The following is a 57671-nucleotide window of genomic DNA, read 5'->3' on the forward strand; positions in this document are numbered from 1 at the left end:
CAAATCGAGGCAAAACTAAGGACCCTATTAACCGCGAGAGCAAAATGTAATCTGATATAACTTCGCAAAAACTGTAACTCATTACGAAAAAAACGATCTATCCTCCGCTGCCCTGCTTCCAGGGCAGTTGTTCAGAGGTTCCTTAAGAAGAAGGAAACAACTGAACCGCGAGGACGGGCAGATCAGCGCGCAGCGGCAGAGTTATTCATTTGCGCGTCGCCAAATATAGTTCTGGCGCCCGCGCTGTCTGTGTCATATAGAAAAGCAAAGCGGGGATCGTAGGAACGAACTCCTTGCCGCGTTATGGGGTAAAAGAAGATGGTCAACGTTGCTCGTCGCCATCGTTCTCTGCTAGAAATTCTAGATCTTGGCATTGAAGCGGATCGCGACGTTGGCGACTTCCACAATTGCCAGACCGAATTTCCGTTAGTTCCGACTGGAAGGACAATTTATGGATACGCACTGTGATTGGATAGCAGTTGGCTCGGGAGCAGCAGGCTTGGCCAGTGCGTTGTGGGCGGCGCACCGCGGTCTAAAGGCGATCGTCATAGAGAAAGCCCCGGTTGTGGGCGGCGCCACGGCGTATTCTTATGGCGGGCTTTGGGCACCCAACAACATGTTTCAGCGCGCCGCCGGCATCGACGATTCTGACGAACAAGGGCTCGAATACCTGCGCTTTCTTTCGGGGGGATTTGCTGAAGAAGAAAAAATGCGCATGTACGTAAAAGAGGCGGCCGCAACGATTGCGGCATTCGCCCAACTGGGTGTTCCCTTTCGAATGATTGAGGGCCTTCCCGACCATTACTTTCCCGGCGCGCCGGGCTCCCTCGGCCTCGGTCGAACACTCGAAGTCGTGCCGCTGCCAAAGAAAGCCCTGCCTGATTCCGCGCCCGCTCTTTTGGAAAGCCCGTACATGCCGGGAGGCGTTTCCTGGTCCGATTCGATCAAATGGGGTGGGCTCGGGAATCGTTATTCTTGGGCTCCAGAAAACCTCGAGCATGCGGCGTCTATCTATGCCGCGGGTCAAGGATTGGTGGCCTGGTTGCTCCTCAAGTGTATAGAAAAAGGCGTGATCCTTTTGACGGAGTCGCCGGCGACAAGGCTGCTGCTGGAGGACGGCCGAATCGCTGGTCTTGAAGTGAGCGAGGGAAATGGCACGCAACAGATAAGAGGTGACTGTGGAATCTTTCTCGGCACGGGCGGCTATGAATGCAACCCTGAGTTCGTTCGCGCTTACCAATCGTTTCCCAATTCCGCGCCGCACCATCCGCCGACCCAGACCGGTGATGGACTCCTCATGGCAGGGGAACTTGGTGCTTTTATCCGGAATATTCCGGTAAGTTTGAGTTCCATGGTGGGTTACTGGATACCGCGCCCAGGAGATGAGCCTGAGTTTCACTCCGCCGGCATACAAGAGCTAGCCTATCCTCATTCCATCGTGGTCAATGCTGAAGGGAAGCGATTCGGCAACGAGGCCTTCTTCCAAGAGTTTGTCGTAAAGCTCAGAGAATTCGATGTGGTGAAAAAACATCGATACGCGAACATTCCATTCTTTTTGCTGTTTGATTCTCAATTCACAGAGCGCTATCCGTTTGCCAATATTCCGCCTGGACAACCGCTGCCAGCTTGGATCAAACGCGCTGAGTCGCTTGCCGATCTCGCACAACAATTGGCCATTGACCCGAAGCAGCTCGATCAAACGGTGGCAAAATTCAATGACAATGCCAGCGCCGGATTAGATCCGGAATTTGGTCGCGGCCAATCTTTATGGATTCGGAAAGTCGGCGACACTAAACATCCGATCAATCCCAACTTGGGGCCATTGTCCAAGGCGCCATTTTATGGCGTGGAACTAACGCCTACGGAGTCGTCGTCCGCAGGGCTTTATACGGACGTTCACGGACGGGTGATGCATTTGCGCGGACACGCCATTCCCAACCTATACGCCGGCGGCACCGTAAGAGTACGGACGGAGTACGGCGCCGGTTACCAAGCCGGTCTAACGCTGCTCGGTGGGATGACCTTTGGCAGGATGGCGGTCGAGCACGCGCTGCTTGGGGATAAGAAGCAGGGGTGAGTGATGCAACAGAAAAAATACCGGATGCTTTGCGCGTTTGTGGCGTTTGGACTGGCGATTTTGCGCGTGGCAGATTGTGCCGTGGCAGCAGAGAAGCCAGCTAAGCTCAGGGCTGCTTATGTATCTCCGATCGGGGCCATGGCACCGCTGTGGATGGCCGCAGCCTCTTCCGGCTTCCAGATTGAGGGACTCGATGTCGAACTCGTATACGTTCAATCGAGCGCCGCCATTGCCGCCCTGATTGCCGGCGAGGTCGATGCTGTACAGATATCCGCTCCCGCCATCGTTCCGGTGGTGCTGGCGGGCGGGAATATCACGATGATCGCCGGACTTCTAAATAAGATGATCTTTTCCTTCCACGCCCAGAAGGAGTTCAAGTCGGCGGAGCAGCTGCGGGGAAAGATAGTCGGCGCAGATCGCATCGGATCGCCGAATGATTACGGAGTCAGAACCGCTCTAACCAAGCTCGGTCTAAAACCGGAAAGCGACGTGCAACTCTTGCGGCTCGGCGGATCGGCAATTCAGTGGACCGCGTTGCAATCCAAGCAGATCGCGGCATCGGCGTTAACTCCGCCTGTAAGTTTCAACGCGGATGCCCAAGGATTTACCAGGCTCGCTGATACTTACGATTTGCCTTACCAAAATATCGGTCTGGTGATTAGAAAAAATGAACTCGAAAAAAGAGCGGACATCTGGCTGCGATTGTTGCGCGCCGTACAACGGGGTATCGGTGCGTGGTATGACGATCCGCGGTTAGCGAAGAGTGTTCTTGTCAAATATACCAAAGACAACGACCCGGTGATGTTGGATAAGACTTACGAATTTTTTACCAAACAGGCTGGCTTCAATAGGGATCTCACCTTTACGGATCGCGGCTTCGAGCAGATCCTCAGATTCTTTGGCAGCACGGTCCTGCCGGCGGCAAAGGACGCTTCGCCAAACCAGTTTTACGATACTAGAATTATCGACAAACTAAAGAAATGATTACCTGCGAGTTTCGCTACGGTGAGATCGAGCGAATCTTGTCGCTTGGGAAACGAGCGCGGATGTGTGTCGCTTGCGAGAAGATAAATCAATGCGCGGGCCAGATTCCAATTGTCCGCACTAGAATCCGGACTCAGGTAGATTCTGTCCGGTGACTGACCTTCGGGCTATTTTTTCTGCCCACTGATGAAGTCCAGCACGGCGCGATTGAAGATCTCCGGCTGCTCCCAGTAGGTCGAGTGGCCGGACTCGGGTATCAGCGCCACGCGGCTGTTGGGAATTTCCGCCGCGATCATGTGCGAGATCGACGGCGGTGTCGACAGGTCGGCGGCGCCGGAAATCACTAGCGTCGGCAGCTTCAAATCTTTTAACTTCGCTTGGGTGATTTCATTCTTTAGCGTCTGCCGATAGTCGCGGCCGATCAGCGCTTTGTGTTCGAGTTCGATCCACGCCTTCATGCCGGCGGGATTCGCCGCTCGATACGATGGACCGAGCTCGCGAAAATCGGCCGGCATTTTTTCCCAGCCCTCGGGGCGAATGGCGGCGGCCACTTTGGCGATCTCGCCGTCGCGCACGCCGAAGGAATTACTCGAAATGCTCAGACTCAACAGCCGGTCTTGATAAGAGAACGCGAAGTCCGAGGCGACGCTGCCGCCAGCGGCTGACGCGACCACGTGAAATCGTCCAAGGCCCAAGGCGTCGGCGAGGTGGCGCAGATCCTCGGAGCCGATGCCGGGATTTTTCACGTCGAAGGGCGCGGAGTTATAGTAGCCTCGCCGCGAATAGGCGATGACGCGGTAGCCGGCCTTGGCGAACACCGGCTGCTGGTAGCTCCAGATCAGCGCGCTGCCGGTCGCCGGATGCAGTAGCACGATCGGCACGCCGGTTCCGCCGGTGTCCCAATACCAAAGTTTGGTGTCGGGAATTTGTGCTTGGCCGTCCTTGGCTGGTACCTGCGTGGGAATTGGAATTGGTTTCATCGTATTACCTATGGTTTGGCTGTCTGCTTTTTCGATTGGGCCGATGCCGAACGCTGCCAATCCTGCAGCGAGCGCAATATTTCGCAAGAACGCGCCCGCTTGCTGGGCGCACTTGAGAGTATCGCTATTGCCCATCGTTGCTCATTTTTCCTCAGTTTCGATCCGAGGATCGTTTATTCCCCGACCAGCGTGATGTTGACCAACCATTGGTGCGCGTCGGTGATCTTGCCATGATCGGCGGTGCGAGCGATGGCGACTGCGGTGGCAGGTCCGTCGTCGAAGGTCGCTTTACCTTGGGTCGCGGCGTGCACTTGCCACTGCTGGGTGTCGACTGTGCAGGTGAAGACGGTGGAGCCTTCCGCCATGGCCCCCGTTTGACGCTGGGTCACCGTCACGCGCAGATACGTCCTCTCGCGCTGGTTGCATCTAATCGGCCCCGTCGCGATGATGTGGCGGCCGTGGTCGGCCACGATGGCGACGCCGTCAATGGTGTTCATTGAAACCTTTGCGAACGCTAGCGGCGCGAGGAATAGGCCCGCGAGCATCAGGACAATGGCCGATGATACGAGGCGGCGCCGATGGTTTTTGACTTGGTGAACAAGCAGGGTCAACGCTCTTAGATATCGATGGCGAAGCCGAGCGCCGCTGTGAGTTGTCGGTATCGATTTGTCGTTCACAACTTTGTCCTCCTAAAAGTTGTCGCCATACGTTTCAATTAAAAAACCTCGGCTTGAAGTCGATTCTTCCATTCGTCATTCCCGCTCTTATCGTCACCCCGGTGAAAACCGGGGTCCATCCGCATCCCCTTAACCTGGATACCGTTTTCCAACGGTATGACGGACGCTGTCCGTCACCTGGATGCCGGCCTTCGCCGGCATGACAAATCTTTTTCTCGCCGCAAGACGAGGCCTTTCAGCCGTCTCCCAATTGGGCCATTCACGTGGTAGGGCTTATATCGAAAACCTCTGGAAATAGTCAAGCTGGGGAGTTGCGGCGAGCGGGGTTCAGTTCCGCCAATACTTGTAGGGGCGGACCGATGTGTCCGCCCGTTCGGAGGGCCGACACGCAGGTCGGCACCTACATGAGATGCAACGTTAAAATCAAGCCGCACCACTACTGGTCGCGGTGAGCGGAGTCGATTTCGCGGTCACCGTTTCTTATACAGCCCATCGATAAACCCGTTGTCGTCGAATTCTTTTATCAAGCTCATGTCGGCGAAATCTTCGGGTTTCGCTGAGCGCACTTTCGGATCTTTCTCGCTGAGTTCGGCGAGGGCTTCTTTGATGGCGTCGAGAGACGGATAGGGCTTCTGCGGCACCAGGCGCGAAAAAAACTGGTAGCTGTCTTCCAAGGCGTCGTTGTCGTCGGTCTTGACGTATTTGCCGATCACCTTTTTGCTGAACTCTTTGTTGGTCTTGTACAGATGGATACCTTCGAGCAGGGCGCGAGTAAGTTTGCGCACGGTCTCGCGCTTGTCTTTAATGAACGAAATCCGCGCGGCCACCGGCGTGGTCGGATAGGCTCCGCCGAAATCTTCCGGTTCGGCGATGATGTTCAATTTAAATTTGCGCGCGAGGTTGGTCACCGGCGGCTGGGCGACCATGCCGTGCACCTGTTTGGTTTGAATCGCCGCGAGTCGTGCCGGTTGGCCGCCGGGAATCTGCAGCACGGCAACATCGATATCGGGACGCAATCCCCACTTGATTAAAATTTTGCGCGTCGCGTAATCCGAGTTGGAACCGAAGCGGCTGACGGTAAGTTTTTTGCCGCGCAAGTCTTCCGGCTTTTTGATTTCCGGCGACACCACCATGCTGTAGGCAAGAACATTTAATAGGCCTGCAATCAGCGTGATATCGGCGCCGCGCAGCTTGGCGACCACCGGCGCATTGCCGCCGACCTGTGAGATCGGCATATCGCCGGACATCATCGCTTGAGTCGCGCGCGAGCCGCCGTCGAGGTAGATCATGATCACGTCCAGGCCGTTTTTCTCGAACAGCCCGGCTTCTTTGGTGATCCAAAACGGCGCCTGCGAGCCGGCGATGGCGCTCCAGCCGATGGTGAGTTTTTCGAGCGGGGCGGATGCGGCACTGCTTTCGCGAGGCCGCACGCTGTCTAAAAGCGAGAACATTAAGAACGCTGAAACTATAATTCTTGAAATCCGCATGACGTGCAATTGTCTCCGTTCGAACGATGGGTATCTCTGCGCTCCACCGATCCTACAATCAATACTAAGAATCTCGTTACGCTCTATCGAACACCTGGGCGGGATAAGATCGAAACACGTCATCGACGGTAACGATGATAAGATTTTTTTCAATTGCCTGGCAGACCAACATTCGATCGAAAGGATCGCGGTGAATCGACGGTAGCGTCGCGAGTTGCTGAACGCTCGCCTCGTCGAGTTCCAAATTCGTAAACTGGTGTCGGTCGCGTTGTTCGGGAAAATATTTTTCTGGCGGTTCCGGCAGCGGCAACCTACCGAGTTGGTGCTTAATGATGGTTTCCCAGAGCGATACTACGCTCAAAAACACGTCGTTATTCGGCTGGCGTATCGCGTCGCGCCACTTGGCCGGTAATCGCGAATCCCCAGCGATGAACCACAGGAACACATGAGTATCGAGTAGGAACTTCATTTCCCCTCGAATGCTCGCAGCAGTTCCTCCGGCAAGGGCGCATCAAAGTCGTCCGGGACTGTAAACTTTCCTTTACATAAGCCAAACGGACGCAGCTCGGTGGAAGGAGACAGGCTGACGGGTTTGACCTCGGCGACGGGTTTACCGGCGCGGAGGATCACTATCGTCTCGCCTGCTTCGACACGCTTGAGGTACGCAGCCATATCGCTCTGGACATCTTCAATGTTAATGTGGGTCATGATCGGATTATCGCTCAGAAATAGATCACAAACAAACCCAGCGATCAGAGATATTCATGGTCGTCGGATAGTTGCTGAAAAGCTCTCACGCCGCGCTCTCCCACTTATCCACGTCAACTTCCCAACCTTTGGTTTGGGACAAATCCAACGCATTGCCTTCGAGATCGCGAAAACGAAATTCGGCGTAGGGGCGGGTCGACGGACGCGGGGCGATTTTTAGCACGCTGCTCAGTTCCGCCATGGTCGCTTGCATTGTATTAGTCAAAAAGCCGATGTGGTTGATGCCGTACTTGGCTTCGTGGCCTTCCACCGGGCTGTAGAACGGATGGATCGCTAGATGGGTCTTGCCGTCGGCGCAGAAGCGGTTGCCGAGTCCCTGCTGGCGGCGCTGGTAGCTCGACGGAATTTCGCGTAGGCCCAACACCTGGGTGTAGAACTGCAACATGGTTTCGGGATCGAGAGCGTTGTAGGCGATGTGGCGCACGCGCGGGAATTTCTTCTCTTTGCTAGCGGGCACGCCGAAACTTGGAGTGGAGACCGTCACCGGCCGGCATTCGGGATCGTGTAGGCGAATCTCGCCGTGCTGTAGGTCGTTCGCCTCTTGGATGATCATGCCGCGCGGATAGATTTTCAAAAAGCGGCCTTTCACTGCTTCGAGATCGTCGACTTGCACGCCGATATGATGCAGGCCGTTGTTCATGTGCAGTTCGCCCAGCTCGGGACGATTCTTGAAAAATGTCAGATTGTAAAAACCATCGGTGATGGTGATGTCGCCTTCGGGTGAGCGGCCGAGTTCTTCGGTGCCGAGAAAACGCTGGTAGAAATCGACCAACTTCGCCGGATCTTCAGCGAGATAAGCAACGTAGCGCAGTGTAGCCATGGTAGCCCTCCTTCAAGTACGGGTAATGTAAACTATCTGCCAGGAAAAATCTTGCGTCAGTGGGAGATGAAGGTTTCGCGGAACATTTTTATCAAATCGTTGGACCGCGGGCCCCATTTTTCCCGATTAGGCGTGAGCCAGCGAAAGTTGGCCGGTGGGTTGAGTAAATAGGTGACGTCTCTGTGCCCCATGCGTCGTCCCCGTTGGGCAAAGTAGCTCTGGTTTTCTTTGCCCATGAGAAAATCCATCAACAGCGCCGCGCCATGGGGCCGGGCGGCATTCTTGGCGATCCACGCCGCGTTGGGCGCCTCCGCGATGATTGGATTGAGAAAGACGTAGTTGGTCGGGGTGCTCGCCTGCCGCGCGCGATAGGCGATATGATCGTATTGCTCCAACACGATCTTGAACTCGCCGGCGGCGAGCAACTGGCTGAGCAGGGTGTGGCCGCGGCGCACGGCGATGTCGCGACCGGCCAATTGTTTCGCAAAGCGCAGACCGCGCTCTTCGCCCATGGAGTCGAGCAAGCCGGCAAACCATTCGTAGCTCTCTTGGTCGATGGCCAGGTGGCCTTTCCATTTTGGGTCTAACAGGTCGTTCCAATCTTTGGGCAGCTCGTCGGGTTTCACCAACTTGGTGTTGTAGTGCAGGAGATAAGCGGTGTTGTAAAGCCCATTGAGCCAACCGTCCTTGTCGGCGAAACCTTCGTGCAATTGCTGGCGCAGCGGTGGGCGCGTCCGCGCCACGGCGCCGCTAGCGCGCAACTCGTCGAGATAGTTTGCCGACATCGTGATTAGATCGGCGTCGAGTTTGCCGGCCAGCGCTTCGGTGCGAATCTTGTTGGCCAAGCGCGCGTGGCCGAGGCGAAACTCTGCTATTTTTAGATAAGGATATTTCTGCTCGAACTGTCGCTTGAGGTCTTGCAGGTCGGCGACGTTGAAAGTCGTGTAGAAAACCACCCGGCCTTCTTTGCGCGCTTCCCGTTCAAGAATAGTTTGCCGTTCCGCCGCGGGGCGGCGATTTAACTGATCGAGGTTTTCCTCGACTGTGGCCCCGAAAGCGGCAATGGCGCGCAGCAAAATCAGTAACGGGACAAACCACTTCACGGCGGTTCTCTCAAACTAATCGCGGATTTTTTGCGTGAACCATTCGAGCGGCAGCGGATGGCCCAGCCCTTTCGCTTTAGCCAAGTTGTACGCCGTGCCTCCCACCGCCGCGAATTGCAATCCCTGAGTGCCTTGGTTGTTGAGAAATGTAACCTGCTGATCGTTGGCTCTGCCGATCCACTTGCCGGCCATGATGTCGGGGATCGTGCCGATGTCGGGGTTGTCGATCTCGTGGTGCGGTGACGAGGGAATTTTTTTCTTTTCTTCGGGACTGCCGGCGATAAAGCCGAACATGCCGTCGCTGCCGGTGACGACCTCGGGCGCGTTGCGGTCCGCGTACAAGGTCGAAGTGCCCAACCGGGCGCGCACATCGGCGCGCGCGAGGATATCCGGGCCGGCCTCGTTGTTGCGCACGTTGTTGATGTGCATGCCGGGTTCGAGCCATTCGGCTTTGATGACTGGGATTAAAGAATCCGTCGTCAGTGACACAATGTCGGCGCCCTTGAGGGCCTTCTCCGGCGAGTCGACGGCGATGACTTCGATGTCGAGCTTTTCGGTCATCTCGGCGGCGAATGCCTCGCGGTTTTTCTTGGTTGGGCTGAACACGCGCATGACTTCCAGCGGCCGGACATGTTTGATCGCCTCGGCGTAGGTGCGCGCCATGCCGCCGGAGCCGATCATGGCCATAACCTTGGCGTCTTTGCGCGCTAGGTATTTCGTGCCTAGACCGGCGCAGGCGCCGACGCGCATATGCTGCAAGTAGCCGTCATTCATGATCGCCAGCGGTTCGCCATTGCGCGTGCTGGTGAGAAAAATCAGGCCGCAGTAATTGCCGCGCTCCATGCAATATTTATCTTCCACCATGAAGCCGTCCTGATTTTCCCAGGCGAGCATGTCGGACTTCATGCGGATGGCGAACATGCCCAACTTGCGCGACGCGCCCTCCATGGTGCCCCAACGATAGTAGTGGGGGTCGTTGGGCACGTAGAAATCGATGCGCGGCCGATAGCCGGCCTTGAGTTCGTTCAACTCGCGGTAGGCGTCTTCCATGGCGTCGATGCAGGTCTTCATGTCGAGCACCGATTCAATCTGTTCGTTGGTTAGAAAAATCATTGGCGCTTCGTCTCCCTACCGGATAACTGTCGTTGACACCGGCTTTCACTGATTGATATAGCCGTTCATATCTCACTAGCAAGGCGGCCACAATGCTTATTCTCAGCAACGAAGACATCGACAATTTACTGACGGTCGAACTGGCTTTCAACGCGCTGGAAGGCGCCTATCGGAGCCAAGCCCAGGGCGGCGCAGTCAACCGCCCGCGCAGCGATCTTTATCTTCCCGGCATCCATGAGGGCAGCGTCTACGCTTTCAAGACCATGGAAGGCGGGCTGGTCGAGTCGCGGGTGGTGGCGCTACGGCTCAATTCCGATGTCATCCAATGGGAGAATCGCGGCGACCGCGTAGTCAAAGATAAAGTGCCCAAGGCTCCTGGCAACAAGTGGGTCGGCTTGATTCAATTGTTTTCCGCCGAAACCGGCGAACCGCTGGCGATGTTTCCTGACGGCGTGGTGCAGGGTCTTCGGGTCGCGGTGACCAGCGCTTTGGCGGCAAAACATATGGCGCGGCAAAATGCCTCGGTATTGGCCGTCTTCGGTTCAGGCTGGCAGGCGCGCGCTCATGTGCGCGCCTTTTGCGCCGTGCGTAAGATCGCCAGAGTCCAGATCTATAGCCCGACCAAAGAAAATCGCGAGAAATTTGCCGGCGAGATGGCGCAACTCGTCGGCGTGCCGGTGCACGCGATGGCGTCGGCTGAAGCGGCGGCGCATGGCGCCGACATTCTGGTTGCCGCAACCAACGCGATCACCCGGGTGATTCCACCTGAGTGGATGAAGCCGGGCGTGCATGCCACTTGCGTCAAGATCTCCGAGCTGGGCGACGAGACCTTTCGCAAAGCGGATCGCATCGTGATTCACGCGAAGAACTTCGCGCCGGAAAACTATATCGCCGGCTATGGCGACGAAAAAGTCTGGGCCCATGATCCGATCGATTTCATTCGCGGTGTCAAAAAGTCCGCGGCCGACGCGGAAGCGGCGCCGTTTTGGATCGATGCCCCTGAACTGAAGGACGTTATCGGCGGCAAAGTGCCGGGACGGACCTCCGAGCAGGAGATCACTTGTTTCATCAATAACATCGGCCTGGGAATTCAATTCGCAGCGGTCGGCAATGCAGTTTACTTGGCGGCCAAAGCCAAAGGGGTCGGCCGAGAAATTCCGACGGATTGGTTCCTCGAAACAGTGCATCCGTAAGCAGATTGGTTTCGCATTAGGAGGACGCCCCGGTGTGTAGGGTGACTGGCGAGAATGATGCGGCACATTGCCCAGTGAGAGCTTGGTGCTTACTCGTTTTAGTGTCTGCTTTCCTTGGCTGGGTGCCAAAGCTAACTTCCGCGGCCCAACCTGAGACCCTCAACTTGAGCTATTCGGCGGCGGTGGTATCCGGCGCGCCATTCTGGATCGGCCATGAATTGAAACTGTTCGAGCGTGAAGGGTTGCATTCGCAACTGGTTTACATCAACGCCGGACCGCGCGCCCTGGCAGCGATCTTGGCTGGGGAAGTTCAGCTTTCACTCTCGGGCGTCAATGCGATCGTCTCGGCGTTCGCTCAGGGCAGCGATCCGGTGGCCCTCGCCGGTGCCGTGAACACCATCAACGTGTCGGTTTATGCCCGCCCGGAAATCCGCAGTCCGGACGATTTGCGCGGCAAGCGCCTGGGCATCACGCGCTTCGGCGGGTTGACCGATGTGGCGGTGGTCTATGCGCTCAAGCAGTGGGGACTCACGCCGGGAAAAGACGTGGCGATCATCCAGATGGGCGACGCGAGCTCCGTGGTCGGCGCGCTCGCCGGCAACGTCGTCCAGGCCGCCGGACTTCAGGCTCCCTTCACCGTTCGCGCGGCGCAATTGGGCCATCGCGAGTTGATCGACCTGTCGAAATCCGGCCTGCAGTATCAAAACACTGTGGTGCTCTCGACGCGCTCGTTCGTCAAGCGCGCACCGGAGACCGTGCGCCGGTTCATGCGCGCCTACTCCACAGCTCTGAGCGTGTTTCACACGCAAAAAGACACCACTCTGAAAGTCATGACCAAGTATCTTAAAGGACTGGATGGGGTGGTCTTGGATAAGAGCTATGAAGCGTTTCGCGCTTGGATGCCGGAGATTCCATATCTCAACCATCCGGGCATGGAGACGGCGATTCAATTGACTCCCCTCGGCGGCAAAGAGAAAGAGATCAAGGCGCGCGATCTTATCGATGAAACTTTCGTCCGCGAACTGGACCAGCAGGGATTTTATCGCGCCCTCTATAAAAAATAGTGCGGCGGTGAGAGTTTATTCGAACCGAACTTCAAGGAGCAAGACATGCCCGGAGTTTTAGACGCTGACACGCATATCGCCGAGTCGGAGGCGATGTGGAGTTATATCGACAAAGAGATGTATCCGCGCCGGCCGGTGTTGACGCGCATACCGGACGATACTTGGTATGGCGAGCGCAATGCGTTTTGGTTGATCGATGGCGAGATATTTCCCAAGCCGGCCGGCAAGGCGAGCTTTAGTTTGATTACGCCGTCGGCACAGAAGAAAGAGTCCGGCCGCGGCGATATTCATCTGGCCGTGCGGGAGCTGACCGATCCGCTGGCGCGGTTGCAGGACATGGATAAAATTGGCGTCGAGGTCCAAGTGATTTATCCGACCTTGTTTTTGGTTTATCTCACCGACGACGCCCAGCTGGATATCGCGCTGAGCCGTGCGTACAATCGCTTTATTGCTAACGCCTGCGCGAAAGCACCGGACCGGCTCAAGTGGGTGGCGATCCCGCCGCTGCGCGATATCGGAGCGTCGTTGGTGGAAATGAAGTGGGCCAAGGAGCAGGGTGCGGTGGGAGTGTTTTTGCGCGGCATGGAAGGCAATTTGACACTGGACAATCCGTATCTCCATCCGGTGTATGCGCTGGCGCAGCAACTCGATCTGACCATCTGCATCCACACCGGTTCGGGTAGCCGGCACTTGATGCAGCCTTTCGATGTCGAGCGCAATCATACCTTCGCGCATAATCGTGTCCTGCCGGTGGTCGCCTTCCGCGATCTGGTGGCCAATCGCATTCCCGAGCTGTTTCCCAAGCTGCGCTTCGGCTACATCGAAGCGGCGGCGAGCTGGGTGCCTTATATATTTCACGTGTTGCGCCGCTCCGTGCGTTCCGATCTAAAGAATAAGAACCCGCAAGATCTATTTCGCGACTACCGCTTCTGGATCGCCTGCGAGGCCGACGAAGAGTTGCCGCATCTGCTCAACTATATCGGCGAAGATCACCTCGTCATTGGCTCCGACTACGGTCACAACGATCCGTCGAAGGAGCCGGAGTTCGTCAAAAACATGCGCGCGCGGGAGGATGTCGCGCCCAAAGTAGTCGAAAAAATCTTGTGCGAAAACCCGCGCCGGCTTTACGGATTGATCTAGTGATTTTCCGGGAGGTGCTCATGTGCTTGCGGTTACGATCAACGATTAGATTCATCGCCGCCGTTTTTGCGGTGCTTATTGTACAAGTCGAGGCCGGTTCCGGCGCGCAACTCGACACGCTCAATATCAGCTATTCCGCTCTGGTCCCCTCCGGCGCGCCATTTTGGATCGCCCAGGATCTCAAATTGTTCGAAAGAGAAGGGCTCAAGACGCAGCTGATTTATATCAACGCCGCGGCGCGTGTCATGGCGGCGATCCTGGCCGGAGAAGTGCAAGTTTCTCTGTCAGGGGTGAGTCCGCTGGTGTTGACCTATGCCCAAGGAAGCGATCCGGTGGCGATCGCGGGGGCGGTCAATCAGATCAATGTTTCAATCTTCGCGCGTCCGGAGATTCGCAGCCCGGAGGATTTGCGCGGCAAGCGGCTGGGCATCACCCGCTTCGGCGGGCTGACCGATTTCTCGGCCCAATACGCGTTAAAAAAATGGGGCCTGCAGCCGGTAAAAGACGTTGCCATCGTGCAAATCGGCGATGCCAGCGCGCTGATGGGCGCCATGGCTGCCAACGCGCTCCAAGCCGCCGCGCTACAGCCGCCATCGACAATGGTAGCGGCGCAACTTCGCTACCGCGAGCTGCTCGATCTGTCCAAGTCGGGACTGGAGTATCAGAACACCGTGGTGCTGACCACGCGGTCATTATTGAAAAATTCGCCGGACAAGTTTCGCAGATTCCTGCGTGCTTATTCCGCGGCGCTGGCGGTCTTTCACGGCCAGAAAGACCTTTCGGTCAAAGTCATCGGCCGTTATTTGAAAGGGATGGAGCCGGCGATATTGGAGAAAAGTTGCGAGGCTTACAAAGCTTGGGTGCCAGAGATTCCCTATTTGAATCGGGCGGGCATGGAAGCCGCCATCGGCCTTACACCCGCGGGGAGCAAAGAAAAAGAGATCAGATGCGGCGATCTCGTCGACGAGTCCATGATTCGCGAATTGGAACAGCAAGGCTTTTTTCGCGCGCTCTACAAAAAGTGAGGTGCGTGCGGATCATTGTCGATCGACGGAGTATCGCGATACAGTGCCAACGGGTTAGAGAAAAAATCAATCGGGAGAATTTTTATGCTGCTCATCACCGATCCGGAAGTAAGACAGGTGCTCAACATGCGCGACTGCATTGACGCGATGGAGCGGGCTTTTGCCGAGGAGGCGCGCGGCATCGCCGTGAACAAGCCGCGCACGCGCTATAAAGTCCCGCCGGATCTCGACAAGCCCGGCTACATGGCCAACATCATTCCCGGCGCGGTGCCGAGCTCGGGGGTTGCGGCGCTGCGTTACGATTCCACCATCGTGCAAGAGCGCGTGTTCGCAGGAAGCAAAAGGATGGATTTCCCGTCGCCGACCAAACGGAGTTGGGGATTCGTGTTGCTCTTTAGTCTAGAAACGGCGGAGCTCTTGGCGCTAATCCACGATTTCAGCATGTCGGCAATCCGGGTGGGCGCGACCACGGCGGTTGCCAATCGGGCCTTGGCTCGAAAGAATTCTAAAGTCGTGGGAATCTTCGGCTCGGGCAATGAGGCGCGCACCAACCTGGAAGCGATCTGCGCCGTGCGCGAGATCGAAAAGGTAAAAGTTTTTAGCACGACCAAAGCGCACCGCGATCGCTTCGCGGAGGAAATGACCGAATTGTTAAACGTCGAAGTTCAGCCGGTGAGCAGCCCCGAGGCGGTCGTCAAAGGATCTGATATCGTCATGTGCGCGACCAACTCGAGCGAGCCAGTATTCGACGGCCAGTGGCTGGAACCGGGGCAGTTGGTGACGACCATCGCCAACACCGACGGGGTGCACCGGCGCACTGAGGCGGATGCCACGACGATGCTGCGCGCCGACTTGATTGTGCTCAACAATAAAGAGACGGCGATCACCAACCAACAGCGCGAGCTGCTCGACTTGATCGACGGCGCTAAATTCGGTTGGGACAAGGTCTGCGAGTTGGGACAAGTGCTCGCCGGCGCGCACGCCGGCCGGAGCAACGACCAAGAAATTATCTACTACAAGAGCAACACCGGTGTCGGCATTCAATTCGCCGCCGCCGGGGCGTTGATCTACCAAGCCTGCAAGAAGCAGGGGTTAGGACGAGAGTTGCCGGGTGAATGGTTCGGCGCAGATTTGAGCGAGTGGATGGACAAGGGCTTTATGCCCTCGCCGTAAAGGAGCGAGACTTTGCTTCACGGGAGCCCAGGCGTTCGTGAAGCTCGCTCGGGCGGCGATCGATCCGTTGGTCGACTAGACATTTCAAGGGTCGTAAAATTCGTTTAGGTTTGGGGGGTATATGGCGCTTTTTTTTCATTCCGACGACGTCGATGAATTTCTCTCTTTGACCGATGCGGTGCGCGTTGCCGAAGACGCGCTCGGTAACATCCCGGGGCGCCAGGGCGTCAACGCGCCGCGTAAGCGGCTCAATCTGCACCGCCAATTCGCCGAAGCAAGCTTCGACACCGTGCTCAACATCTACGCCGGCGGTTCGGCCAGCTATGGCGCCATCGGCGCGCAAGTGGCGCTTCATCGTAAGACTATCGAAGGCAACGTACAGAAAACCCCGCCGTACAATCCCGATCAGACCGAGCTGGCGCATCTCTACGATGTCGATACCGGGTCGCTACTGGCGATTATGGCGCACCGGCCGCGCCATGTGAAAGGTGTGGCGGATTTGCGAACGCCGGCTACCAGCCTGGTCGGACTCGATCGGTTGGCGCGCAAAGACGCGCGCCGCGTCGGCATCTACGGCTCGGGCAATCAGGCGATCTCGACGTTTATGGGGCTTACGGAAATGCGCCAGATTGATAAGGCCAAAGTCTACAGCCCGACGAAGGCGAACCGCGAGAAATTCGCAAGGATCATGAGCGAGAAAACCGGTGTGTCGATCGAAGCGGTGAGCGAGCCGAGGGCGGCGGCCAAGGATGTGGATATCATCTTGTGCATGACCAATACCATCGTGCCGGTCATCGACGGTTCATGGTTGGAAGAGGGGCAGTACATCATTTCGGTGGTCGGCAGCAATATTGAGTTGGTCAAGAGCGGCGCCCTCGACAAGCCGCGTCGCGAGATCGACGACGGCACGCTCAAGCGCTGCAGCTTCATTGTCGCGTTGTCGAAGGAACAAGCGATCGACTCGCAGCAGGGAGACATTTACTGGCCGGTAGAAAGCGGTGTTATCGGATGGGACAAGGTCGTTGAGATCGCCGATATTCTTGCCGGCAATGCGCCGGGACGAACCGACGATAAGCAGATCATACTTTATAAGAATCAGGGCGGGCAGGGAATCATCGATATCGCCCTGGCCAAACATCTCTACGAGTTGGCGCGGGAAAAAGGCATCGGCACCGAGCTGCCGATTCGCCCTCGACCGTCACACACGGGCACGGGATGGAGGGATTCATTTTGACCCAGTTATTCTTTCTCACGCGCGCTTTGGTTCTTCTCGCGTATTTCTTAGCTTGCGCTCCGGTTTCGTTGCACGCCGAGCCGGTGCGGATTTCCTATTCGGCGATTTCCTGGTTGATGACGCCGGTGTGGATGGCGGACGAGTTAGGCTTGTTCAAGAAGTATAATTTGGCAGCTCAGCTCATTTACATTCCGTCGAGCGCGACCAGCGTGCAATCGCTCTTGGGCGGCAGCGTTGACGTGATCACCCCTGGCAGCAGCGGTGTAGTGATCGCCGCCGCCCGCGGCGTGCCGGTCGTAGCGGTGGCCGCCTCGACCCGGCGCGCGCCGTTTACGCTTTTCACTCAACCCGAGATCGCCAGGCCCGAGGAGCTGAAAGGCAAGATTACCGGCGTCACGCGGTTTAACTCGACCACGCATATGCTGACCGTGCTGATCTTGCGCAAGCTCCATCTGGAGAATTTCGTTGCCGTGCGCCAGATGGGCGACGTGCCCGCCATGCATAACGCGTTCGAGCAAAAGCTTATCGCCGGCATGGTCAGTTCCTACCCTCCCAAGGCGCGCCATCGGGCGCTCACGGATGCGGTCGCGCTCGAGATTCCCTACGCCGGCAGCATGATGACCGTAACGCGAAGCTTTCTCCAGGAGCGGCGCGATACGGTGGAGCGGGTGCTGCGCGCCTACGTCGAAGGCATGGCGGCGTTCCTCGGCAACAAAGAGCGCGCCAAGAACATTCTGGCGAAGTACATGCGGCGTAATCAGCCGGAGTTCTTGGAAGAGACGTTTGACACCGCGGCAAAGTATCTCGAACCGATTCCACGCGTCGATCGGCGCATCGTGCCGGCGATTCTCGATTTCGCGGGCATGAAAGACGCTGACGCCGACGAAGTCGCGGCACGCGTGATCGACGATAGTGTGATCGACAAACTGCAAAAGGAAAAAGTCTTTGACAATTTATTCGGCAAAACCAGGTGAGCTGCCCGCATGGGCCGACGAAACGTCGGTTTGACAGGCGGGACGCAAAGATTGTAATGACTTTGACGAATGCGCGTTCTGCTTGAGTCTCACAAGTCGCTACCCGAGCATTAACGGTTAAAAGGCAGCCGGATCGAGGAGGATTATTTATGAGGAGCGCACATGACTTTAAGATCCCTGAGCACGATCCGGAATTGACCCACGTAGGTGCCGGGACTCCTGGTGGCGAGTTACTGCGCCGCTACTGGCAGCCGGTTGGTCTTTCAGAGGAGCTAAAGGATCTTCCCAAGCGCGTTCGCATTTTGGGCGAGGATCTTGTGGCTTTTCGGGACCGCAAGGGCAGGCCTGGCTTACTTTTTTTTCGTTGCAGCCACCGGGGCACGTCTTTGGAGTACGGGCGAATTGAGGATCGCGGACTACGCTGCTGCTATCACGGCTGGCTTTACGATGTCGAGGGCAATGTTCTCGACATGCCATTGGAGCCTGCGGAAAGCACCTTCAAAGAGCGCATCCAGCATCCATGTTATCCGGTTAAGGAATTTGGCGGTTTAGTTTTTGCCTACATGGGACCACTGGAAAAAATGCCCCAGTTCCCGATTTACGACGTGTGGACCAGAGAAGGTGGTTTTTTAAAACCTCGCATGGGTCCTAGAGTCGGGGGCGCGGTCAACTGCAATTGGCTTCAAAGCGAAGAAAACCTCATGGATGCGCTCCATGGTGTCTGGCTTCATACCGTTCATAGCGGACCACAGTTTCCAACCGATCTGCACAATACTCTGCCGGATGAGATTCAATACGAAGAGACCGAGATGGGCATGAGGTTCGTAATGACTAGGAAACTCCGCAACGGAAAGTGGTGGGATGTCATATGGGAAATGATCATGCCGCTCAATATTCATCTAACCTATACCGACGAGCCGAAGACCGAGAACGTCCGCTCCATTGCTTTTTGTGTCCCTGTGGACGATACGCATCAGATTGGCGCCAGTATCCGGTGGGTGCCGGAACGTGAGATAGAAGAAAAAACCGGACGTGAAAAATTGGCCCCTGGGGGCATTTCTGACAGGACCTATGAACATACTCAGAGGCATCCAGATGACAAAGAGGCGCAGGAAGGTCAGGGTCCGATCGCGATTCACGCTTTGGAACATATTGCGAGTTCCGATAAGGGCGTCATCATGTTCCGCAAGATTCTGCGAGAGGCTATCGATGCCGTAAGGGAAGGGAGAGACCCGAAAGGAATTATTAGAGATCCCCACAAAGCTAGCTGTGTTTCCACAACCGGAGGAAGTATCGTCAGGGACTGACAATACACAGTTCATTTCATGCAGCGACTCATAGACAAAATCGATTGTTGGTTGATTTTTGGGTTAATAGCCTTTTCTGGACCCGATTATCTGCAAGCCGCCGATAGCGGTCGCATCGGGGCCAGAATAGCTTTTACCACCACCGGAGCGATCCAGGCACCCTTTTATCTGGCGAAGGAGACCGGCCTTTTCAAAAAGCACGGTCTCGACGTAGAAGCGATCTATGCGCCAGGAAATATCGCCATGAGAGCCCTGGCTGCGGGCGAAGTGGACGTCATTGGTGGGTCGGGAGCGTTCCCGATTGTCGCTTCGCTGCAAGGCCTCGATAATGTAATTATTGCAGCGAGCCAGAAAATTTTGGATTATCAGCTGCTGGTGCTTCCTCGCCTTGAGAAGCCGGCGGATTTGATCGGCAAGAAGCTTGGTATAAGCACTTTTGGCACGGCCTCCGACTTTTCTCTTCGCGACATTTTACTTCAAGTGGGAATAGACCCGGGGAAGGTTGCCATCGTGCAAATTGGCGATACATCGACGCGACTCGCAGCTCTTCTGTCCGGTAACATTGACGGGACTATCCTCAATCCCCCAACCTCGTTTATGGCCCGAAAAAAAGGGCTACGAATTCTCTTGGACAGCGGTGAACTCCGGATGCCTTATATCGGCGGAGCGGCGATCACGCTAAGGCGGGTTATAAAAGATTCGCCGGAAAAACTTCGACGTTTCATGCGGGCCTATATCGAGGCTACTTATGTTTTTAAGAGCAACCAGGAAGTCGCTCTTGCAACCCTACAAAAATATTCTCGTATTGAGGACCGGGAGATACTCAATGAAACCTATGCTTACTATGTAACGCAGTTTCCCTTGCTGCCGTATCCAACGCGAGAGGGTATCTTGGCTGTCCTGAAATCCGTTGCCTCAAGAATTCCATCGGCAGCCGATGCGAAACCAGAGGCGTTCATCGACACGCGCTTTGTTGCCGAATTGGAACGGGACGGTTTTGTCGCGCGGCTCTCTGCAAAATAAGTGTATGGATTTCCGGCGGCGTCGGCCACTCTTATGGCGACGAATGCCTTTTATCCCGCTTTCCTGCGAAAATGGTTAGAACCAGGGACGACCTTGATTTCAATTCTGAGTCGAGATTTGTTTGACCGGCGGCGTGCTGTATCATGATTTTTACCAAGCCTTGAAAGTTGCAACCGAGAAACCTTAACACTAGGAGTATCAACCATGACGGAACGATCCGAAAGCGAAGTTCTGCTGCTCAACAATGCCGAGGTCGAAAAACTTCTCACCGTCGAGAGAGTCATCGCCGCCCTGGATGAGGCTTATCTCGAACTCGACAAAGGACTCACCGCTAACCGGCCGCGGACTTTTACTTTTTCACCAACCGATCATGGCCGTTTTGTGGCGAACACCCATGAGGGATTGATTAGGAGCAAGGGGGTCTACGACATTCGCATCGTGACCCACAGCCGGCCCGATCCGAAGGTCGATCCAAGCCGAGTCAATTATTTCCACGGGGCGCTCAATTGTTCGCTCGACATGCTTTACGATATCAACACCGGCAATCTGCTGGCGATCATTCACGACGGCTATTTGCAAAAAATGCGGGTGCAGGCGACCAACGCCATTGCCGCCCGCTATATGGCGAGAAAAAACACCAAGAGCATGGCGCTGATCGGTTCGGGCTGGCAGGCCACCGCGGCCATCGAATCGATGCGTCACGTGCGGCCCATCGCCAAAGTGAATGTTTTTAGCCGGAGCGCGGAAAATCGCCAAAGGTTCGTCCAACGCATGCGCGCTACCTACGGCGACATGGAAATCAACGATTGTGACAGCGCCGAGGCCGCCATCAAAGGCATGGATATGGTGGTTGCCGCGACCAACTCCAACGAAGCGGTGTGCCGGGGAGAGTGGCTCGAAAAAGGCATGCACTTGACCGGCGTGTTGCCCTACGAGTTCGATCTGGATTGTTACAAGAAGGCCGATTACCTGGTCATTTTTAACCGGCTGCATGGCCGGGACTACGCCTTGCGGCGCGGCCCCGAAGAAGAGCCGCTCGATATTCCGCCCCATGCGGCCTTGATAAAAGACGCGCCGGAAATCGCCGATCTGGTTTCGGAAAAAGTGCCGGGACGAAGGAGCGATGACGAGATTACTATCTTCGCCAACGGCGGGCATGGCTGGGGGCATGACGGCGGGCCAGGCTATGGCATTCAATTTACCGCCATGGCCAAATTGATTTACGATCTGGCGCGCGAGCGCGGCCTCGGACGCAAGCTGCCGCTGGAATGGTTTCAACAAGAGGTGAACTCTTAGAAAATATTAGCGCTCGCTCTTGCAACCAAGCCAAACCAGGGCTGGTATCGAATTCGAAAAAGGAAAGCTGTGAACATGAAGATGCGGCCGAGATTGCTGCTCGCCTTGTTGGGAACGGTTCTGCCCGCCACTCCCGCTTTCACTCAAGAGCGCGTGCGGATTTCCTACAGCTCGGTGGAGGCGCCCAACGCCAACTGGTTTATCGCCCATGATCGCCGGCTTTATCAGAAATACGGCGTCGACGCGGAATCGATATTTATCCCTAGCTCCAGTACCGTGATCAACGCGATCATCGGCGGCTCGGTTAAACTCGGCAACGGCACCGGTGGCGCGATCGCCAACGCTGTGGTGGCGGGCGCCAATCTCGTGGCGGTGGGAAGTTTCATCAACACTTTGCCTTACGAGCTGATTGTCCAACAGTCGATCAAATCGGCGGCGGACTTGAAGGGAAAAACCATCGGCATCGCGCGCATCGGCAGCGCCTCGGACGTCGCGGCGCGAGTGCTGATCAAAGGTTTAGGTTTAGACCCGGATAAGGATGTGGCGATCATTCAAGGCGGCGGCGGTTCGGAGCGAGTAGCGGCGTTTCGCGGCGGCAGAATCGCCGGGTTCCCATCGCCGCCTGGAATCATCCACTTAGCTAAGGGAATCCCGCATAGAGTTATGATCACCACCGCCGACCTGCCCAAGGGTTTGCCGTTCCCCTATGTTTGCGTGACCACTACCAAGAGCTATCTCGCGAGCAATCGTGAGACGGTCAAGCGAATTCTGATGGCGCTGATCGAGGCCACTCATTTCTTCAAGACCCGCAAGGAGGACAGCAAGCGGCTGCTGGCGAAGTATTCCAAGCAGGATAACGAGGCATTCTTAGAAGGCTCCTATGTCGGCAACGAACCGATCTACGAACGCGTCCCTTTGGTAACCCGGGAAGGGATGGAGATTCAGATCAAGGAAGCGATTGGGCGGCGTCCCAATGTCAACTTAAAGACTGACGACATCATCGACGACAGCCTGGTTTTGCAACTGGAAAAAGAAGGCTTCATCGAGCGGCTATATAGAAAGTGAGAGAAAAATCGTAATGCTGATTCTTCGCCCGGAAGAAGTGGAGGGATTGCTATCGATGACGGAAGCGGTTGACGCTGTCGAGCAAGCCTTCGCCGATTGGGGGAAATATCCGCAGATCAATCTCACTCGGCGCCGGCTCCACTTCGGCGACGCGCGGCTCAATTCAATGCCCGCTGCGTTGCCATCTCGTGAAAAAATCGGCCTGCGCATTCAGAGCGAGATTCTCGCCGTCAGCGGCGGCGTGCAAACCTATCCTTCGCGCAGCCCGCTGGTCGATGTCTTGTTCGACACGCGCAATGCCGCGCCGGTGGCGATGATCCTGTCCTCGACCCAGCGCGGCTTAACGAAAGAAGGTGTGCCACTGCGGACTTCCGATCTCATGACCGCGGCGATCAGCGCCGTCGGCACCAAGTGGATGAGCCGAAGCGACTGCGGAGAACTGCTTTTATTGGGTTCCGGCAAACAGGCACGCAATCACCTTCTGGCTTTGCGCGCCGTGCGAGATTTGAAACGCGTCAGGGTCTTCAGTCCGACGCCCCAACATCGGGTGCGCTTCGCCGAAGAAATGACCGCGGCGCTCGATCTCGATGTCATCCCAGTCGATGACGTGCGGGAAGCTTTCGGTCACGCCGATATCGTCCTGGCGGCCACCAATACCAACGTGCCGGCGTTTTCCGGCGGTTGGTTGCGCGACGGCATGCACGTCACGTCGATCGTCGGCAGCAACATCGGCATGGTCCAGGCCGGCGTGATTGCCCACAAGCGGCGCGAGCTCGACGACGAGACATTGCGGCGAGCGGCGCTGATCGGCATCGCATCGCGCGAGTTGGCGATACAGGATCAGCAGGGCGATATCTACGATCAAGTCCAGGCCGGACAGTTGAGCTGGGATGCGATTGCCGAACTGAGAGAAATTGTCGGCGGGCAGAAAAGCGGCCGAAACAGTCCGGCGGATATCACGGTATTTAAAAACAACGGCGGCCAGGGTATCGCCGAGCTGGCGATTGCCGACTTGATCCTCACGCGTGCGCGGGAGCAAAAACTTGGCATCGAGATAAACTGGGGTGAAGGCTACTAACGAGGAGGGATTATGAAAAATCTATTCCTGCGTGTCTCCGGGTTGCTGCTATTACTGGACTTCGGCTTGGTAACCGTCGCGTTCGCGCAGTTGACCAAGCTGCGCGCGGCATATTCCGCTGAAAGCTCGTGGTCGCTCGCGACCTGGGTGGCGCACGACGCCGGTCTCTACAGGAAATACGGTCTGGACGTCGATCTGGTTTTGATTCGCAGCGCGTCAACCATAACGTCGGCATTAATCGCCGGCGAGACGCCGATGATTCAGCTCGGTGGCAACGGCACTATTCAAGCCGCTTTGCAGGGCGCCGACACGGTCAACATTCTCACCTTGGTGCCGATCATCCCGCAGAGTTTAGTAGTGACGCCGGACATCAAAGGGACTGAGGACTTGAGAGGAAAACGTTTCGGCGTGAGCCGATTCGGCGCGCTGAGCGATTTGGTCATTCGCCGATACTTGAGAAAGTTCGGCTTGGACCCGGCGAAAGACGTTACGATTGTGCAAATCGGCGGCATCCCCGAACTGGTGACTGCGATGAAGGCGGGAGCCATCTCCGGCGGCTCGATCTCTCCACCGGCACTCACGGTGGCTAAAAAATTCGGCTTCAAAGAGCTGGCCGATTTCGAAAGCCTCGATTATAAATACCCGGCGGTGGCGATCGCTTCGACCAAGAGTTTTATCCAGCGCAATCGGCCGGCGGCGCTGAATTTCATCCGCGGCGAGATCGAGGGCATCCACGCCATTCGAACCCAGAAAAATTTTGCCATCAATGTCTTGAAGAAATATATGCGCATCAACGACGCGGATGTTCTCGAAGACGGCTATCGCTACGCGCTGAAGTTTTTTCAGCCACGGCCCTATCCGACCTTGGACGAAGTGAGAGCGGTGCTCGACGAATATAAAAGTTTGCCGCAAGCGGCCACTGCGAAGCCGGAGAATTTCATCGATTTAACCCTACTGCACGACCTGGAGAAGGAAAGATTCTTTGATAAATTTAAATAGTAGCAATAATAGCAACGGCGGCCGGGCGCAGATTGAATAATCCAGGCTGGCTTCCGCGCCTGATTGCGTCTAATCTGCTCGGCAGGATTGGCAGGAGGTCGAGGTGAAACCGGTATTTTCCCTTCCAACAATTTGCGTTCTGCTGGTATCGCTTGATGGGCCGGTGTTCGGCGCGGAGGCGAAACCATCCTGGCAAGTGACTTGGGAAAAGACCGTCGCCGCGGCAAAAAAAGAGGGAAAGCTGAATTTTTACGTCGGCCGTTACGGCAGCGAGCCGTTACTCAACGAGTTCCGCAAAGAATTTCCCGAAATAAAAATCGTCACGGTCAACGGCGCGGGCAATTCGCTGGGAACCAGAATCATCACCGAGAGCCGCGCCGGTCATGTGGTCGCCGATCTTTTCAGCGGCGGCGCCAATACCAACTACGAAGTGCTCTACGAAGGCAAAGTCCTCGACTCGATCAAGTCGCTGCTGGTTCTTCCCGAAGTGGTTGACGAGAGCAAGTGGTACGACGGACGAATTCGCTATACCGACACGGAGCAGCGCCATGTGCTGGTCTATATCGCCAATCCGACATCATCGGGATTTTACTTCAACACGAATCTGGTGAATCCCAAAGAGTTCAAATCGTACTGGGATTTGGTGGCGCCCAGGTGGAAAGGTAAATTCGTCTCGCAAGATCCGATGGGAACCGGCCTGGGCGCGTCGCTGCAGCACTACTATTATCATCCCGAGCTCGGCCCCGAGTTTATCAAGAAATTATTCGGCGACATGCAGCCGACATTCGGCCGCGATCGTCGCCAGATCACCGACTGGCTCGCCCAGGGTCGATACGCGCTGTGCGTCGGTTGCCGCGACACAGCGAAGGCGAAGTCCCAGGGACTGCCGGTGGACGAAATGGACCAAGTCGACTGGAAGGAAGGCGGCCACATCACCTCGGGCGGCGGCTCCATCAGTTTCATCAAAGGCGCGCCCAATCCCAACGTGGCGAAAGTCTTCGTCAACTGGTTTCTCTCCCGCCGCGGCCAAATCGCCTTGCAAAAATATCTCGACCTCTACGGTGAAGACGGCCCCAATTCGCGGCGTATCGATATTCCCAAAGACATGCTCGTCCCGGTCAACCGCATGCAAGCGGGCAAAAAATATTTCGACGTTGCCGATCCCAAGTACGCCGACATGACGCCGCTGTTCGATCTGCTCAAGCAGGTTGTGAAGGTGAAGGAGGGGAAGTAGGTTAATTAGCGAGTGATGCGTCAATGCAATTTGTTGTCCCGAAGTATCGACTGATAGCTATCGTTTCTATACCTCTTATCCTCGCGGTACTTTCCGTATCCGCTTGGGCTGGACCTCGATATGACACACCCGAGGCCACCATACAAACTTATATTGATGCGCTCCGGCGAGGTGATCAGCCAGCAGTCTCAGTGTGTTTTGAACCTGAAGCTCACGACTTCTACCTACCAGGACCAATTCCTATCGATCAATTTATTATCCGCAAGCGGATTGTGTATGGTCCTTCTGATGAAAAAAAGTGGAAAGGCGTGGGATATACGGCGCGTATGATTAGAGGAGATATTGGGTTAGAGGTCGAGGAGACTATAGATGGCACCAAGAACAGCTTCTATTACAGACTACGCCGCGTCCGAGGGCAGTGGAAAATAGTAGTGCTCGCGAGCGACACGAGGTAAAAGGGTTCTATTGGTGGTGATGTGTCAATGGCTACGTAGCCTTGTGTCCAAAGGGAATCGCATCTTGCGGTCTGATAAATATCGCAAACGAAGGGAATGACGATGCGTAGGGTTTATCACAAGTGCCACTTCTGTGAGGGAGCTGTTACGGAGAAAAAGATTACCGCGACTATCGTTGGGGCGAGACTATGGTGACGGTCATCAAGAACGTTCCCCCGGGTGTTTGTCAGAATTGTGGTGAACAGTATTTTAAGGCGGCCATCGTCAAAGCGATGGAGAGGGTCGCCCGGTCCAAGCGCAAGCCGAAAGAGATCTTACAAGTTCCCGTCCGTGAATTAAGAGTCGCTTGATGTACTCGATGTGGTTCGCTTCGTTCACCACATCCGACGATACTCGAACTCACCAACTCCCGTTCGGCGAGAATAGCAGGGAGATTTCGCTTGTTTCATCCAGCCACTGGTACGTGCCGCTGTGATCCCGCGGCGTGCAAAACGGCGCTATCAAGTCAGCAACCTGACGCCACGTTGCAGCTGTTAATGCGCAATGAAAATCGTTTGCACCCTTGGCTTGGGTGAGTCCTAGATCGCATGTGTCTGCCCGGAAACAGATTTGGCAGTGATTGACCGGCTCGACCATTGCTAGATGGTTTAAGCAAAGAGTTGTCAATTGTCCGGTTGCCAGGCGCAAGATATCTTGCCTAAACAGTTCCGCTTGCGTCCAGTCGAAATCGAAAATACGTAGGATGGGACAGTCTAGTGCACCGTCCGGCAAATATTCGATTCTCATTTTCGCCCACTATTAGTCTAACGATAGCTCCGAAGATTCCGTTTCTATCGTTTCAATGCGGCATAAACCTTCTCCGCCGTGATCGGCAGATCGACAATCCTCACGCCGCACGCATCCTGCACCGCGTTGGCGATCGCTGCTGCCGTCGGCACGTTGGGAATTTCCGCGATCGCTTTGCCTTGGTAGGGGATTGGGCCTGCGGGGGTTTCCATCAGAAATGTCGTTAGCTTCGGCACGTCAGCGATGCAGGCCATCTTGAACTCGCCGAGGTTGACCGTCGGCATTTTGCCGTCGACTAGAGAGTTATCTTCCATCAAGGCGAAGCCCATGCCGTTGATGATGCCGCCGTCGATCTGGCCGGTGTAGCTCAAGTGATTCAATACTGTCCCGGAGTCGTGCACGGTGGTGAGCTTGGTGACTTTCACTTGGCCGGTACCGAGATCGACTTCGACTTCGGCGACTTGAGCGGCAAACGACGTGATCGGCGCGCGCGCCGGTTCGTAGATGCTCAAGTGCGTCAGCGCGCCGCCGTTTTGCGCAATGGCGCCGCGGATCATGTCGGTGCACGACATCGGCTTCTGTCCTGGCACGTTGTAGCGGCCTTTCACTTCTTCAATCTGCTCGCGCTTGCAGCCAAACTTTGCCGCCGCCAGAACCAGCAACTTTTCTTTCAATTCCGTGACCGCTTGATAGGCGGCAGTGCCGACGCTGTTGGTCGACTTGCTGCCGCCGGTGCCGGAGTCGTAGGGCGAGCTGTCGGTGTCGCCGACGCGCACGCTGACGCGATCGCGCGGCAGGTCGAGGACTTCGCTGACGATTTGCTGGACAACCGTATGAATGCCGGGGCCGACATCGGGCACGCCGAGGTGAACGCTCAGACTGCCGTCGCTCGCGACGGTGATCGCCGCGCCGGATTTTCCCGCGCCTGAGGGACGCTCGTAAACGGCGACGCCGCGGCCGACATTCTTCGCCTTCGGTTTATTCCAGCCGGAAACTTCTAACGCCTTGCTCAGGGTTTCCTTGACGACGATGCCTTGGAGTTTTTGTCCGAAGGGCGTCGGGTCGCCGGCATTGAGCAGATTTAACATTCTAAACTTAACCGGATCGAGGCCGAGTTCGCGGGCGATGATGTCGATCTGCGATTCGACGGCGAAGGTCGTCTGCGGGCTGCCCGGCGTGCGCGTCTGAGTGCAGGGAACTTGATTGGTGTAGGCGCACAAAGTTTCGACTTGGATCGCCGGAAAGCGATAGTAGCTCGCGGCGCGCCGCGGCCCTTGGACGGTGACTTCGGCGTTGGCTTTCAACGCCGCGTAGCCGCCGCCGCTGAACACCGCTTTGATCGCCATGGCGCAAATTTTATTTTCGCCGTCGACGCCCGTGCGCAGCGTGATCACCGCCGGATGGCGATGCGAGATCGCCGTCACTTCTTCGGTGTATTCTAAAACCAGGCGCACGGCTTTGCCGGTTTTCTTGGCGAGGAAATAACAGATCGGTGCTTCGGCAACGGAAGTCTTGCCGCCGAAATCGCCGCCGACGGGAAGAATTTGAACGTTGACCTTCGACTCTTCGATGCCGACATCGCGGGCGAAGCGTGTGCGTAGCGAGAAGGGCGCCTTGTTCGACGCCCAGATTTCGACTCGGCCGTCGTCGTGGACTTGCACCGTGCAAGCGTGGGGTTCGATGTAGCCGTGAAAGCCCAGCGGCGTGCGAAAGGTATGTTCGAAAACCCGCGCGGCTTTTTTGAAGCCGGCGTCGACATCGCCGTTGGACCACTTGCCGTAGGACTGCACGTTGGGCAGATCGATCGCGCAGTCGGGCGCGTTCTTGTAGACCTTGGGGTTGTCATGCAATACCGGCGCCCCCACTTTGGTGGACTCAACCGGATCGGTGACGAAAGGCAGTTGCTGATATTCTACGTCGATCAGATTCAACGCCTCTTCGGCGATCTCGTCGCTATCCGCGGCGACGGCGGCCACCGGCTCGCCGGCGTAACGTACTTTGGCGTCGGCCAGCAGCGGCATGTCCTTCATGCGCAGTCCGACCATCACGCCTTTGACGTCGGCGCCGGTGATGATAGCACGCACGCCGCGCAGCTTCGCCGCTTTACTAGTGTCGATGCTGACAATGCGCGCATGAGGCAACGAAGTGCGCAGAATCTTCGCCGCCAAGGCATTGGGAAACTTCAGATCGGCGGCATAGCGCATGTTGCCGGAAACTTTATCCGCACCTTCGATGCGGGGAACTGCTCGGTTGACGCTTTTGTAGGCCATCCAGTCCTCCGGAACAGAGTTGGAGTGTTGGAGTACTGGAGTGTTGGGGTTCGGAACCCATCACTCCAGTACTCCATTACTCCAAGCGTTAGATCTTTACCTTGGTAAAAACCTTCAATGGATTCTTCTGAAAGATTTTCAGCTTGTCCTCGGCGCTCAAGAAACCCAGGCTGTCGATCACCGGGATCATGTCGTCGGACGCTTTGCCGGTGTCTTTGCGAATGGCGCCGCCGGAGCCGGGGGATTCGGTGCCGAAGAGAACTTGATCGACGCCGCGCTGTTTGATGGCGGCTTCGAGATAATTCACGTCGTAGACGCAGGAGTCGAAAAATAGGTTCTTGCTGAAATCGCCCTGGCCGACGTGATGGTCGTTGGCGATGAAGCGGTTGAGTCCTCCGCCGCAGTGGCAGATGACGATTTTCAATTTCGGAAAGGTCTGAAATATCTTGCTGTGGCTGTAGAGCTGCATGGCGACGAACTCTTCGAGATAATTGTTCATCTGATAGTTGGCCGGAATGATTTCCAAGCGCCGGTCGAAGGTCGTCGATGGATGGACCATCAGCGGGACATCGAGTTGCACGGCTTTGTCATAAAGCGGGTGCCAGTACTCTTCATGCACGCCGGGCGTCTGTTTGTCGCCGGCCGGATCGGGATTCAGATAGGCGCCGACGAAATTTAATTCCTTGATGCAGCGTTCGAACTCGGGGAGACAGAAGCGCGTGTCCTGATCGCGGCATTGCGGTAGCTGGGCCATGCCGCGGAAGCGGTCAGGATGCAATTTAACGATGCGCGCGATCACATTGTTGGTCGTCAGCGCCCAGAACTCTTGCAGGAACGGCCGCATCCAGTGCCACATGGCGATGGGGCGCGGGCCGATCAGCTGGACGTCGATGCCGCGATCGTCCATGAATTTTAAATGGCGCTGCTGGGCGGCTTCCAACTGTTCGTCGCTCATGTCGAGTTTGCGATTGGGCGTGTTTTGCGAGACGAGTTCGGCGAGAAACTGACGAAACACCGCGGGTGTGGTCATGTGACCGTGAACGTCAACGGTGATTTGTCCGTTATGCATTATGCCTCCTATTGGGTCTGATGGGTTTCTAGTTGTGGAGTGTCAATTGTGTTTTTGTCATGCCGGCGCAGGCCGGCATCCATCCTGGTGCCCGCCCCGCCATCCCTGGATTCCGGCCTGCGCCGGAATGACGGAATTGGGAGCGTCGTTAATCGTCTTCAGGCGCCGGCACTTGGTGCTTTAAAAAAATCTCTTTTCTTTGTTTAGCCGACTCGATGATCGCCAGGCAAACTTCCAACGTCGCCATGCCCCAGGGGCCGGTGTGGCGAATCGGTTTGTCGAGGACCACGGCGTTGTAAAGTTCCATCAGCTCGGCGCGGCGCGACGGACCGCCGCCGCCGATGAGCGGCACGTCCTTGGTGCCCTCGTCGCTGTGGACGAATAGGCCGTATTGGGACTGGCGGATGTCGCCTTTTTCACATGTCGCGACCAGGATGCCGAGATCGTTGGGCAGCCATGGTTTTACTTTGCTGCGGTCGCGGATTTCGCTTTCGTTGGCGCCACCGATGCGCATGGCGTCTTTGTCGGCATTTTCATCGCGCGTGCCGTCGAGCAACGATTTGCGCACGGCGGCGCGTTCGGCTTCGCTGTAGCGGCTGTTCTGTCCGCCCCATGGGACCAATTCAGAGGCGAGAAAATAGCCGTAGCCGTTGTGCATCAAAGTTGCCGGCGTGCCGTCTTCGAATTCCATGAAGCCGGAATAGTAACCGGGAATCGGCCGGCCTTTGAACCACGATCCAGTCGAACCGCGCACGCTGCGCACCATGCCGCCGCCGAGTAGACGCAAGGTGTCGATCTGATGCGGCCCTTGGCGGTAGGGCACGCCGCCGCCTTGGTTGATGTCGAGTTCGTCCGCCGTGCGCGGCCGCAGCATCCAATCGGTGTAGGCCCACACATGCATCGCGCACAGCCGGCCGAGTTCGCCGGAGCGGATAATCTTGCGCATGGTTCTAATATGCGGGCCGAAGCTTTGGGTATGGCCGCAGAGTAATTTGATTTTATTCTTGATCGTCGCCTCGATCATCTTTTCCGCTTCGGCTAACGAGATTGCCATGGGTTTTTCGACGACAACGTGTTTGCCGGCGTTGGCGGCGATGATCGTGTGGGCGGCGTGAAAGCGATTGGGCGTCGATATCCAAACCGTTTCGACATCGGGATCGGCGCACATTTTTTCGACGCTGTCATAGGTTTTGGCGCCGTAGCGCTGGCGAAAGATTTCGAGCACACGCGGATTGACATCCGCCGCCGCCGCCAGTTCGAACTCCGGGATTTGCTCCATCGCCGGCAAGATCTCCGAGGCGCCGACGCCGATGCCGACGATGCCGAGCTTGAGCTTTCTAATTGGAGTTTCGTTAGCCATATTTCTACTTTCGTTGTGGGAACGCCTCTTTAGTTACCAGGAGTCGCACCCTGCCGCAAGCAATTGTGGGCGCTGGTAGTGGTTCAGTTTCGCCTGAAGGGGCGTCCATTAGCCGGTAGAACTGTGTGTCCGCCCGTTCGGAGGGCCGACACGCAGGTCGGCCCCTACAGTGAGATGCGATGTTAAAAACAAACTGAACCACAACCTGGGGGCTTCGCCGTTGGATCGCTGCTATCTACTTTTAATTGACACTTTTCAAGAAGATTGACAGCGGGAAACTTGGACAACGACACACACACGCCAGTATGTAGTTCTGTTGCGAGCGTGCATTGCATTCGGCAATATTTTCCATGCATACTTATCTCCAATGAAAGTCACAGGGGTGATCTAGCTCAGAGAAATCGTTGGCAAGCTGGCGCGGAAGCATAATCTAACGACCGATGAGGTTGAAGACGCCTTGCGCTCTGTACGGCGTTTCCGTTTTATTGAGACCGGAGACGTGGCCGGTGAAGACCTGTATGCGGCGTTGGGCAGAACGGCGGCGGGACGTTGCCTTATCGTTTACTTTGTGTACAAGAGGACGGGAGAAGCTTTGATTATCAGCGCCAGGAACATGACCAGGAAGGAAAAAAAATGTTATGCCAAAAAATAGCAATGCGCGAGATTCCATTCCAAAGCACTTCAAGAACGTGGCCACCGCGTCGGCTTTTTGGGACAGTCATGATTTAACGGACTACTTGGACCAGACCCGGGAAGTAAAAGCTGACGTTGATATCCGCCGCCGGGTTTTCTTGACAGCATTGGAGCCGGGGCTTGCCAAAAAGTTAATCGTCTGCGCCCGCAAACAAGGCGTCTCAACCGAGACTCTCATCAATGTCTGGCTGACTGAGAAAGTATCGGCCACAAGATAGGGCGGCGGAACGCGGTTAATAGTCCCATCTCTCAACTTACCTTATAAAACTCCGCACAATTGTCCCAAAGTACCTTCCGTTTATCGGCGTCGGTGATTTTTAGTTCAAGAAAACATTCCACGGCGTGGGGATATTTGGAATCGCCGTGGGGATAATCGGTGGAGAAGACCAAGCGGTCGGCGCCGATGTAGTCGATGACATATTTGACGCCGGCTTCGTCGGGTTCGACGGAGACGAAGACTTGGCGTTTGAAATAGTCGCTCGGTTTCATCGTCATTTCGGGTGCCCAGACATCGCCTTCGCGCTCCCAGCCTTCGTCCAAACGCCACAACAGCCACGGCAGCCAAGTGCAGTTGGCTTCAAGAAACGCCACGCGCAATTTGGGATGACGGGCGAGCACGCCGCCGGAGCAGACAGCGACCAGGCCGAGCATCTGTTCCATCGGTTGGGCGACGGCGCGGCGCAACATGAAGTTGGGCTCGAACCAATCGCCGGTCTGGCGCCCGGCCGAGGAAGACGACTCGTGAAAGCCGACGGGCACGGCAAGCTCTTCCAGAGTGTTCCATAACGGTTCGTAATAAGCGTCATGCCAATTGCGGTCGTTGAGAATATTTGAACGCAAGAAAACCGCGCGGAAGCCCAGTTCTTTAACGCACCGTTTGGCTTCGCTGACGGCATCGTCGATGTCGAAGGTCGAAAGCATGCCGGCGCCGAGCAGGCGGTTGGGATTCTTCGCGCAGAAATCGTAGAGCCAGTTGTTGTAGGCGCGCGCCAAGGCGGCGGCGAAGTTGGGCTCCATATGCGGTTCGCTCAAGACGTTCAAGCCACGGGTCGGGTAAAGCACGGCGACGTCGATGCCTTCGATGTCCATGGCTTCGAGCTGCACTTCGGCGCTCCAAGCGCGCTCGGAGTGATCGCGATAAATATCTTGGTTCTTGGTGAAATTGCGGCCGCGGTTGGGTGCGCCGCTGCGCGCGTTAGTCTTTGATCGGTAGATGCCCCACGGCCGACCGTCGGGGTGGGCCATGCGCAGATCGCGAACGTTCTCGCTGGTCAGACCGCGCGGCGCGATGGCTTTGAACTTGCCGTCGATGTAGCGATCCCACAAATCCACCGGCTCCATCAGATGCATGTCGCTATCTAAAACTTTCATGCCGTTTTTGGTCATCTGAATCTCCTTCATATCGATTTTCAAACTTATTGTCTGGGGCGAGGATGGGCAAGGCGCGCCTTGCCCCTACGCCATTGCGATCGGTCTGTGCCGATTGACGATCGATACATCAGCGCTCGCATTTGTGTCAACGTATCTGTTAAATTGTTTTGCGGTGGGAGAGACCATGCAGTTGTTGTGTGCAATATTTCTAATCTTGAATTTTTTCGTCGGCGGCTCGGTATTCGGCCAAGGGCCGAGCAAGGCCGCGGCAAAGTCGATCACGGTCTACCAAGACCCCGGCTGAGGCTGCTGCTCGGGGTGGGTCGGGCACCTGCAAGCGAATGGTTTCAAAATCGAGAAGAAAAATGTCATGAGCAGCAAGCTCGTCGATGTGAAGATCAAGCACAAGGTTCCTGAGAAATTGCGCTCCTGTCATACCGCGGTGATCGATGGTTATGTGATCGAAGGTCACGTGCCGGCGGATGTGATCGATAAACTACTCAAAGAAAAGCCGGCCGTTCTTGGTCTCGCCGTCCCTGGCATGCCGATCGGTTCGCCGGGCATGGAAGGCGGCAAGCCGGAGCCCTACACGGTTTATACTTTCGACAAAGACGGTAAGACCGCGGTGTACGCGAAACGGTGAAGACGCGTGGGGAGATGGAGTATTGGAGTGATGGAGTAATGGTTATTCGGACATTGTCACAGGTCGCGGTGTGCTTTCTCGTCGTGATTCTCAGCGCTGGACTGTCGTTGGCGCAGGAAAAGAAGAATATCCGCATGGTCTTCGTCAGCTTGGCGTGGAACAGCGAGATTCCTTTCCGCGCGGCGTTGGCGCGCGGCTTCTTCAAGCAGCAAGGGTTGCAGATCGAGCCGATCTTGATTCGCGGCGGGCCGGCGGCGATTTCGGCTCTGGTTTCGGGCGAGGTCGATTTCGCCAGCATCGGCGGCGCCCAGGCGGTTTTTCGTAGCCGATCGCGGGGCTTGGATCTGGCCATCGTCGGCTGCACTTCGAGTACGACTAACTATATCTTGCTCGGCAACAAACAGACCCGCACGGTGGAGGATCTTCGGGGCAAAATGATCGGCGTCACCGGCGCCGGCACCTACTCGGAATTCGCCATGAAAGCGTTCCTCAAGAAGCACAACATCAATCCGGACAAGGACGTTACGCTCAGGGCCATCGGCGGCACCGTGCTGCGCGCGGCGGCCATCGAGAAAGGGATTATCGCCGCGGCGCCGTTCTCACCGGAGGATGGCGTTCGGCTGATCAAAGCCGGCTATTCGGTGATCAGCAACTTGAGCGAATCGCTGGGCATTCCGCAGAATATTATCGTCACGCGCAATGAAGTTTTGGAAAAATATCCCGACATGAGCAGACGGGTGCTCAAGGGCTACATCCAAGGGATGCAGCTGGCCAAGTTCAACAAAAAAGAGGCGATCAAGGCGGGATACGATGCCGGATTGCAAGGTGATGCGGAAATCGTCAGCGCCGCGTGGGATCTTTACTCGCCCGGTTTGACGGCTGATCTTTCGATCGTCACCGCGGGACTCCAGCAGATGCTTGACGAAGATATTCGCGCCGGCTTGGTCGACAAAAACTTTACCTTGGACCGAGTGATCAACGACCGCATTTTAAAAATCGCCCAGCAGGAACTTCGCGCCGAGGGCAAGCTGAGACAGTAAGTGGCGGTCATCATGCGCAGAACTTTGGCGATTCGAATCTTGACATCGGTCCTGATGGCCCTATCGGTCGCATCGCTGGTCTCCGCCCAGGAAAAGAAAAATCTCCCGGTCGTTTTCACCGGCTTGGCTTGGAACAGCGAGCTGCCGTTTCGCGTGGCGTTGGCGCGCGGCTTTTTCAAAGCGCAAGGTCTCGAAATCCAGCCGAACTTCGTGCGCGGCGGGCCGATGGCATTGGCGGCGTTGTCGTCGGGCGACGTGAACTTCGCCGAGATCGGCGGTGCGCAGGCCGTGATGCGCAGCCGAGCGCGTGGTCTAGAGGTGTCGATCATCGCTTCCATCGCCAACGCGACGACGTTTCAGTTGATTGGCGGCCGAGCCGCGCGCAGCCTCGAAGACTTGAAAGGGAAGATTATCGGCATCACCGGCGCGGGGGCGTTTTCCGACTTTGCCATGAGAACGTTTCTGCGCGTCAAGGGCATCGATCCGGACAAGGATGTGACGCTGCGCGCCGTCGGCGGCGGCAGTGGGCGCATTAGCGCTTTGGAAAAGGGTATCATTGCCGCGGCGCCGTTTTCGCCGGAAGACACCGTAAGACTGCTGCGTCTCGGCTATCCAATGATCGCCAACATGGGCGACAGTTTGAACATTCCACAAAGTATCGTCGTCACGCGCAATGATGTGCTGGTGAAAACGCCGGATACCGCCAAGCGATTTCTAAAAGCATTGCTGCTTGGCATGCAGCACGCCAAATCCAACAAAGCCGACGCGATCAAAGCCGGATACGAGGGCGGACTTCAAGGCGAGCCGGATATCGTCAACCAGGCTTACGACCTTTTTGTGCCGGCCTTTTCCGCAGATCTTTCGTTTAACCTTGCTGGTTTTCAGTTCATGCTCGATGAAGACAAGCGCGCCGGTCTGGTCGATGCCAAGTTTACCCTCGAGCGCGTGCTTAACGACCGTGTTTTAAAAACCGCTCAGCAAGAACTGCGCGCCGAGGGGCGGCTCAAGTAGGCCGTGGCGGAATCGATAGTAGAGCCGAAGCTGACCTTGCGGCAAGTAGCGTGCGAGCGCGCCGCGCCGGCAAAGTTGTGGCGCATCGTCTGGAGTGTGAGCAATCTGGCGGCGGATGCTTTAACAATCATCTCGGTGCGCTTGCCCCACGGGAAGTTCAAAGCGGCTGAGCGGTCTTTCGCTCCGGCGTTTGAATTGGCAGCGGGCGCAACCAAGGAGTTCATAAGTCACGTGGATTGCGACGAACCGGCGGGACTGGTGACGGAAAACGCCTTCGTTATTATTCATTGCCAGTGGCGCGGTGCGGCATGGCGGATTTTTGTGCGCATCCGCGTAAAAGTCAATGCCGCCGGCGCGCCGGCAGCGGCGACCGAGCTGATCACGACACAGAGAATTGGATTTTCCGGAATCCCGAATTGAGGTCAACCGACATGGCGAGCAAGGAAGACGATCTTTACATTCTCAAACGGATGCGTGGCTGACATAGCAATTGAGGCGTCGGCTTCGAAGAGACCACGGGTATGGTCTCAAACGCGGTTAAAATGGCGCAGCATGATGTCCTCGCGGCGCTCGAACGTTTGCGCACCGAGCACGGTGACGATGCCGAATATAAAAAGCTTCGGAAAGAGCTGCCGAAGGAGTGGCCGATCTGAGATCCGTTTCGAATCTTTTTCTTCCCCCTCGACGGGGGAAGATTAAGATGGGGGTGATTCGGGATCGATTCTACTTGGTGAAAATTACTTTTAGCTGACGTAAGTTCAAATCCGCCACGCCGCTCCAGAATTCTCTCTTTCCCGTCATCGCTTGAACATGGCCGTCCCATTCCAAAGTGAAAGCCGTCAGTCCAAGCTTTACCGCGGCGCGGATTTTATATTGCGTCGCTTCGTCGGAGGCGAGTTGGCGGATGGCGTCGATCTGCCGGCTGCCGTGGCCTTCGTCTTGGGCGGCGTGGAGTTGATAGGTGGCCGCGGCGCGCGGTGAGAAGCCATAGTGGCCGGTCAGTTCGCGATAAACCTTCTCGGAGATTTTTCCCGCGCCGCCGAGCTGGCTCTCGACGAAGGCGAGCATGGCGACGCCTTCGAGCGCCGAGCGGCGTTGGCAACAGCCGACGATCATTTCGATGGCCGCCAGAGTTCCCGGCGCTGGTTCGGCGTTGTCCGCTTGTTCGCGCGAGATGCCGCCTTCTTCGAGAAACTGCAACATGATGTCGACGTGGGTAAGCTTGCCACCCAACTCCTCCATGAAGTTTTCCAGCACGGTGGCCATCACTTCATATTCTTTCGCCGACACGGCGTTGATCGCCATGTGGCCGAAGAAGATCGGATTGGTGCGCACGCGCAGATAGTGCTGCACTTCGCCGAGAATAATTTGCTCCTTGGTCCAGCGATGCTTGATGATGCCGTCGAACCAAGGATGCTGCTCCATCGGCACCTCGGCGGCGTAGCTCCACAGTTCGTCGATAAATGCGTCGGGCTTCATGAGCCTGCATCTATCGCAGCGGATAAAGAATGTCTAGTTGGTAAATGTTTGCCAAATGGTTGAATGAAATCACGGGGCGGTGGTAAGTAGTTTGAATAGTTGTGTCCCGCTTGGTTGTTCCATAATAGGGTAAGGGAAAAACTCCATGGACAAAGAAATCACTCGGCGAGTTTTTTGCTCGATGCTCGTAGCGCTTCCCGTTGCAGCTCGGGCGCAGCAGCCGAAGAAAATCTCACGGATAGGATATCTATCGACGTTCGAGCCAGCTTTTGAGTCCACTCGTGCCGAGGCAATTCGCCTGGCTCTGCGCGAGCGTGGCTATGTAGAAGGACAGAACCTCGCCACCGAATACCGATATGCGGAGAATAAGCGCGATCGGCTCCCGGACCTTGCGGCCGAGCTGGTGCGTCTCAAGGTCGATATCATCTTGGTAGGAGGGGACATTGGGATCCAGGCGGCCAAGAATGCGACCAAGACAATTCCCATCGTAATGACGGGCGGTGCGACCGATCCTATCGAGGCAGGTTTCGTTGACAGCCTTGCCCGTCCCGGCGGCAACGTCACCGGGATTACAACCCTTTCGATAGAACTAAGCGGGAAGCGGCTGGAGCTGCTCAAAGAAGCCGTTCCGAAACTTGCTCGTGTCGGGGTTCTCTACGAGCCGGCAGTTCCGCCCAGTGTACATGAGGTAAAAAAGGTTCTCCCAGTGGCGGCGCGTGCGCTGAAGGTGACTATTCAGCCTTGGGAGGTACGAGGCACGGACGATTTCGAGAAGGTTTTTGCCGCAATGGGCAAGCAGCGACCGGATGGACTCTACGTGCCCGCGGGCCGGCTAATATTTGCTAACCAAAAACGGATCGCGGGCCTTGCATTAAAGTACCGGTTACCGTCGATGTACGGCAGAAGTGAAGCTGTCGAGGCCGGCGGACTCATGTACTACGGGGCGGACGAAGCGGACAGCTACCGGCGCGTCGCATATTTCGTGGACCGAATCCTAAAGGGAACCAAGACCGCCGAACTGCCCGTGGAGCAGCCGATGAGGTTTGAGTTCGTGATCAACAAAAAGACCGCGGATCAGATCGGCCTGACGTTACCGCAGTGGACGCTGATGAAGGCGACTAGGGTGATTCAGTGATCGCAGGTTTTTCCAAGCGCTAAGGGTGACGACGATGCTAAAAGAAGTTCGATTCCACTTTGACCGTGAAGCCGATGTCTTGTATTTATCAGTCGGCAAACCACAGAAAGCAAAAACGATTGAGATTGGCGAAAGTTTTGTTCTGAGGCTGCATCCGAAGTCCGGGCAGGCGATCGGACTGACCATCATAAACTTCGCAAAGAATTTTCCCCAACTGCTAACGGGCCGTTCTGATTTTCCGGCGAATGGCTCATTCAACGCGGCGAGACTTTTCGAGCAGGCCCTGAACGTTCAACTCCAATAATAGGCGACATAGTCCATAACGCACTAATTCGGCGGGCGCGCCGGTGTGGAAACGAAAATAGGCATCAGGCAATAGGCAAAACAGTAGGGGCGCAGCATGCTGCGCCCGGTTGGCTTGGAGGCATCAATGGCAGACGATAAAGTTTTATACGAAGTCAAAGACAAGATCGCTTGGATCACACTCAATCGGCCGGAGTCGTTGAACGCGGTGAATCGCGACATGGTGAAGTCGATCGTCGGTTATTGCCGCGACGCCGAGGAGGATCGCAACGTTCAGGTGGTGATCTTCAAGGCCAACGGCGAGCGGGCGTTTTCCGTCGGTGGCGATATTAAAGATCGCGTGAAATCCAATGAAGCCGGCACGGCGGAGCCGGCGTCGCCGCTAGTGGCGCGCCAGGAAAAGCACAACGCGATTCCCGGCACGCCGGCGCCGGCGATTGCGGCGATGAATAAGATCACCATCGCGTTGTTGCACGGTTATACCGTCGGCACGGGCTTGTTGATGAGTTTGGCGTGCGACATTCGTATCGCCGCCGAAGGCGCGCGCTTGGGCGTGAGCGAAGTGCGCTTGGGTTTTATGTCTGGTTCCGGCGGTACGCAGCGCATGCCGCGCTTGGTCGGTCTTCCCAAAGCGTTGGAGATTTGTCTTTCCGGTGAATTGTACGACGCGGCGGAATGCTACCGCATCGGTTTGGTGAACCAACTAGTTCCCTACGACCAATTGATCCCAGCTGGCGAAAAAATGGCCCAGTCATTCCTCAAAGGCGCACCGCTGGCGCTGCGCTATATCAAGGAAGCGATCTACAAAGGTCTCGACATGCCGCTGGAGCAAGGCATCCGCTACGAGTCCGACCTACAAAGCATGGTGATGCAAACCGAAGACGCCAAGGAAGGTCCCAAGGCGTTCGTCGAAAAGCGGCCGGCGAATTGGAAGGGAAGATAGGCACGAGGCGCGAGGCTTGAGGCACGAGTAGGAATCCGATCGAGTTTCTTCCTCGCTCCTCACGCCTTCCGCCTCACGCCCCGCTTCACTCGAAGCACTAAACGACTCGCTTGCTGCAACGGTGGTGGATAGAGAAATATGGGAACAAGTATCCCAATGTTGATGGGCGACGGCTTGCGCCGCAACGCTTGGAAGTTTCCGCTCAAGATCGCGGCGCAGGATCGTTTTCGCGCGATTTCGTATGGCGATCTCAATGCTCGCGTGAATCAGCTCGCGCATGGTTTGCTTGCCATCGGCGTGAAGCGCGGCGATGCGGTGGCTTTGGCGGTGGGCAATCGCATCGAGCATTTGGAAATTATTTTTGCCACGGCGAAGATCGGCGCGCTGGCGATTCCGCTCGACGTCAAGTGGAAGGCGCTGGAGTTGGCTTCGGTGGTCGCCGCGCTGGAGCCACGCTTCATTATTCTGCAGGAAGACTGCGTAACCGAGTTCGACAAAGCGAAAGAGCTTAAGGATCTTTCACATCTCAAGGCGGTGGCGTTGTCCAGCGATCTTTCGTATGGCGGATTGCTCGATGGCCAAAGCGCGGATGAGCCGGATGTTCACGTCGATGAAGACGATCCGTTCGCGGTCTTGCTCACTTCTGGCACCACAGGTTTTCCCAAGGGCTGCTTGGCGACTCAGCGGACATTTGTTTTTCACTGCATCAACAACGCTATCGAGAAAGGGCTTGGCGCTCATGACACGGCGATTCTCTCCTCGCCGATTTATTTCAACGCGGGTCGCTCGTTTACGCTGGGGATTATTTATTTCGGCGGGACGATGATTTTGCACGAGCGCTTCGACGCCGAGGAAGTGCTCAAAACCATCGACCGGGAAAAAGTAACCTACGTCGGCGCCGTGCCGGTGATGTGCGAGCGCATGCTGCATGTGCTTGAATCGAAAAAGTACGACACCAGCTCGCTCCGTTGTCTGGCGATCACCGGCGGCAAAGTCCATCCGGCGGTGCTCGAAGCGCTAAAGCAAAATCTGACGCCGAACATTTATCGCACCTACGCGTCGACAGATTCCGGCCAGATGGCGATCTCCAAGCCGGGCGACATGGGCGAAAAGGCCGCCGCCGCTGGACGGCCGGTGTGGTGCGTCGATTTGCGGATTGTCGACGACGATGGCAAGCCGGTTAAAGTCGGCGATGTCGGCGAGATTATCTGCCAGAGTCCACTGGCGACGCATGGCTATTATAAGAATCCCGAAGCGACGAACGCTTCGTTCAAGGACGGTTGGTTCTACACCGGCGATCTCGGTTACTTCGATGAAGAAGGCTATCTGTTTGTCTCAGGCCGCAAGAAAGACATGGTGAAGAGCGGCGGCATCAGCATTTACCCGCTGGAGATCGAAAGCGTGATTTATTCGCACCCCGATATTCTCGAAGCGGCGGTGATCGGCGTTGCCGATCGCCAGTGGGGCGAAGCTTTGAAGGCTGTGATCGTTTTGAAACCAGGTGCGGCGATGACGGAGGCAGCGTTGTTGGGCTTTTGCAAAGAACGGCTGTCGGCATACAAAGTGCCCAAGTCGGTGCAGTTCCGCGATAGCTTGCCGCACACCGAAGTGGGCAAGGTGAATAAAGTGAAGTTGAAGGAATTGATTCTGGCGCAGCAATGAAATCGTTTTTGCTCATAAGCTCGATTCTATTCGCCGCGGTTTGCCAGCCGGGGGACGTCTCAGGTCAAGCGAAAATCAAATTTCCCATCAGTATTTCCAGCAAGAGCCTCGGCTATGGGCCGATGTTCGCGGCGGTGAAGCTCGGCTTCATGGAGCGCGAGGGGCTTGAAGGACAAGTCGTGGTCGTGCGCGGCGCGGACAAATCGTTGTCGGCGTTGATGGGCGGCTCGGTTTTCGTGTCGGCTTCCGGCACCGATGCGCATATCGCCGCGGTGGAACGCGGCGTCGAGTTGTCGCTGATCGGCGGCACGATCAATGGATTGTCGCAGGTAATCATGGCGCCGAAGCAGTACAAAACGCTCAACGATCTGCGCGGCGCGACTATCGGCGCGACCAGCGCGACGGCGGGACTGGGCGTGGCGCTGCGCCGCTATATGAAAGCCAAAGGCTTCGAATTCGGCCGCGACTATCACATCCTGGCCACCGGCAGCGCGGGACCGACTCTGGCGGCATTGAACGCCGGTCAGGTGCAAGCGGCGGCTCTCGGCGTGCCACTTAACTTTGTCGCCGCCGATCAAGGTTTCACCATGATCGGCAGAATTATCGATGTCGTGCCGAGTTATCAGTTCGCAGGTTTCTCGGTGTCGCGCGCGGCGGTGGAAAAGAATCGTCCACTGCTGGTGCGTTTCATGAAAGCGATGATCGGCGTGCATCGCTGGTTTTACGACAACAAAGAAGCCGCGGTGGAATTTCTTGCCAAGCAAATAGATCTCAAGCCGGACTATGCACGGCGCGGCTGGGAGTATTATATCGAACACATGATTTGGCCCAACGATGCCAGCGTCAATTTGGAAGGGTTGACCACCTCGCTGCAAATTTATTGGGAGTCGTCGCAGTCGAAAGGGCCATTGCCCAACGCGGCGAAATATGTCGATCCAAGTATTCTCAAAGAGGCGATGAAAGAATTAACCCCGCGTTAAGTTCCGGAGGCAAGATTATGACCAGAGCCATACCTTTCATGTTGGGTTTGATCCTGTGCGTTGGAACGCTGCTCGTGGATGCAGCCGAGAAGCCTTTCTATCAAGGCAAAACGGTGACCTTCTTTATCAACTTCAGCGCCGGCGGGCCGACCGATATCGAAGGGCGCATCGTCGCGCGCCATCTGGCGCGCTTCATTCCCGGCAGTCCGACCATCGTCGTGCAGAACATGTCCGGCGGCGGCGGCGTGACGGGGATCAATTTTCTCGGTGAACGCGCCAAACCCGACGCCTTGACCCTGGGCTACTTTACCGGGCCGTATAATCACCAGATGATGAAGAGCACGACCCTGCGCATCGATTTGATGAAGGTGCCTTATATCGCATCGGTCGAGGGCGTGACGGTTTGCTACATACGTTCCGATGTCGCGCCGGGAATCAAGAAACCTACCGACATTATCAAAGCAGAACGGTTTCGCGCCGGCGGCTTGTCCTTCGATAGCAACAAGGACTTGCGCTTTCGCTTGGCCTTCGACGTGCTTGGGGTCAAGTACGATTACGTCACCGGCTACAACAGCAGCAACGATGCGCGGCTGGCGGTGCAGCGCAATGAGATTCAATACCATGACGAAAATATTCCCGGATACCGCGGTGTGGTCGAGCCGCAGATGGTCAAGACCGGTATGGTGACGCCGCTTTATTATCACGACGTGATCTCGCCCGATGGCAACATGCGCAAGAGTCTGGATTATCCCGAACTCAATTCCTTCACTGAAATTTACACCCAGATCCACGGCAAGGCGCCGAGTGGGATGAAGTACGAAGCGCTCAAGGCGGCCAACATGGCGAGCCAGAACCTTAACCGTGTGGTGCTCTTGCCGCCGGGCTCGCCCAGGGAAGCGGTGCTGACCATGCGCCACGCCTTCACGCAGCTCGCCAAGGATGAAGAGTTTATCGCCGAAGCAAAAAAAATCATGCGCTTTCAACCGCGCTTTGAGATCGGCGAGAATGGTGAGAAGCTGCGCGAAAAAGTTTTGCGCGCGCCGCCCGAATTGATCACCTTCGTGCAAAAGTTTGTCCAAGACGCGATGAAGTAACTGCTGATCAGGCAATAGGCAAAATAAGGAATTTTGGATTTTCGATTTTGGATTTTGGATTTTGGATTGGAGAAAAAGAGCATGGGAAAAAGATCTCGGATACGATGGCTGGATTCTGGTTCCGACAATCCAAAATCACAAATCCAAAATCCAAAATGGATTCGGCGTGTCACCCTCATTATCGCATTCGTGATCTGTGGGGCTATGGCCACGGCGCAGCAGCCAGCGAAAATCCCGCGGGTAGGAAAACTAATTGGTGCGTCCCTATCCGCTGACTCGGCCCGCACCGAGGCATTCCGGCAGGGGCTGCGCGAGCTTGGATACGTGGAGGGGAAAAACATTGTCCTTGAGTTGCGATCCGCTGAGGGGAAACTCGATCGCCTCCCCGCGCTCGCGGCCGAGCTAGTGCGTCTCAAGGTAGACATCATCGTCACGGCTGGTCCGATACCAACCCGTGCCGCCAAGGAAGCGACGACTACAATTCCCATTGTCATGACCCGTGATCCGGATCCTGTTGCCCCCGGGTTCGTCGCCAGCCTAGCGCGGCCGGGCGGAAACATCACTGGATTGTCTACTCTCGCCCCGGAGCTAAGCGGCAAACGGCTGGAGCTTTTGAAGGAGGTTATTCCTAAAGTCTCCCGCGTGGCCGTCTTCGGGACTTCAACCTATCCCGGCAACGCGCAATCGTTAAAAGAGGTGGAACTCGCCGCAAAGGCGTTCAAGGTACAGCTTCAATACCTGGACGTACTAGATTCCAAGGATATTGAGACCGCATTCCGAGCCGCGAGCAAGGGGCGAGCTGACGCTGTTCTTTTTATGGTGGCGGGCGGCGTCGCCACTGCGCACCAAACAGAGATTGCCGAACTCACGGTAAAGAGTCGGCTCCCGGTGATATATGCAGATAGTCGGTATGTGGACGCCGGTGGCCTAATGTCTTACGCCACGAATGTCTTCGACTTGGACCGGCGCGCCGCTACGTATGTCGACAAGCTTCTGAAGGGCAGAACGCCTGCTGATCTTCCCGTGGAGCAGCCGATGAAGTTCGAGTTCATCATCAATTTGATAGCGGCAAAACGGATCGGCCTGACGATTCCGCCGAATGTTCTGGTGCGGGCGGACCGGGTGATTCGATGAAGAAGGCAATAACAAATGGCAGGATAACGGAGCGCGGGTTTTCCAACCCGCGATTAACTGCGGACAACAATGTCCGCGCGCCAATGTCTGCCCGTTCGGAGGGCCGACACGCACGTCGGCCCCTACAGGGTCCGACAATCGGAGATCTAAAATGGGTGGGCTTGATAGGACGAGTTGAACCTATGAGCAACTTATTGCTGACGGTGGTGTTTTTATCGATGCTTTTTTCCAGCGCGTTGGCTCAGGAGAAAAGTAAATTTCCTCTCAGCGCGTCGTCGAAGACGCTCGGCTACAGTCCGTTGTGGGTGGCGAGCAAGCTGGGCTTTTTCGAAAAGCAGAGCTTGGACGTGCAACTGGTTTTGGTTTCGGGAGCGGATAAGTCGACGATGGCACTGGTCGGCGGCTCGGTAAATGTTTCCACCGGCGGCACCGACACGGTGATCGCGGCGGTGGAGCAGGGCGCGGACCTCGCCAGCATCGGCGGCGTGATCAACGGCCTGACGCATTACATCATGGGCGGCAAGAAATTCAAAAGCTTCGAAGATTTGCGCGGCGCGAATATCGGATCATCCGGTCTCACCTCGGGCACGGCGTTCGTTTTACGCCGCGTGCTGCGCGCCAAAGGGATGGAGTATCCGCGCGATTATAGCTTGATCAACGTCGGCGGCTCGGCGCAGGCTTTCCTGTCGCTTACCGCGGGCCGCATCGACGCCGCGATCATCGCCGTGCCGCTCAACTACGAAGCGGCGCAGATGGGCTTTCCGGTGATCGCCAAGGTGGTCGACTTCATCCCGAATTATCAGCTGACGGAAGTAACCGTAAAGCGCAGCTGGGCCGACAAGAACCGCGCTCTGACGGTGCGTTTCATGAAGGGGTTGATCCAGGCGATGCGTTGGATGTACGACAACAAAGAGCCGGCCATCGAGTTTCTCGCCAAGGAAATGCAGCTCAAGCCGGACGCGGCGCGGCGCGGCTGGGAATACTACACGGAAAACAAAATCTGGAATCCCAACGCCGAGTCCAATGTCGAAGGCGTGCGCACGGTGATCCAAATCGCCGCCGAGCGCGGCCAGTTCAAAAGCGGCGCGCTGCCGGCGCCGGCAAAATATCTCGATCACAGTTTTGTCGAAGAAGCTTTAAAGGAGTTGGGAAAAAGGTAGATGAAAAAGAAAGCGACCAAGAAAGCCGCAAAACAAACCAAGAGCAATAAAGCCAGAGTCACGAAAGCGAAAACGAGTCATAAGCTTGATGTTCGCACGCCCAAGAGCGAAACGAGCTGGGAGCCGCGGCGGCGATATTTTACACACGACGGTTTGAAGCTTCATTATTGGGAGTGGGGCGATCCCAAGGAGGAGACTTACGTTTTTGTCCACGGCGTGCGTGATCAGGGGCGCAGTTGGGATCATTTCCTCGATGAGTTGATCCGCCGCGGCGTGCCGATCAAGCATGCGGTGGCCCTCGACCTGCGCGGTCATGGCGACAGCGAGTGGCCAAGCACCAGCCGCGGCTACGCGCATGAAGATTTTCTTACCGATCTCGCCGGACTGGCGAAGCACTTGGACAAAGAGTCGGTGACTATCATCGGCCACTCCCTGGGCGGCAGCATGTGTTTGCTCTACGCGGGCACGTTCCCGGAAAAGGTCAAGCGCATGGTGCTGCTCGAATCCCTCGGGCCATTCGCGCGCGCCGACGATGAAGTGCCGAACATCATGGCCGAGCGTTTGAACGGCAGAGACTACGTCGAGATCCCGTTCCCCCATGAAACTTTGCAGGCGGCGGCCAAGGCGATCCAGAAAACCTTCCCGCTGATTCCCGACAAGGCGGCGCTCCATATGGCGCAGCATGGGACTAATACCAACGGCGGCCGCTTTCGCTGGAAGCATGATCCGATTCTGCGCTATCGGACGACCACGGCGATGTCCGAAGGGCAGATCGAGGCGTTCATCCGGCGGCTGACCTGTCCGATTCTTTTCGTCTACGGCACAGAGAGCGATTTCATGAAATCCGTGCGCGGCCACCGCGCGCAGATGTTTCCCAACGCCACCATCGTGCCCATCGAAGGCGCCGGCCATCATATTCCGCACGAGAAGCCGGTGGAGTTGGCGGAAGTAGTGGTGCCGTTCTTGTTGGCAAAGTAGAAGTGGTGCGCCCCTCGCTACGCGACCGAAACGGTCGCTACTCGGGGAAACGGTTTTGGATTGTCCGATTCCCCGAGTAGCGCGCCGCGCGTATCGAGGGGTTTCTTGTTTTGAAAAAAATGATTGGAGGTTTCCATGTATCTCTCGGCTGAAGCTATCGCCGCCATGACCGGCGAACATCGTGTTCATAAGGTTAATCCCGCGGCGAAGCGTCATGACAAATCGCTGGGCGACGCGGTTGGATTGAAGAATCTCGGTGTTCACGTCATGACCATCGCCCCCGGCGATCGTTCATCGGAATATCACACCCATCGCTACGAAGACGAAGCGATCTACGTTTTGTCCGGTCGAGGCACGGCGGTGATCGGTGAGGAATCGTTCAAGATCGGCTCCGGCGATTTTCTTGGTTTCCCCGGCAGCGGGCCGGCCCATGAAACGATCAACGACGGCAGCGAGCCGTTGGTTTGTCTCGTCATCGGTCAACGTCTGGCGCAAGACGTGGTCGACTATCCGCGCGCCGGCAAACGGCTGTACCGCAACGGCGCGCAGCGCGACATGGTGGACTATCCGCATATCGTCAAGCGCTGAAATTTTCGGTTAGCTACGCTCGCTAGTTATTTCTCATTTGTGCTATGAGAAAACTTATTCTCGCAGTAATCGTATTTTTGGAGGAAACCCAATGGCTGAACTGACAACTGTTTTACAAAAGATCGATGAAGAGACCGGCGTCGCCTGGTTGACGTTTAACCGGCCGGAGAAGAAAAACGCCATGAGCGTGAAGTTCATGGCCGAGTTGATCTCCGTACTCAAGGAGATCGCCGAGAACGATAAGATCAAATGCGTCGTGACCATGGGCTCGGGGGATTCTTATTCGTCGGGGCTTGACCTCTACGATCTGCGCGAGTCGTGGAAGCGCAAGCGCGCTTGGGATCAGGCGGGTTCGACTTATGAAATCGTCCGGCTGCTGCGTGCCATGCCGCAGATCACGGTCGCCTGTGTGCGCGGTTGGTGTCTGGGCGGCGGGCTGGCGCTGATCAACGGCCACGATCTATGTATCGCCGGCGAGTCGGCGAAGTTCGGCATGCCGGAAGTGATCCGCGGCAGCTACGGCGCGGTGGCGACTTCGACACTGTTTCATAGCGGGCTGCCGACCAAGAAAGCTTTTTACATTCAACTTACCGGAAGAAACTTGACTGCGGCGCAGGCGGAGCGGGTCGGCTTGATTTCCGAAGTGGTGCCGGACGATCAGTTGCTGGCCAACGTTGAGCAGTTGTCGAAAGAACTTGGCAGCCGCAACGCGGTAACGCTGGAGAGCGCCAAGATCGCCGCCTACATGATGAAGGACATGGATTTTGGCATGGCCCTAAAGACCGACGATTTAGTCTCGCACCGCATGCGCTATTACACCAATCCGTTGAGCGATGTCGAAGGCTACTTGCAGTCGCAAAAGGGTGGCGGCACGGTGAAGTATGCCAAGCCGGAGGATCGGAAAAAATAACGTCAACGTGTTCGTGATCGTGTCGGGGCGCAGCATGCTGCGCCGGTCAGAAAAAGGAGGTTCTATGTGGTTACATACGCCATTATGCGATTTGTTGAATATCAAATATCCGATCATCCAAGCCGGCATGGGCTGGGACAAGGAAGGGTTGACGACGCCGCCGGAGTTGGTGGCCGCGGTGTCGAATGCGGGCGGGCTAGGTTGTATCGGCGGTAGTTCGATTCGGCCGGAAGTGATTCGCGAACGGATTCGCGCCGTGCGCCAGCTGACGGACAAACCGTTCGGCGTCGACATCACTTTGCCGAAGATGGAAGACGTGCGCATTCCCGATCCCGACGAAGTGCGCAAAGAGATCCAAGAACGGTTTCCCAAGCACGCCAAGTTCAACGACGAGTTGATTCCCAAATTGGGTCTGACTCCGGTGCCGCCGGATCGCAAAAGCTGGGTGAAAACCCCGGCGGCGACGCGGGAACAGCTGAAGGTGATTCTCGAAGAGAAGGTGCCGATTCTGATCATCGGTCTGGGCGACACCGCCGAGGTCGTGCCGCTAGCCCATGAACGCGGTATCCTGGTCATGGCGCTGGCTGGTGCGGTGAAGCATGCGCTCAGCCACGCGCGCAAGGGCGCGGATGTGATTATCGCCCAAGGTTACGAAGCGGGCGGACACACCGGCACGATAGGCAACTTCCCGCTAATTCCACAGATCGTTGACGCGGTACGGCCCAAACCGGTGGTCGCCGCCGGCGGTATCTCGGATGGCCGCGGTGTGGCTGCGGCACTGGCGCTGGGCGCCATGGGGGTGTGGTGCGGCACGACTTTCTTGGTGACTCGGGAAGGCGGCATAAATCCGATTTACAAAAAACAAATTCTCAACGGCAGCTCGGAAGATTTCGTGCGCACGGCTTACACCAGCGGCCACTTCGCGCGCCATTATCGCAGCGAGACGATCAAGGCTTGGATGGCCTCAGGTCTTGACGCGATGCCGACGCCTTACCAAGGAAATGCCATGGACGAAGTGCGGCGCGCCGCCGAGGCGGCCAATCGCGTCGATGTTCTGCATGTTCCCGGCGGTCAGGTTGCCGGCATGTTGAGCGAGGAGCGCAATAATGTTCCCGCCAAGGAGATCGTCGATCGCATGGTCAGCGAGGCGGCGCAAATTTTGAACGACCTTCGGTCGCGATTCGTCGGCGCGTAGGAAGAAGAAAATCCCCCTTAGTCCCCCTTTTTCAAAGGGGGAAACCATTGCGAGCGAAATTGTTCCCCTCTTTTTAAAGAGGGGTTAGGGGAGATTTTTTCGCCACGGACAGCAATAACTAATTTAAAGGACAAACGATGAGCGGAGAATTTCTCAAAGGTTATCGGGCATTGGATTTAACTGGTCTCAGCGGTCAGTTGGCAGGGCGCATGCTCGCCGATTTAGGCATGGAAGTAATCAAGATCGAGCCGCCTGCGGGCGATCCGGTGCGCCACTTGGCGCCTTTCATCACTGCGGCCAATGGCGCGAAGTTGAGTACGACGTTCGCGCATTTGAACGCCGGCAAACATAGCAAGGTCATCGATCTCGATAGCGATACGGGGCGCGCGGCGTTTGGCAAGTTGGTCGAGACCGCCGATGTCGTCATCGAAAGTTTTCAGCCAGGTGTGTTGGACGCTAAGGGGTTGGGTTATAAAGATCTCGCCAAGGTGAATCCCGGCGTCGTCATGGCATCGATCACTTGCTTCGGTCAGACCGGTCCGAAGAAAAACTTTATTTACAACGATCTCGTCGGTTTGGCTGAAAGCGGGATTCTCTATGTCTGCGGCGATCCGGCGACCGCGCCTTGCAAAGCGCCCGAGTCACAGGCTTATTACTTCGCCAGTTTGTTCGCCACCGCCGGCGTCTTGGCGGCGCTCTACCGGCGAGAGAAGACCGGCCAAGGCGATCACATCGACACCTCGATGCAAGAAACTCTGGCGACCCACGAACATATTATTCGCCTTTGGGCCAACGAGAAACAGAATGTGAAACGCGCCGGCAGCCAGCATGGCTCGGTGGCGCCGGCGAAAATATTCACGGTTAAAGATGGTTTCGTCTATTTGTATGTGACGCGCCAGCATTGGAAGCTTTTTCTCTCGATCTGGAAAGATCATGCGGTGACATTCGACGACGCCGCATGGCTGAATAATGTTTATCGGCGCGATCACGTCGATGAACTCAATCCCGCGGTGGAAGCGTTTCTCGGCAAATTCACCATGGCTGAGATCACTGAGTTGTTGCAGGACAAAGGCATTCCTTGCGTGCCGGTGAACACGCCCATGGGTTTTGCCAACGACGAGCATGTGCAGGGGCGCGGTTTCATGACTGCGGTGGAGCACGCCGGATTCGGCAGCGCCAAGCAGCCCGGAATGCCGTTTATGATCGACGGCAGTCGTCCTACGGTTTGCAGTGTGCCGTTGCTCGATAGTTGGCGCGACATTTCTTCTTCCATCTCACCCGTCTCGGGGAAGAGAAGAGAGGGGGCAAAACCGCAAGCAGCGAAATCCACCGCGTCTAGCGGCAACGGTCCCCTCGACGGCATGCGCATCGTCAGTTTCGATCACGTGCTCGCCGGTCCCTACGGCACGACGATCTTGGCCGAGCTCGGCGCCGATGTCATGAAAATCGAGTCGAGCAAAGGCGGCATGGATCCGTTTCGTTTTTTCGGCACCGGCGAAGATCCCAACTTGTCGCCGCGCTTTCTCGAATTCAATCGCAACAAGCGTTCGTTCACGGTCAATCTCAAACATCCCAAAGGCCAGGGCGTTTTGCATGACTTAGTCGCCAAGGCCGATGCCGTGCTCGACAACTATAGTGTCGATGTCGTCGATCGCATCGGCTTGGGCTACAAGCAGCTCTGCGCGGTCAAGCCCGATATCGTCAACTTGCGCATGCCCGGTCTCGGCACCACCGGCCCCAAGCGCCACTTTTCCACCGTCGGCGTGAACATCACAGCCTTCACCGGACTTACTTACATGTGGAATCATCCCGGCGTGACCAACCCGCCCATCGGTGCGCAGTTGGTTTACCCGGATTATGTTTCCGGCGTGTTGTGCGCGATCATCATTATTTCCGGCGTGCTTCACCGCGACCGGCAAAAGAAAGGCGCGTTCATCGACTTGGCGCAGTCCGAGGCGACGGCATTCATGATCGGCGCCAATCTGATGGAAGCGGCGTCGAGCGGCAAGAATCCTGAGCCGATCGGCAACATGTCGCTCGCCGTCGCACCGCACAACTGCTATCCCTGCCAGGGCGAAGACCGCTGGTGTGTGATCAGCGCCGAAAACGAACAGCAGTGGTTGGCGTTGGAAAAGGTGGTGGGAGGCGACGTGCTCGGTAGTGCGCGGTTTAAGACCAATGCCGATCGCTTGCGCAATCGTGAACTTTTGGACGGGTTCATTGCCCAGTGGACGGAGAGTAAAGACGCATTCGCGATTCGCGATGAGTTACAGAAAGTCGGCGTGCCAGCGGGGGTCGTCCAGACCGGCGAAGATTTGGTCAACGACCCGCAGTTGAAAGAGCGCGGTTTCATCGTCGAGGTAGATAATCCTAGACTGGGCAAAGTCGTGCTGCCGAATTTTCCGTTGCACTTCACCAACGCCAAACTGACGCGCCGCTGGGAATTCCCCGTGCTCGGCAAAGACACTGAGACCGTGTTGCGCGATGTCGTCGGCTACGATGCCGCGACGATTGCCGCACATAAGGCGGATGGGGTGTTGGAGTAGGTCCGAAGAGGAAAGCTTTGAGTAGGGAAAAGGGTTCACCTTTCCATTCAACACTCAACGCTTGTTGCTAGATCGTTTTCGAGGAAACCGCCATGTCTTTTATTTTTGCCGTCATCGCAGTGGTTCTCCTTACCGTCGCTCCCGCCGCGGCGCAGACCAAGGCGGTAAGCGATCTCGCCAACTACCGTGGCGCGGACCGCGAGGAAGTGCTCAAGGCTGGGGCCAAGAAGGAAGGAAAGTTCATTTGGTACACCAGCCTGACCGCCCATCGCGACATCGCCAATGTGTTCGAGGCGAAATATCCCGGCGTTAAAGTCGAGACCTATCGCGCCGGGCCCAACGATCTCACCCGGCGCTTAATCTCCGAGGCGCAATCGAAACGCAGCATCGCCGACGTGGTCGAAACCACGCCGACCACGACCATGATCATGCGCGACAATAAATTGCTAATGCCTTACTTCTCGCCGCATCTCGTCAATTATCCCGAAGATTCGAAAGAAGAAGCCGATAAGACTCGGGTGTTTTGGACTACCGATAGAGAATCCATCGTCGGCTTGGGCTACAACCGCAACATGATGCGCGCCGCCGAGGTGCCGAAAAATTTCGCCGAAATGGCCAGGCCGGAAAACAAGGGCAAGATCAGCGTCAGCGGTGACACCACCGGCGTGCGCTTTGTCGGCGCGATGATCGCCGCCAAGGGCGAAGAGTATGTCAAGCAACTGCGCACTTTAGAAATCCGCGCCCATATGATCTCCGGCGGCGCCATGCATGAGTTGATGGCGGCTGGCGAGATGCATATGTCGATCTCGATTTTTCGTAATCACGTTCTTGCCGGCAAACTCAAAGGCGCGCCTACCGAATGGGTGCCCCTCGATTTGAGCCAGGCCAACGCCGGCAGCGTGGCGCTCCCGGCGACGACCAATAATCCCTATGCATCGCTGTTGTTCATCGATTTCCTAATCAGTCCCGAGGGGCAAAAGATCTTCGAGGAGAAGTTTCGCTTCGCCAGCCCGACGAAGAACTACGGTTTCAAGCGCTGGTATCCCGAAAAGGGCAAAACCCTCGAACAGTACGAGAAAGCTGAAGAGCGCTGGAAGAAGCTGTTGCACGATATCGTCGTGCGCAGGTAAAGGAGTCAATAGTCAGGATCCAGAAGTCAGAAGGTTGAGAGCCCGGTGACTCACGCGTAACGGGATTCGGTTGTTCCGACTTCTGAATTCTGGCTGCTGGCTTCTGACTTCTTCCCCCAGCGATTGACAGTTTCGCAGCATCTGGAATATGACCTGAGTCGACGCAGTAAATAATCAATCGGAGGAAAGACCATGGCAAATTATCAAACCATTTTGGTTGACAACAAAGAAGGCGTGACGACGATTACGCTCAATCGGCCGGAGAAGCGCAATGCGATGAGCCCGCAGCTCCACCGCGACATGTATGACTGCTTGACCGACCTGCGCTACGATAAAGACACGCGGGTGATCATCATCACCGGCGCCGGGGAAAGTTTCTGCGCCGGCCAGGATTTGAAACAATACTTCATCGAGATGGACTCCCAGCCCGAACGCGTGCGCGACGAAGTGCGCGAGAAGTCGCGTCAATGGAGAAACGAAATTCTTCGCAAGATGCCGCAGCCGGTGATCGCCAAGATCAACGGATGGGTGTTCGGCGGCGGTTTCACGGTAGTAACCGGTTGCGATATCGCGATTGCCGCTGACGACGTCCAGCTCGGCCTCTCGGAGGTCAACTTCGGCCACTTTCCCGGCGGCGAGGTGACCATCGTCCTCTCCGAGAACCTCCAGCCCAAGCACGCCCTCTATTACGCACTCACCGGCAAGACCATGTCGGCTAAGGAAGCCGAGCGCATCGGTCTCATCACTAAGGCTGTGCCGCGCGCGGACTTGGACAAAGAAGTGATGGAGATCGCCAATAACTTGAAAGAGAAAGCGCCTTCGGCGCTCAACGCGGTCAAAGAGGCGTGGTACTACACCTTCTATTCGAATCCTGATGTTGCCTACGAAATCTCCGGTCTGATTTCCGACAAAGCCAAGGCGGCGATCGGCGGCCGGCCCGGCCTGCAACAGTTCGCGCGCAAGGAATATCGGCCGGGGTTGGGGTCGTATAAGGTTGACGAGAAGAAGTAAGTTGTCACTAGACAGGAGTCAGCATTCAGATCTTTGGTCAACAGCCGATTGCTTCTGAATTCTGGCTCCTGACTTCTGTTTTCTAAAGGAGCGATAGATGGATTTCAATTTACCCGATGAATTGCAGATGCTCAAAGACACGGTGCGGAAGTTTGTCGATAAGGAATTGATCCCGATCGAGATGCATACGATCGAGAACATGGAGTTGAAGCCCGACATCCGCGAGAAGTTCGAGAAGAAAGCCAAAGAGATGGGGCTGTGGATGTTCGATGTGCCGGAAGAGTACGGCGGCGGCGGGCTTGGAAGTTTAGCTCAGGTGGTGGTTTGGGAAGAGCTGTCGCGCACGGTGGCATTGCCGTCGCGCGGCCAGGGCATCTTCGGACCGGAGGTGCGGCCGATTCTTTACGCGCTCAACCCCGAGCAGAAAAAACGTTTCATGGATCCCGTGCTAGCCGGCGAGAAAAAACTCTGTTTCATGCAGACTGAGCCGGATGCCGGCTCCGATCCGGCGTCGATGAAGACGCGCGCGGTGCGCCAGGGCGATCATTACGTTATCAACGGCACCAAGCGATTTATCACCGGCGCCGGCGACGCCGACATCGGCCAGTTGATGGCGGTGACCGATCCGGCTAAGGGCGCCCATGGCGGGATCTCTTGTTTCATGGTCGATATGAAGACGCCTGGGCTGACGCTGGTGACGCGATATAAAACCATGATGGGGGAAGAGCCGTGGCATATCACTTTTGACGATATGAAGGTTCCCGCGGAAAATCTGGTCGGCAAAGAAGGCGAAGGATTCAAATTGGCGCAGAAGTGGCTCGGTATCGGTAGGTTAAAACACGGCGCGCGCGCGCTGGGCGTCGCCGAGCGCTGTATTGAAATGGGCGCGAGCTATTCGAAGCAACGGATCACCTTCGGCAAGCCGTTATCGGAGCGGCAGGGCATCACATTCAAGCTCGCTGATTCATACGTTGAGTTACATGCGGCGCGCTTGATGGTTTACCAAGCGGCGTGGAAGAACGATCAGAAGCAGGATATCCGCAACGAAGCCTACATGGCGAAGTTGTTCGCTGATGAAATGTCCTTCCGCGTGGTCGACCGCGTACTGCAAATCCACGGCGGCATCGGTTTAACCCTCGACCTGCCATTAGCGAAATGGTTCATCGACCAACGCAGCCGGCTGATCACCGAAGGCGCGTCGGAAGTCATGCGCATGGTGATCGCACGGGAAGTGTTGAGGAAATATAATTAAGAAGATTGCCGCAAAGAACGCAAAGTTCTCAAAGTAAGACAGCGAAGGGCGGGTTATCTAACCCGCCCTTCTGGTTTTGCGCCCTTTGCGTTCTTTGCGGCCATTCCCTTGTGCTAATTCTCTTTCGCGAACGACAGCTCCCAGCGGTTGCCGTCGGGGTCAAAGACATTGATCGAGTAGTTGTCGGTGCCGCGGTGCGGCCGGATTTTTTCTACCATTGCACCACCGTCTTGCAGCGCTTTCAGCGCCTGGTCTTTTTCCTGCCACGGGATGTTGAGAGTGTGGTGCGGATCGGCGGCGCGCGGTCCTTTGGATGCGTCGAAGATGTGCACTTCGAAGTTGCCGAGGCGCACGTCGACTTCTTTGACTTGTCCGGCTTTGAATTGCTCTTCCGTCGGCTCAACGGTTTTAACGATCTTGCCGCCAACGATCTTGGTGTAGAATTCAACGGACTTGTCGATGTCCTTCGCGCTCATGGCGAAAGTTCGGATGCCTTTGATTTCGAACATGGGAGTTCTCCTTGCTTGAGGGCGTACGTTATTGCTGCGCGGCGGTGGTTGTCAAGTTTCTGTCGGTAAGATTTGGATGGCGGCATTTTTAATTTGGCTTAGGGAACGATTTTGACGAACCGCTATGATGACTCATCACCGGTAGATTTGTCACTGTTCCATCAACCGCTTGGCGCGGACGATGAGTTCTGGTGTCTGGGTCATCACTTGCTTGGCTAGAGCAGCCAGTTCTTCACCGCTGGTGGGGGTAATGTCGAAATTCTTGCGCTTGGCCTCAGTCAGCAACTCGGGATCCTTCATGGTGTTGAGAAACGCTTCGCGAAGTAGTTTTAACTTGTCCGCGGACAAGCCCGACGGCGCGACGATGGGACGGCCGAAATCGTTAGCGGCTAGGACCATGGGAACAAGCCGGCGGTCGTTTTCTGGAGTTTTATATTCGTCCATCAGTTCGTGCAGCGTCGGCGTGTCGGCGATGCGCGGATCGCGGGTTGGGCCCGTTTGCATCAAGATGCGGGCAAAATTTTTCTTGCGCCAAGTGTGGTAAGGCTCGCGCGAATGGTAGGCCTGGATGGTAAACGAACGGCAGTGAATTTCGCCGCGCTCGACAGCGAGATCGATTTCGCCGCCGCCCTGGTAGCCGGCGACGATTGTAAATTTCGTGCCGAGGACTTCTTCTAACAACCTTGGCATGTAGCTGCCCGAAGTGCCGGCGCCGGTGGAACCGCATTTCGGTGGCTCCTTGGCTTTGCGCACATCGGCGAGCGTCTTGTAGGGCAGGTCCGCGCGCATGTAGAGCAGGTAGTCAGATTTGTCCGAGCTGCCGATCCAGGCGAACTTCGCCCAATCGTATTTCACTTCCTTCTGTTTCATCAGTTGATTGAAATAGATCGACGGCTGAATCGCGCCAATGGTCAGTCCATCGGGTTTGGAAACGTTGTACAGATAGTTAGCGCCGATGATCGAGCCGGCGCCGGTCATGTTTTGCACGATGAAGTTGGGATTGCCGGGAATATGTTTGCCCATGAATTGCGCCATCAACCGGGCGTAAAGATCGTAAGCGCTGCCGGCGCTGGCGGCGGCGATGACGGTGATGGTCTTGCCTTGGTAGAATGGCGTCTGCGCGCGCACATCGGCGGCGGTGAAAGCGAGA

The 57671-nt window shown here is 56.4% G+C and carries 52 protein-coding genes and 2 pseudogenes (1 of these 54 running past the window's edge); 39 read left to right on the plus strand and 15 right to left on the minus strand.

Going from position 1 to position 57671, the window contains the following annotated elements:
• The first annotated feature begins 451 nt into the window (after window positions 1–451).
• Both EXR70_04425 and EXR70_04430 read left to right on the plus strand, forming a co-directional pair.
• The gene (locus EXR70_04425; GenBank protein MSP37717.1) at window positions 452–2077 is read left to right on the plus strand and encodes an FAD-binding protein; all 1626 of its coding nucleotides are present in this window, start codon (window positions 452–454) and stop codon (window positions 2075–2077) included.
• Window positions 2078–3061, plus strand: coding sequence for an ABC transporter substrate-binding protein (locus EXR70_04430; GenBank protein ID MSP37718.1), 984 nt, complete (start codon window positions 2078–2080; stop codon window positions 3059–3061). It begins immediately after the preceding gene.
• Window positions 3062–3228: 167 nt separating this feature from the next.
• On the opposite strand, the gene EXR70_04435 is transcribed toward EXR70_04430, so the two are convergent.
• The 8 genes from EXR70_04435 to EXR70_04470 form a co-directional block, all read right to left on the minus strand.
• The gene (locus EXR70_04435) at window positions 3229–4176 is read right to left on the minus strand and encodes an alpha/beta hydrolase (GenBank protein MSP37719.1); all 948 of its coding nucleotides are present in this window, start codon (window positions 4174–4176) and stop codon (window positions 3229–3231) included.
• 38 nt (window positions 4177–4214) lie between these two features.
• Complete coding sequence (locus EXR70_04440; GenBank protein ID MSP37720.1) at window positions 4215–4586, minus strand: hypothetical protein; 372 nt, start codon at window positions 4584–4586, stop codon at window positions 4215–4217.
• A gap of 602 nt (window positions 4587–5188) precedes the next feature.
• Entirely contained in the window at window positions 5189–6328 is a 1140-nt protein-coding gene (locus EXR70_04445; protein ID MSP37721.1) for an ABC transporter substrate-binding protein, read from the minus strand.
• The gene (locus EXR70_04450; GenBank protein ID MSP37722.1) at window positions 6282–6674 is read right to left on the minus strand and encodes a type II toxin-antitoxin system VapC family toxin; all 393 of its coding nucleotides are present in this window, start codon (window positions 6672–6674) and stop codon (window positions 6282–6284) included. Before EXR70_04450 ends, EXR70_04445 begins: the two co-directional genes overlap by 47 nt.
• Window positions 6671–6913 carry a type II toxin-antitoxin system Phd/YefM family antitoxin gene (locus EXR70_04455; protein MSP37723.1) on the minus strand — a complete coding sequence of 81 codons (243 nt, stop codon included), beginning with the start codon at window positions 6911–6913 and terminating at the stop codon, window positions 6671–6673. Before EXR70_04455 ends, EXR70_04450 begins: the two co-directional genes overlap by 4 nt.
• 85 nt (window positions 6914–6998) lie before the next feature.
• On the minus strand, window positions 6999–7793 hold the full coding sequence (locus tag EXR70_04460; GenBank protein ID MSP37724.1) for a hypothetical protein: 795 nt from the start codon (window positions 7791–7793) through the stop codon (window positions 6999–7001).
• Between the two features lie 56 nt (window positions 7794–7849).
• A complete protein-coding gene (locus EXR70_04465) occupies window positions 7850–8896 on the minus strand; it encodes an extracellular solute-binding protein (GenBank protein MSP37725.1) in 1047 nt (348 codons plus the stop codon).
• 15 nt (window positions 8897–8911) lie between these two features.
• The gene (locus EXR70_04470) at window positions 8912–10009 is read right to left on the minus strand and encodes an ornithine cyclodeaminase family protein (GenBank protein MSP37726.1); all 1098 of its coding nucleotides are present in this window, start codon (window positions 10007–10009) and stop codon (window positions 8912–8914) included.
• Between the two features lie 92 nt (window positions 10010–10101).
• On the opposite strand from EXR70_04470, the gene EXR70_04475 reads away from it, so the two are divergent.
• The 15 genes from EXR70_04475 to EXR70_04545 all read left to right on the plus strand — a co-directional run bounded on the left by EXR70_04475 (window position 10102) and on the right by EXR70_04545 (window position 26619).
• Window positions 10102–11202: an ornithine cyclodeaminase family protein gene (locus EXR70_04475; GenBank protein ID MSP37727.1), complete on the plus strand. Its 1101-nt coding sequence runs from the start codon at window positions 10102–10104 to the stop codon at window positions 11200–11202.
• A 32-nt stretch (window positions 11203–11234) separates the two neighbouring features.
• Window positions 11235–12266 (plus strand): hypothetical protein, encoded by a 1032-nt coding sequence (locus EXR70_04480; GenBank protein ID MSP37728.1) that lies wholly within the window; start codon window positions 11235–11237, stop codon window positions 12264–12266.
• 45 nt (window positions 12267–12311) lie between these two features.
• Window positions 12312–13406 (plus strand): amidohydrolase, encoded by a 1095-nt coding sequence (locus EXR70_04485; protein ID MSP37729.1) that lies wholly within the window; start codon window positions 12312–12314, stop codon window positions 13404–13406.
• Window positions 13407–13426: 20 nt separating this feature from the next.
• Entirely contained in the window at window positions 13427–14431 is a 1005-nt protein-coding gene (locus EXR70_04490) for an ABC transporter substrate-binding protein (protein ID MSP37730.1), read from the plus strand.
• A gap of 84 nt (window positions 14432–14515) precedes the next feature.
• Window positions 14516–15604 carry an ornithine cyclodeaminase family protein gene (locus EXR70_04495; protein MSP37731.1) on the plus strand — a complete coding sequence of 363 codons (1089 nt, stop codon included), beginning with the start codon at window positions 14516–14518 and terminating at the stop codon, window positions 15602–15604.
• 121 nt (window positions 15605–15725) lie between these two features.
• Window positions 15726–16838, plus strand: a complete 1113-nt coding sequence (locus tag EXR70_04500; GenBank protein ID MSP37732.1) for an ornithine cyclodeaminase family protein — start codon at window positions 15726–15728, stop codon at window positions 16836–16838.
• Complete coding sequence (locus EXR70_04505; protein ID MSP37733.1) at window positions 16820–17812, plus strand: ABC transporter substrate-binding protein; 993 nt, start codon at window positions 16820–16822, stop codon at window positions 17810–17812. Before EXR70_04500 ends, EXR70_04505 begins: the two co-directional genes overlap by 19 nt.
• A gap of 149 nt (window positions 17813–17961) precedes the next feature.
• Entirely contained in the window at window positions 17962–19119 is a 1158-nt protein-coding gene (locus EXR70_04510) for an aromatic ring-hydroxylating dioxygenase subunit alpha (GenBank protein ID MSP37734.1), read from the plus strand.
• An 18-nt stretch (window positions 19120–19137) separates the two neighbouring features.
• The gene (locus tag EXR70_04515; GenBank protein MSP37735.1) at window positions 19138–20142 is read left to right on the plus strand and encodes a hypothetical protein; all 1005 of its coding nucleotides are present in this window, start codon (window positions 19138–19140) and stop codon (window positions 20140–20142) included.
• A gap of 204 nt (window positions 20143–20346) precedes the next feature.
• Window positions 20347–21438: an ornithine cyclodeaminase family protein gene (locus EXR70_04520; GenBank protein MSP37736.1), complete on the plus strand. Its 1092-nt coding sequence runs from the start codon at window positions 20347–20349 to the stop codon at window positions 21436–21438.
• 75 nt (window positions 21439–21513) lie between these two features.
• Complete coding sequence (locus tag EXR70_04525) at window positions 21514–22503, plus strand: ABC transporter substrate-binding protein (protein ID MSP37737.1); 990 nt, start codon at window positions 21514–21516, stop codon at window positions 22501–22503.
• A gap of 13 nt (window positions 22504–22516) precedes the next feature.
• Window positions 22517–23581, plus strand: a complete 1065-nt coding sequence (locus tag EXR70_04530) for an ornithine cyclodeaminase family protein (GenBank protein MSP37738.1) — start codon at window positions 22517–22519, stop codon at window positions 23579–23581.
• Between the two features lie 12 nt (window positions 23582–23593).
• Entirely contained in the window at window positions 23594–24580 is a 987-nt protein-coding gene (locus EXR70_04535) for an ABC transporter substrate-binding protein (GenBank protein ID MSP37739.1), read from the plus strand.
• Between the two features lie 103 nt (window positions 24581–24683).
• Complete coding sequence (locus EXR70_04540; protein ID MSP37740.1) at window positions 24684–25814, plus strand: extracellular solute-binding protein; 1131 nt, start codon at window positions 24684–24686, stop codon at window positions 25812–25814.
• A gap of 643 nt (window positions 25815–26457) precedes the next feature.
• The gene (locus EXR70_04545) at window positions 26458–26619 is read left to right on the plus strand and encodes a YgiT-type zinc finger protein (GenBank protein ID MSP37741.1); all 162 of its coding nucleotides are present in this window, start codon (window positions 26458–26460) and stop codon (window positions 26617–26619) included.
• Window positions 26620–27099: 480 nt separating this feature from the next.
• On the opposite strand, the gene EXR70_04550 is transcribed toward EXR70_04545, so the two are convergent.
• The 3 genes from EXR70_04550 to EXR70_04560 all read right to left on the minus strand — a co-directional run bounded on the left by EXR70_04550 (window position 27100) and on the right by EXR70_04560 (window position 31754).
• The gene (locus EXR70_04550; protein MSP37742.1) at window positions 27100–29325 is read right to left on the minus strand and encodes a xanthine dehydrogenase family protein molybdopterin-binding subunit; all 2226 of its coding nucleotides are present in this window, start codon (window positions 29323–29325) and stop codon (window positions 27100–27102) included.
• Between the two features lie 88 nt (window positions 29326–29413).
• Window positions 29414–30394 (minus strand): amidohydrolase, encoded by a 981-nt coding sequence (locus tag EXR70_04555; protein MSP37743.1) that lies wholly within the window; start codon window positions 30392–30394, stop codon window positions 29414–29416.
• 148 nt (window positions 30395–30542) lie between these two features.
• Window positions 30543–31754 carry a Gfo/Idh/MocA family oxidoreductase gene (locus tag EXR70_04560; GenBank protein ID MSP37744.1) on the minus strand — a complete coding sequence of 404 codons (1212 nt, stop codon included), beginning with the start codon at window positions 31752–31754 and terminating at the stop codon, window positions 30543–30545.
• Window positions 31755–32121: 367 nt separating this feature from the next.
• Between EXR70_04560 and EXR70_04565 the strand changes: the two are divergent.
• Together EXR70_04565 and EXR70_04570 are read left to right on the plus strand one after the other, a co-directional pair.
• Window positions 32122–32406, plus strand: a pseudogene (locus EXR70_04565) (BrnT family toxin).
• A complete protein-coding gene (locus EXR70_04570) occupies window positions 32393–32665 on the plus strand; it encodes a hypothetical protein (GenBank protein ID MSP37745.1) in 273 nt (90 codons plus the stop codon). Before EXR70_04565 ends, EXR70_04570 begins: the two are co-directional and overlap by 14 nt.
• Window positions 32666–32696: 31 nt before the next feature.
• On the opposite strand, the gene EXR70_04575 is transcribed toward EXR70_04570, so the two are convergent.
• Window positions 32697–33848 (minus strand): amidohydrolase, encoded by a 1152-nt coding sequence (locus tag EXR70_04575; GenBank protein ID MSP37746.1) that lies wholly within the window; start codon window positions 33846–33848, stop codon window positions 32697–32699.
• A 340-nt stretch (window positions 33849–34188) separates the two neighbouring features.
• Here EXR70_04575 and EXR70_04580 point away from each other — a divergent pair, with 340 nt between their 5' ends.
• The 4 genes from EXR70_04580 to EXR70_04595 all read left to right on the plus strand — a co-directional run bounded on the left by EXR70_04580 (window position 34189) and on the right by EXR70_04595 (window position 36932).
• Entirely contained in the window at window positions 34189–34461 is a 273-nt protein-coding gene (locus EXR70_04580) for a CopG family transcriptional regulator (protein MSP37747.1), read from the plus strand.
• 14 nt (window positions 34462–34475) lie between these two features.
• On the plus strand, window positions 34476–35501 hold the full coding sequence (locus tag EXR70_04585; GenBank protein ID MSP37748.1) for an ABC transporter substrate-binding protein: 1026 nt from the start codon (window positions 34476–34478) through the stop codon (window positions 35499–35501).
• Between the two features lie 12 nt (window positions 35502–35513).
• Window positions 35514–36512: an ABC transporter substrate-binding protein gene (locus EXR70_04590; protein MSP37749.1), complete on the plus strand. Its 999-nt coding sequence runs from the start codon at window positions 35514–35516 to the stop codon at window positions 36510–36512.
• 75 nt (window positions 36513–36587) lie between these two features.
• Window positions 36588–36932 carry a hypothetical protein gene (locus EXR70_04595; protein ID MSP37750.1) on the plus strand — a complete coding sequence of 115 codons (345 nt, stop codon included), beginning with the start codon at window positions 36588–36590 and terminating at the stop codon, window positions 36930–36932.
• 303 nt (window positions 36933–37235) lie between these two features.
• Here the strand turns inward: EXR70_04595 and EXR70_04600 are convergent, their stop codons facing one another.
• Window positions 37236–37991: a hypothetical protein gene (locus tag EXR70_04600; protein ID MSP37751.1), complete on the minus strand. Its 756-nt coding sequence runs from the start codon at window positions 37989–37991 to the stop codon at window positions 37236–37238.
• A 145-nt stretch (window positions 37992–38136) separates the two neighbouring features.
• On the opposite strand from EXR70_04600, the gene EXR70_04605 reads away from it, so the two are divergent.
• The 16 genes and pseudogenes from EXR70_04605 to EXR70_04680 all read left to right on the plus strand — a co-directional run bounded on the left by EXR70_04605 (window position 38137) and on the right by EXR70_04680 (window position 56012).
• Window positions 38137–39126, plus strand: coding sequence for an ABC transporter substrate-binding protein (locus EXR70_04605; GenBank protein MSP37752.1), 990 nt, complete (start codon window positions 38137–38139; stop codon window positions 39124–39126).
• Window positions 39127–39160: 34 nt separating this feature from the next.
• Window positions 39161–39316, plus strand: a pseudogene (locus tag EXR70_04610) (DUF2283 domain-containing protein).
• 210 nt (window positions 39317–39526) lie between these two features.
• The gene (locus EXR70_04615; protein MSP37753.1) at window positions 39527–40372 is read left to right on the plus strand and encodes an enoyl-CoA hydratase/isomerase family protein; all 846 of its coding nucleotides are present in this window, start codon (window positions 39527–39529) and stop codon (window positions 40370–40372) included.
• Window positions 40373–40510: 138 nt separating this feature from the next.
• Window positions 40511–42034 (plus strand): hypothetical protein, encoded by a 1524-nt coding sequence (locus EXR70_04620; GenBank protein MSP37754.1) that lies wholly within the window; start codon window positions 40511–40513, stop codon window positions 42032–42034.
• Window positions 42031–43014 carry an ABC transporter substrate-binding protein gene (locus EXR70_04625; protein ID MSP37755.1) on the plus strand — a complete coding sequence of 328 codons (984 nt, stop codon included), beginning with the start codon at window positions 42031–42033 and terminating at the stop codon, window positions 43012–43014. Before EXR70_04620 ends, EXR70_04625 begins: the two co-directional genes overlap by 4 nt.
• 17 nt (window positions 43015–43031) lie before the next feature.
• The gene (locus EXR70_04630) at window positions 43032–44108 is read left to right on the plus strand and encodes a hypothetical protein (protein ID MSP37756.1); all 1077 of its coding nucleotides are present in this window, start codon (window positions 43032–43034) and stop codon (window positions 44106–44108) included.
• A gap of 33 nt (window positions 44109–44141) precedes the next feature.
• A complete protein-coding gene (locus tag EXR70_04635; protein MSP37757.1) occupies window positions 44142–45242 on the plus strand; it encodes an ABC transporter substrate-binding protein in 1101 nt (366 codons plus the stop codon).
• Window positions 45239–46402 carry an ABC transporter substrate-binding protein gene (locus EXR70_04640; GenBank protein MSP37758.1) on the plus strand — a complete coding sequence of 388 codons (1164 nt, stop codon included), beginning with the start codon at window positions 45239–45241 and terminating at the stop codon, window positions 46400–46402. The genes EXR70_04635 and EXR70_04640 overlap by 4 nt, the downstream gene beginning before the upstream one ends.
• On the plus strand, window positions 46403–47380 hold the full coding sequence (locus tag EXR70_04645; GenBank protein ID MSP37759.1) for an alpha/beta hydrolase: 978 nt from the start codon (window positions 46403–46405) through the stop codon (window positions 47378–47380).
• A 135-nt stretch (window positions 47381–47515) separates the two neighbouring features.
• Window positions 47516–47968 carry a cupin domain-containing protein gene (locus EXR70_04650; GenBank protein ID MSP37760.1) on the plus strand — a complete coding sequence of 151 codons (453 nt, stop codon included), beginning with the start codon at window positions 47516–47518 and terminating at the stop codon, window positions 47966–47968.
• A gap of 91 nt (window positions 47969–48059) precedes the next feature.
• Window positions 48060–48878 carry an enoyl-CoA hydratase/isomerase family protein gene (locus EXR70_04655; protein ID MSP37761.1) on the plus strand — a complete coding sequence of 273 codons (819 nt, stop codon included), beginning with the start codon at window positions 48060–48062 and terminating at the stop codon, window positions 48876–48878.
• Complete coding sequence (locus tag EXR70_04660; GenBank protein ID MSP37762.1) at window positions 48850–50073, plus strand: nitronate monooxygenase; 1224 nt, start codon at window positions 48850–48852, stop codon at window positions 50071–50073. Before EXR70_04655 ends, EXR70_04660 begins: the two co-directional genes overlap by 29 nt.
• A 137-nt stretch (window positions 50074–50210) precedes the next feature.
• Window positions 50211–52619, plus strand: a complete 2409-nt coding sequence (locus EXR70_04665) for a CoA transferase (protein MSP37763.1) — start codon at window positions 50211–50213, stop codon at window positions 52617–52619.
• 92 nt (window positions 52620–52711) lie between these two features.
• Entirely contained in the window at window positions 52712–53749 is a 1038-nt protein-coding gene (locus tag EXR70_04670) for an extracellular solute-binding protein (protein MSP37764.1), read from the plus strand.
• Between the two features lie 192 nt (window positions 53750–53941).
• On the plus strand, window positions 53942–54760 hold the full coding sequence (locus EXR70_04675) for a p-hydroxycinnamoyl CoA hydratase/lyase (protein ID MSP37765.1): 819 nt from the start codon (window positions 53942–53944) through the stop codon (window positions 54758–54760).
• 97 nt (window positions 54761–54857) lie between these two features.
• Window positions 54858–56012, plus strand: coding sequence for an acyl-CoA dehydrogenase (locus tag EXR70_04680; GenBank protein MSP37766.1), 1155 nt, complete (start codon window positions 54858–54860; stop codon window positions 56010–56012).
• 113 nt (window positions 56013–56125) lie between these two features.
• Here EXR70_04680 and EXR70_04685 read toward each other — a convergent pair whose 3' ends face one another.
• Together EXR70_04685 and EXR70_04690 are read right to left on the minus strand one after the other, a co-directional pair.
• Window positions 56126–56521: a VOC family protein gene (locus tag EXR70_04685; GenBank protein ID MSP37767.1), complete on the minus strand. Its 396-nt coding sequence runs from the start codon at window positions 56519–56521 to the stop codon at window positions 56126–56128.
• 150 nt (window positions 56522–56671) lie between these two features.
• On the minus strand, window positions 56672–57671 hold the 3' portion of the coding sequence (locus EXR70_04690) for a hypothetical protein (protein MSP37768.1). It continues 26 nt past the right edge of the window; 1000 of the gene's 1026 nt are visible here — the last part of the coding sequence; the start codon falls outside the window, past its right edge; it ends in the stop codon at window positions 56672–56674.

The organism is Deltaproteobacteria bacterium (assembly GCA_009692615.1).
Lineage (GTDB): Bacteria > Desulfobacterota > Binatia > UBA9968 > UBA9968 > DP-20.

Bases quoted from the DNA above. Each gene is read 5' to 3' on its own strand.
- EXR70_04440 (MSP37720.1), bottom strand. From the start codon at position 4,586: ATGCTCGCGGGCCTATTCCTCGCGCCGCTAGCGTTCGCAAAGGTTTCA.
- EXR70_04425 (MSP37717.1), top strand. From the start codon at position 452: ATGGATACGCACTGTGATTGGATAGCAGTTGGCTCGGGAGCAGCAGGC.
- EXR70_04450 (MSP37722.1), bottom strand. From the start codon at position 6,674: ATGAAGTTCCTACTCGATACTCATGTGTTCCTGTGGTTCATCGCTGGG.
- EXR70_04655 (MSP37761.1), top strand. From the start codon at position 48,060: ATGGCTGAACTGACAACTGTTTTACAAAAGATCGATGAAGAGACCGGC.
- EXR70_04455 (MSP37723.1), bottom strand. From the start codon at position 6,913: ATGACCCACATTAACATTGAAGATGTCCAGAGCGATATGGCTGCGTAC.
- EXR70_04590 (MSP37749.1), top strand. From the start codon at position 35,514: ATGCGCAGAACTTTGGCGATTCGAATCTTGACATCGGTCCTGATGGCC.
- EXR70_04555 (MSP37743.1), bottom strand. From the start codon at position 30,394: ATGCATAACGGACAAATCACCGTTGACGTTCACGGTCACATGACCACA.
- EXR70_04550 (MSP37742.1), bottom strand. From the start codon at position 29,325: ATGGCCTACAAAAGCGTCAACCGAGCAGTTCCCCGCATCGAAGGTGCG.
- EXR70_04685 (MSP37767.1), bottom strand. From the start codon at position 56,521: ATGTTCGAAATCAAAGGCATCCGAACTTTCGCCATGAGCGCGAAGGAC.
- EXR70_04500 (MSP37732.1), top strand. From the start codon at position 15,726: ATGGCGCTTTTTTTTCATTCCGACGACGTCGATGAATTTCTCTCTTTG.
- EXR70_04675 (MSP37765.1), top strand. From the start codon at position 53,942: ATGGCAAATTATCAAACCATTTTGGTTGACAACAAAGAAGGCGTGACG.
- EXR70_04490 (MSP37730.1), top strand. From the start codon at position 13,427: ATGTGCTTGCGGTTACGATCAACGATTAGATTCATCGCCGCCGTTTTT.
- EXR70_04600 (MSP37751.1), bottom strand. From the start codon at position 37,991: ATGAAGCCCGACGCATTTATCGACGAACTGTGGAGCTACGCCGCCGAG.
- EXR70_04570 (MSP37745.1), top strand. From the start codon at position 32,393: ATGCCAAAAAATAGCAATGCGCGAGATTCCATTCCAAAGCACTTCAAG.
- EXR70_04560 (MSP37744.1), bottom strand. From the start codon at position 31,754: ATGGCTAACGAAACTCCAATTAGAAAGCTCAAGCTCGGCATCGTCGGC.
- EXR70_04505 (MSP37733.1), top strand. From the start codon at position 16,820: ATGGAGGGATTCATTTTGACCCAGTTATTCTTTCTCACGCGCGCTTTG.
- EXR70_04630 (MSP37756.1), top strand. From the start codon at position 43,032: ATGACCAGAGCCATACCTTTCATGTTGGGTTTGATCCTGTGCGTTGGA.
- EXR70_04650 (MSP37760.1), top strand. From the start codon at position 47,516: ATGTATCTCTCGGCTGAAGCTATCGCCGCCATGACCGGCGAACATCGT.
- EXR70_04625 (MSP37755.1), top strand. From the start codon at position 42,031: ATGAAATCGTTTTTGCTCATAAGCTCGATTCTATTCGCCGCGGTTTGC.
- EXR70_04445 (MSP37721.1), bottom strand. From the start codon at position 6,328: ATGACGTGTTTCGATCTTATCCCGCCCAGGTGTTCGATAGAGCGTAAC.
- EXR70_04495 (MSP37731.1), top strand. From the start codon at position 14,516: ATGCTGCTCATCACCGATCCGGAAGTAAGACAGGTGCTCAACATGCGC.
- EXR70_04620 (MSP37754.1), top strand. From the start codon at position 40,511: ATGGGAACAAGTATCCCAATGTTGATGGGCGACGGCTTGCGCCGCAAC.
- EXR70_04485 (MSP37729.1), top strand. From the start codon at position 12,312: ATGCCCGGAGTTTTAGACGCTGACACGCATATCGCCGAGTCGGAGGCG.
- EXR70_04510 (MSP37734.1), top strand. From the start codon at position 17,962: ATGAGGAGCGCACATGACTTTAAGATCCCTGAGCACGATCCGGAATTG.
- EXR70_04520 (MSP37736.1), top strand. From the start codon at position 20,347: ATGACGGAACGATCCGAAAGCGAAGTTCTGCTGCTCAACAATGCCGAG.
- EXR70_04575 (MSP37746.1), bottom strand. From the start codon at position 33,848: ATGAAGGAGATTCAGATGACCAAAAACGGCATGAAAGTTTTAGATAGC.
- EXR70_04515 (MSP37735.1), top strand. From the start codon at position 19,138: ATGCAGCGACTCATAGACAAAATCGATTGTTGGTTGATTTTTGGGTTA.
- EXR70_04460 (MSP37724.1), bottom strand. From the start codon at position 7,793: ATGGCTACACTGCGCTACGTTGCTTATCTCGCTGAAGATCCGGCGAAG.
- EXR70_04660 (MSP37762.1), top strand. From the start codon at position 48,850: ATGCCAAGCCGGAGGATCGGAAAAAATAACGTCAACGTGTTCGTGATC.
- EXR70_04640 (MSP37758.1), top strand. From the start codon at position 45,239: ATGAAGAAGGCAATAACAAATGGCAGGATAACGGAGCGCGGGTTTTCC.
- EXR70_04605 (MSP37752.1), top strand. From the start codon at position 38,137: ATGGACAAAGAAATCACTCGGCGAGTTTTTTGCTCGATGCTCGTAGCG.
- EXR70_04535 (MSP37739.1), top strand. From the start codon at position 23,594: ATGAAAAATCTATTCCTGCGTGTCTCCGGGTTGCTGCTATTACTGGAC.
- EXR70_04615 (MSP37753.1), top strand. From the start codon at position 39,527: ATGCTGCGCCCGGTTGGCTTGGAGGCATCAATGGCAGACGATAAAGTT.
- EXR70_04435 (MSP37719.1), bottom strand. From the start codon at position 4,176: ATGGGCAATAGCGATACTCTCAAGTGCGCCCAGCAAGCGGGCGCGTTC.
- EXR70_04580 (MSP37747.1), top strand. From the start codon at position 34,189: ATGAGCAGCAAGCTCGTCGATGTGAAGATCAAGCACAAGGTTCCTGAG.
- EXR70_04645 (MSP37759.1), top strand. From the start codon at position 46,403: ATGAAAAAGAAAGCGACCAAGAAAGCCGCAAAACAAACCAAGAGCAAT.
- EXR70_04585 (MSP37748.1), top strand. From the start codon at position 34,476: ATGGAGTATTGGAGTGATGGAGTAATGGTTATTCGGACATTGTCACAG.
- EXR70_04530 (MSP37738.1), top strand. From the start codon at position 22,517: ATGCTGATTCTTCGCCCGGAAGAAGTGGAGGGATTGCTATCGATGACG.
- EXR70_04545 (MSP37741.1), top strand. From the start codon at position 26,458: ATGGTGACGGTCATCAAGAACGTTCCCCCGGGTGTTTGTCAGAATTGT.
- EXR70_04680 (MSP37766.1), top strand. From the start codon at position 54,858: ATGGATTTCAATTTACCCGATGAATTGCAGATGCTCAAAGACACGGTG.
- EXR70_04670 (MSP37764.1), top strand. From the start codon at position 52,712: ATGTCTTTTATTTTTGCCGTCATCGCAGTGGTTCTCCTTACCGTCGCT.
- EXR70_04525 (MSP37737.1), top strand. From the start codon at position 21,514: ATGAAGATGCGGCCGAGATTGCTGCTCGCCTTGTTGGGAACGGTTCTG.
- EXR70_04665 (MSP37763.1), top strand. From the start codon at position 50,211: ATGAGCGGAGAATTTCTCAAAGGTTATCGGGCATTGGATTTAACTGGT.
- EXR70_04475 (MSP37727.1), top strand. From the start codon at position 10,102: ATGCTTATTCTCAGCAACGAAGACATCGACAATTTACTGACGGTCGAA.
- EXR70_04470 (MSP37726.1), bottom strand. From the start codon at position 10,009: ATGATTTTTCTAACCAACGAACAGATTGAATCGGTGCTCGACATGAAG.